This window comes from Rubrivivax sp. JA1026 (genome assembly GCF_011065555.1).
GTDB lineage: Bacteria > Pseudomonadota > Gammaproteobacteria > Burkholderiales > Burkholderiaceae_C > Rubrivivax > Rubrivivax benzoatilyticus.
Window position 1 is genome coordinate 1 of record NZ_JAALCQ010000004.1, and the last position, 54,938, is coordinate 54,938.

Annotated in this window: 55 protein-coding genes and 2 tRNA genes (1 of these 57 running past the window's edge); 22 read left to right on the top strand and 35 right to left on the bottom strand. The window is 71.8% G+C overall.

Features of this window, described 5'->3' with window-relative positions; translation table 11 throughout:
* Positions 1-23: 23 nt before the first annotated feature.
* The 3 genes from G5B56_RS08280 to hrcA all read right to left on the bottom strand — a co-directional run bounded on the left by G5B56_RS08280 (position 24) and on the right by hrcA (position 5,071).
* A tRNA-Ile gene (locus G5B56_RS08280) sits at positions 24-100 on the bottom strand.
* Between the two features lie 20 nt (positions 101-120).
* A complete protein-coding gene (locus G5B56_RS08285) occupies positions 121-3,726 on the bottom strand; it encodes a response regulator (RefSeq protein ID WP_164962897.1) in 3,606 nt (1,201 codons plus the stop codon).
* Positions 3,727-4,045: 319 nt separating this feature from the next.
* The gene (hrcA, locus tag G5B56_RS08290; protein ID WP_164962898.1) at positions 4,046-5,071 is read right to left on the bottom strand and encodes a heat-inducible transcriptional repressor HrcA; all 1,026 of its coding nucleotides are present in this window, start codon (positions 5,069-5,071) and stop codon (positions 4,046-4,048) included.
* A 47-nt stretch (positions 5,072-5,118) separates the two neighbouring features.
* On the opposite strand from hrcA, the gene G5B56_RS08295 reads away from it, so the two are divergent.
* From G5B56_RS08295 to G5B56_RS08310, 4 genes are all read left to right on the top strand, one after another.
* Positions 5,119-5,994 carry an NAD kinase gene (locus G5B56_RS08295; RefSeq protein WP_029718748.1) on the top strand — a complete coding sequence of 292 codons (876 nt, stop codon included), beginning with the start codon at positions 5,119-5,121 and terminating at the stop codon, positions 5,992-5,994.
* Positions 5,995-5,996: 2 nt separating this feature from the next.
* Positions 5,997-7,655, top strand: a complete 1,659-nt coding sequence (recN, locus tag G5B56_RS08300) for a DNA repair protein RecN (RefSeq protein ID WP_164962899.1) — start codon at positions 5,997-5,999, stop codon at positions 7,653-7,655.
* 109 nt (positions 7,656-7,764) lie between these two features.
* On the top strand, positions 7,765-8,646 hold the full coding sequence (gene rapZ, locus G5B56_RS08305; RefSeq protein WP_029718747.1) for an RNase adapter RapZ: 882 nt from the start codon (positions 7,765-7,767) through the stop codon (positions 8,644-8,646).
* Positions 8,647-8,895: 249 nt separating this feature from the next.
* Positions 8,896-9,513: an LON peptidase substrate-binding domain-containing protein gene (locus G5B56_RS08310; protein WP_037290442.1), complete on the top strand. Its 618-nt coding sequence runs from the start codon at positions 8,896-8,898 to the stop codon at positions 9,511-9,513.
* On the opposite strand, the gene mutY is transcribed toward G5B56_RS08310, so the two are convergent.
* The 3 genes from mutY to mutM all read right to left on the bottom strand — a co-directional run bounded on the left by mutY (position 9,503) and on the right by mutM (position 13,452).
* Entirely contained in the window at positions 9,503-10,561 is a 1,059-nt protein-coding gene (gene mutY / locus G5B56_RS08315; protein ID WP_164962900.1) for an A/G-specific adenine glycosylase, read from the bottom strand. The genes G5B56_RS08310 and mutY overlap by 11 nt on opposite strands.
* Positions 10,561-12,543 (bottom strand): dynamin family protein, encoded by a 1,983-nt coding sequence (locus tag G5B56_RS08320; RefSeq protein ID WP_009858317.1) that lies wholly within the window; start codon positions 12,541-12,543, stop codon positions 10,561-10,563. The genes mutY and G5B56_RS08320 overlap by 1 nt, the downstream gene beginning before the upstream one ends.
* Positions 12,544-12,627: 84 nt before the next feature.
* Entirely contained in the window at positions 12,628-13,452 is an 825-nt protein-coding gene (gene mutM / locus G5B56_RS08325; protein ID WP_009858316.1) for a bifunctional DNA-formamidopyrimidine glycosylase/DNA-(apurinic or apyrimidinic site) lyase, read from the bottom strand.
* A gap of 16 nt (positions 13,453-13,468) precedes the next feature.
* Between mutM and G5B56_RS08330 the strand changes: the two genes are divergently transcribed.
* The 8 genes from G5B56_RS08330 (at position 13,469) to G5B56_RS08365 (ending at position 19,706) form a co-directional block, all read left to right on the top strand.
* Positions 13,469-15,286 carry a tetratricopeptide repeat protein gene (locus G5B56_RS08330; RefSeq protein ID WP_230248532.1) on the top strand — a complete coding sequence of 606 codons (1,818 nt, stop codon included), beginning with the start codon at positions 13,469-13,471 and terminating at the stop codon, positions 15,284-15,286.
* A 10-nt stretch (positions 15,287-15,296) separates the two neighbouring features.
* On the top strand, positions 15,297-15,809 hold the full coding sequence (locus G5B56_RS08335; RefSeq protein WP_164962901.1) for a lipoprotein insertase outer membrane protein LolB: 513 nt from the start codon (positions 15,297-15,299) through the stop codon (positions 15,807-15,809).
* A gap of 69 nt (positions 15,810-15,878) precedes the next feature.
* Positions 15,879-16,760: a 4-(cytidine 5'-diphospho)-2-C-methyl-D-erythritol kinase gene (gene ispE, locus G5B56_RS08340; RefSeq protein ID WP_164962902.1), complete on the top strand. Its 882-nt coding sequence runs from the start codon at positions 15,879-15,881 to the stop codon at positions 16,758-16,760.
* Positions 16,761-16,797: 37 nt separating this feature from the next.
* A tRNA-Gln gene (locus G5B56_RS08345) sits at positions 16,798-16,874 on the top strand.
* A gap of 50 nt (positions 16,875-16,924) precedes the next feature.
* Complete coding sequence (locus tag G5B56_RS08350) at positions 16,925-17,887, top strand: ribose-phosphate pyrophosphokinase (RefSeq protein WP_009858312.1); 963 nt, start codon at positions 16,925-16,927, stop codon at positions 17,885-17,887.
* Between the two features lie 83 nt (positions 17,888-17,970).
* On the top strand, positions 17,971-18,615 hold the full coding sequence (locus G5B56_RS08355; RefSeq protein WP_009858311.1) for a 50S ribosomal protein L25/general stress protein Ctc: 645 nt from the start codon (positions 17,971-17,973) through the stop codon (positions 18,613-18,615).
* Between the two features lie 93 nt (positions 18,616-18,708).
* The gene (gene pth / locus G5B56_RS08360; RefSeq protein WP_009858310.1) at positions 18,709-19,350 is read left to right on the top strand and encodes an aminoacyl-tRNA hydrolase; all 642 of its coding nucleotides are present in this window, start codon (positions 18,709-18,711) and stop codon (positions 19,348-19,350) included.
* A 2-nt stretch (positions 19,351-19,352) separates the two neighbouring features.
* Positions 19,353-19,706, top strand: coding sequence for a hypothetical protein (locus G5B56_RS08365; protein ID WP_164962903.1), 354 nt, complete (start codon positions 19,353-19,355; stop codon positions 19,704-19,706).
* Here the strand turns inward: G5B56_RS08365 and G5B56_RS08370 are convergent.
* The 15 genes from G5B56_RS08370 to G5B56_RS08440 all read right to left on the bottom strand — a co-directional run bounded on the left by G5B56_RS08370 (position 19,703) and on the right by G5B56_RS08440 (position 30,959).
* Positions 19,703-19,960 (bottom strand): YfhL family 4Fe-4S dicluster ferredoxin, encoded by a 258-nt coding sequence (locus tag G5B56_RS08370; protein ID WP_009858308.1) that lies wholly within the window; start codon positions 19,958-19,960, stop codon positions 19,703-19,705. The two genes, G5B56_RS08365 and G5B56_RS08370, sit on opposite strands and share 4 nt — an antisense overlap.
* Before the next feature lie 2 nt (positions 19,961-19,962).
* The gene (gene coaD, locus G5B56_RS08375; protein ID WP_009858307.1) at positions 19,963-20,466 is read right to left on the bottom strand and encodes a pantetheine-phosphate adenylyltransferase; all 504 of its coding nucleotides are present in this window, start codon (positions 20,464-20,466) and stop codon (positions 19,963-19,965) included.
* The gene (rsmD, locus tag G5B56_RS08380; RefSeq protein ID WP_009858306.1) at positions 20,463-21,062 is read right to left on the bottom strand and encodes a 16S rRNA (guanine(966)-N(2))-methyltransferase RsmD; all 600 of its coding nucleotides are present in this window, start codon (positions 21,060-21,062) and stop codon (positions 20,463-20,465) included. The genes coaD and rsmD overlap by 4 nt, the downstream gene beginning before the upstream one ends.
* Positions 21,059-21,838: an imidazole glycerol phosphate synthase subunit HisF gene (gene hisF / locus G5B56_RS08385; protein WP_009858305.1), complete on the bottom strand. Its 780-nt coding sequence runs from the start codon at positions 21,836-21,838 to the stop codon at positions 21,059-21,061. The genes rsmD and hisF overlap by 4 nt, the downstream gene beginning before the upstream one ends.
* Before the next feature lie 33 nt (positions 21,839-21,871).
* Entirely contained in the window at positions 21,872-22,618 is a 747-nt protein-coding gene (hisA, locus tag G5B56_RS08390) for a 1-(5-phosphoribosyl)-5-[(5-phosphoribosylamino)methylideneamino]imidazole-4-carboxamide isomerase (RefSeq protein WP_009858304.1), read from the bottom strand.
* A 37-nt stretch (positions 22,619-22,655) separates the two neighbouring features.
* Positions 22,656-23,297 carry an imidazole glycerol phosphate synthase subunit HisH gene (gene hisH, locus G5B56_RS08395; RefSeq protein WP_164962904.1) on the bottom strand — a complete coding sequence of 214 codons (642 nt, stop codon included), beginning with the start codon at positions 23,295-23,297 and terminating at the stop codon, positions 22,656-22,658.
* Positions 23,294-23,899: an imidazoleglycerol-phosphate dehydratase HisB gene (gene hisB / locus G5B56_RS08400; RefSeq protein ID WP_164962905.1), complete on the bottom strand. Its 606-nt coding sequence runs from the start codon at positions 23,897-23,899 to the stop codon at positions 23,294-23,296. Before hisB ends, hisH begins: the two co-directional genes overlap by 4 nt.
* Before the next feature lie 9 nt (positions 23,900-23,908).
* Positions 23,909-24,997, bottom strand: coding sequence for a histidinol-phosphate transaminase (gene hisC / locus G5B56_RS08405; protein WP_164962906.1), 1,089 nt, complete (start codon positions 24,995-24,997; stop codon positions 23,909-23,911).
* Positions 24,998-25,055: 58 nt separating this feature from the next.
* On the bottom strand, positions 25,056-26,375 hold the full coding sequence (gene hisD, locus G5B56_RS08410) for a histidinol dehydrogenase (protein ID WP_009858300.1): 1,320 nt from the start codon (positions 26,373-26,375) through the stop codon (positions 25,056-25,058).
* Entirely contained in the window at positions 26,372-27,013 is a 642-nt protein-coding gene (gene hisG / locus G5B56_RS08415) for an ATP phosphoribosyltransferase (protein ID WP_009858299.1), read from the bottom strand. Before hisG ends, hisD begins: the two co-directional genes overlap by 4 nt.
* Positions 27,010-28,275: a UDP-N-acetylglucosamine 1-carboxyvinyltransferase gene (murA, locus tag G5B56_RS08420; protein ID WP_164962907.1), complete on the bottom strand. Its 1,266-nt coding sequence runs from the start codon at positions 28,273-28,275 to the stop codon at positions 27,010-27,012. Before murA ends, hisG begins: the two co-directional genes overlap by 4 nt.
* Positions 28,276-28,356: 81 nt before the next feature.
* Positions 28,357-28,617 carry a BolA family protein gene (locus tag G5B56_RS08425; RefSeq protein WP_009858297.1) on the bottom strand — a complete coding sequence of 87 codons (261 nt, stop codon included), beginning with the start codon at positions 28,615-28,617 and terminating at the stop codon, positions 28,357-28,359.
* Complete coding sequence (locus tag G5B56_RS08430; protein WP_009858296.1) at positions 28,617-29,222, bottom strand: ATP-dependent Clp protease proteolytic subunit; 606 nt, start codon at positions 29,220-29,222, stop codon at positions 28,617-28,619. Before G5B56_RS08430 ends, G5B56_RS08425 begins: the two co-directional genes overlap by 1 nt.
* A 58-nt stretch (positions 29,223-29,280) precedes the next feature.
* Positions 29,281-30,051 carry an ABC transporter permease gene (locus tag G5B56_RS08435; protein ID WP_164962908.1) on the bottom strand — a complete coding sequence of 257 codons (771 nt, stop codon included), beginning with the start codon at positions 30,049-30,051 and terminating at the stop codon, positions 29,281-29,283.
* Complete coding sequence (locus G5B56_RS08440; RefSeq protein ID WP_164962909.1) at positions 30,048-30,959, bottom strand: ABC transporter ATP-binding protein; 912 nt, start codon at positions 30,957-30,959, stop codon at positions 30,048-30,050. Before G5B56_RS08440 ends, G5B56_RS08435 begins: the two co-directional genes overlap by 4 nt.
* A gap of 57 nt (positions 30,960-31,016) precedes the next feature.
* On the opposite strand from G5B56_RS08440, the gene G5B56_RS08445 reads away from it, so the two are divergent.
* Entirely contained in the window at positions 31,017-31,673 is a 657-nt protein-coding gene (locus G5B56_RS08445) for a TetR/AcrR family transcriptional regulator (protein ID WP_009858293.1), read from the top strand.
* Entirely contained in the window at positions 31,673-32,452 is a 780-nt protein-coding gene (locus tag G5B56_RS08450; protein ID WP_164962910.1) for a hypothetical protein, read from the top strand. The genes G5B56_RS08445 and G5B56_RS08450 overlap by 1 nt, the downstream gene beginning before the upstream one ends.
* Here G5B56_RS08450 and G5B56_RS08455 read toward each other — a convergent pair.
* Positions 32,449-33,897, bottom strand: a complete 1,449-nt coding sequence (locus tag G5B56_RS08455) for a wax ester/triacylglycerol synthase family O-acyltransferase (RefSeq protein ID WP_164962911.1) — start codon at positions 33,895-33,897, stop codon at positions 32,449-32,451. The two genes, G5B56_RS08450 and G5B56_RS08455, sit on opposite strands and share 4 nt — an antisense overlap.
* Before the next feature lie 84 nt (positions 33,898-33,981).
* Between G5B56_RS08455 and G5B56_RS08460 the strand changes: the two genes are divergently transcribed.
* Positions 33,982-34,236, top strand: coding sequence for an acyl-CoA-binding protein (locus G5B56_RS08460; protein WP_009858290.1), 255 nt, complete (start codon positions 33,982-33,984; stop codon positions 34,234-34,236).
* A gap of 4 nt (positions 34,237-34,240) precedes the next feature.
* Here G5B56_RS08460 and G5B56_RS08465 read toward each other — a convergent pair whose 3' ends face one another.
* From G5B56_RS08465 to G5B56_RS08475, 3 genes are read right to left on the bottom strand one after another with little or no spacing between them, the layout of a single operon-like run.
* Complete coding sequence (locus G5B56_RS08465; protein WP_164962912.1) at positions 34,241-34,558, bottom strand: polyhydroxyalkanoic acid system family protein; 318 nt, start codon at positions 34,556-34,558, stop codon at positions 34,241-34,243.
* Positions 34,555-35,628 carry an aminopeptidase gene (locus G5B56_RS08470; protein WP_164962913.1) on the bottom strand — a complete coding sequence of 358 codons (1,074 nt, stop codon included), beginning with the start codon at positions 35,626-35,628 and terminating at the stop codon, positions 34,555-34,557. The genes G5B56_RS08465 and G5B56_RS08470 overlap by 4 nt, the downstream gene beginning before the upstream one ends.
* Positions 35,628-37,673, bottom strand: coding sequence for a molybdopterin-dependent oxidoreductase (locus tag G5B56_RS08475; RefSeq protein ID WP_164962914.1), 2,046 nt, complete (start codon positions 37,671-37,673; stop codon positions 35,628-35,630). The genes G5B56_RS08470 and G5B56_RS08475 overlap by 1 nt, the downstream gene beginning before the upstream one ends.
* A gap of 146 nt (positions 37,674-37,819) precedes the next feature.
* Here G5B56_RS08475 and G5B56_RS08480 point away from each other — a divergent pair, with 146 nt between their 5' ends.
* The 3 genes from G5B56_RS08480 (at position 37,820) to G5B56_RS08490 (ending at position 40,641) form a co-directional block, all read left to right on the top strand.
* Positions 37,820-39,016 (top strand): M20 aminoacylase family protein, encoded by a 1,197-nt coding sequence (locus tag G5B56_RS08480; protein ID WP_164962915.1) that lies wholly within the window; start codon positions 37,820-37,822, stop codon positions 39,014-39,016.
* 114 nt (positions 39,017-39,130) lie between these two features.
* Entirely contained in the window at positions 39,131-39,688 is a 558-nt protein-coding gene (locus tag G5B56_RS08485) for a cysteine hydrolase family protein (RefSeq protein WP_164962916.1), read from the top strand.
* Positions 39,685-40,641 (top strand): GlxA family transcriptional regulator, encoded by a 957-nt coding sequence (locus G5B56_RS08490; RefSeq protein WP_164962917.1) that lies wholly within the window; start codon positions 39,685-39,687, stop codon positions 40,639-40,641. The genes G5B56_RS08485 and G5B56_RS08490 overlap by 4 nt, the downstream gene beginning before the upstream one ends.
* 4 nt (positions 40,642-40,645) lie before the next feature.
* On the opposite strand, the gene pgi is transcribed toward G5B56_RS08490, so the two are convergent.
* Complete coding sequence (gene pgi / locus G5B56_RS08495) at positions 40,646-42,235, bottom strand: glucose-6-phosphate isomerase (RefSeq protein ID WP_164962918.1); 1,590 nt, start codon at positions 42,233-42,235, stop codon at positions 40,646-40,648.
* Positions 42,232-43,185: a transaldolase gene (tal, locus tag G5B56_RS08500; protein WP_164962919.1), complete on the bottom strand. Its 954-nt coding sequence runs from the start codon at positions 43,183-43,185 to the stop codon at positions 42,232-42,234. The genes pgi and tal overlap by 4 nt, the downstream gene beginning before the upstream one ends.
* A gap of 151 nt (positions 43,186-43,336) precedes the next feature.
* Here tal and G5B56_RS08505 point away from each other — a divergent pair, with 151 nt between their 5' ends.
* The 4 genes from G5B56_RS08505 (at position 43,337) to G5B56_RS08520 (ending at position 48,120) form a co-directional block, all read left to right on the top strand.
* The gene (locus G5B56_RS08505; protein ID WP_164962920.1) at positions 43,337-44,923 is read left to right on the top strand and encodes an ExeA family protein; all 1,587 of its coding nucleotides are present in this window, start codon (positions 43,337-43,339) and stop codon (positions 44,921-44,923) included.
* Between the two features lie 4 nt (positions 44,924-44,927).
* A complete protein-coding gene (locus G5B56_RS08510; RefSeq protein WP_164962921.1) occupies positions 44,928-45,623 on the top strand; it encodes a general secretion pathway protein GspB in 696 nt (231 codons plus the stop codon).
* Positions 45,624-45,718: 95 nt separating this feature from the next.
* Positions 45,719-47,164 carry a glucose-6-phosphate dehydrogenase gene (gene zwf, locus G5B56_RS08515; protein WP_164962922.1) on the top strand — a complete coding sequence of 482 codons (1,446 nt, stop codon included), beginning with the start codon at positions 45,719-45,721 and terminating at the stop codon, positions 47,162-47,164.
* A 59-nt stretch (positions 47,165-47,223) separates the two neighbouring features.
* Positions 47,224-48,120 (top strand): MurR/RpiR family transcriptional regulator, encoded by an 897-nt coding sequence (locus G5B56_RS08520; protein ID WP_037290474.1) that lies wholly within the window; start codon positions 47,224-47,226, stop codon positions 48,118-48,120.
* 6 nt (positions 48,121-48,126) lie between these two features.
* Here G5B56_RS08520 and G5B56_RS08525 read toward each other — a convergent pair whose 3' ends face one another.
* The 8 genes from G5B56_RS08525 to G5B56_RS08560 all read right to left on the bottom strand — a co-directional run.
* The gene (locus tag G5B56_RS08525) at positions 48,127-48,387 is read right to left on the bottom strand and encodes an STAS domain-containing protein (RefSeq protein WP_009855438.1); all 261 of its coding nucleotides are present in this window, start codon (positions 48,385-48,387) and stop codon (positions 48,127-48,129) included.
* A gap of 1 nt (position 48,388) precedes the next feature.
* A complete protein-coding gene (locus G5B56_RS08530) occupies positions 48,389-49,009 on the bottom strand; it encodes a phospholipid-binding protein MlaC (protein ID WP_164962923.1) in 621 nt (206 codons plus the stop codon).
* A 68-nt stretch (positions 49,010-49,077) separates the two neighbouring features.
* Entirely contained in the window at positions 49,078-49,836 is a 759-nt protein-coding gene (locus G5B56_RS08535) for a VacJ family lipoprotein (RefSeq protein ID WP_164962924.1), read from the bottom strand.
* Positions 49,833-50,327: an outer membrane lipid asymmetry maintenance protein MlaD gene (mlaD, locus tag G5B56_RS08540; RefSeq protein ID WP_009855441.1), complete on the bottom strand. Its 495-nt coding sequence runs from the start codon at positions 50,325-50,327 to the stop codon at positions 49,833-49,835. The genes G5B56_RS08535 and mlaD overlap by 4 nt, the downstream gene beginning before the upstream one ends.
* A 22-nt stretch (positions 50,328-50,349) precedes the next feature.
* Positions 50,350-51,132, bottom strand: coding sequence for a lipid asymmetry maintenance ABC transporter permease subunit MlaE (gene mlaE, locus G5B56_RS08545; RefSeq protein WP_009855442.1), 783 nt, complete (start codon positions 51,130-51,132; stop codon positions 50,350-50,352).
* Positions 51,129-51,941, bottom strand: coding sequence for an ABC transporter ATP-binding protein (locus G5B56_RS08550; RefSeq protein WP_164962925.1), 813 nt, complete (start codon positions 51,939-51,941; stop codon positions 51,129-51,131). Before G5B56_RS08550 ends, mlaE begins: the two co-directional genes overlap by 4 nt.
* Before the next feature lie 187 nt (positions 51,942-52,128).
* On the bottom strand, positions 52,129-53,595 hold the full coding sequence (locus tag G5B56_RS08555; RefSeq protein ID WP_009855444.1) for a glutamate synthase subunit beta: 1,467 nt from the start codon (positions 53,593-53,595) through the stop codon (positions 52,129-52,131).
* A 22-nt stretch (positions 53,596-53,617) separates the two neighbouring features.
* Positions 53,618-54,938, bottom strand: partial view of a glutamate synthase-related protein gene (locus tag G5B56_RS08560; RefSeq protein ID WP_009855445.1) — the end only. The gene runs 3,410 nt beyond the window's last position; 1,321 of the gene's 4,731 nt are visible here — the last part of the coding sequence; its start codon lies off the right edge, out of view; it ends in the stop codon at positions 53,618-53,620.

A 54,938-nucleotide genomic window follows, 5' to 3' on the forward strand; every position in this document is an offset into this window, starting at 1 on the left:
CTCCAGAAGAGTCCCGCCATTGTTGGTAGGCCGTGTTGGACTTGAACCAACGACCAAAGGATTATGAGTCCTCTGCTCTAACCGACTGAGCTAACGGCCCCGCGCGAAAAGACGGCGATTCTAGGAGCCCTCGTCGGGCGCCGGCAGCGCGGCGCGCACGGCGTCGTCGAGCGCCGCCAGCGCGCGCTCCAGCTCGGCCTGCTGGGCCTGCAGTTGCTCCAGCGGCACGCCGGCCCGGATCGACTGCTCCAGCACCGCGGCCAGCGCGCTGACGGCCGCCGCGCCGATCTGCGCTGCGCCGCCCTTGAGCGTGTGCGCGGCCAGGCGCGCCGCCGCCAGGTCGCCGCCGGCGAGCGCCTCGCCGACGCGGCCGGCAATCGTGCCGCGGCTGTCGGCAAACCGGCGCAGCAGACGCTCGTACAGCCCGCGCCGGCCGCCGGCCAGCCGCAGGCCGGTCTCGATGTCGAGCACGCCCGGATCGGGCGGAGCGGGGGCCGGCGACGGCGGCGCGACCACGGCCGGCACCGGCTCGGCGCCACGCTCCAGGCAGCCCTGCAGCTGGCTGGCCAGCCGGCGCGGGTCGATGGGCTTGGCGATGTGGCCGTCCATGCCGGCGCTGAGGCAGCGCTGGACGTCGTCGACCATCGCGTTGGCGGTCATCGCGACGATCGGCAGCCGGGCGGCGCCGGGCAACGCCCGGATCGCGCGCGTGGCGCTCAGGCCGTCCATCTCGGGCATCTGCATGTCCATCAGCACGAGGTCGTAGCGGCGCTCGCGCACCCGCTCGACCGCCGTGCGCCCGTTGTCGACGACGTCGACGACCAGGCCCAGCTCGGACAGCAGCTCGACGGCCACCTGCTGGTTGAGCTCGTTGTCCTCGGCCAGCAGCACGCGGCGCCCGGCCAGCGACGCGGGGGCGGCGGCCGGACCGGGCAGCGCGGCGGCCGGCGGCAGCTCGGGCCGCGGCGCCACCAGCAGGCGCATCAGCGCGTCGAGCAGCCGGGACGGCGTCATCGGCTGGCGCAGCAGCGCCAGCGTCGGCGTCTCGGCGACGTCGAGGTCGCCCTCGGGGCCGGCCACCAGCACCAGCCGAGGCGGCCGCGCCAGCGCCAGGGGCTGCAGCAACGCCTCGGGCGCCGCACCGCCGGCGAGCCGCGGATCGACGACGGCGACGTCGAAACCCTGGCCCTCGGCATCGCTCTCCTGCAGCATCGCGGCCGCCGGCGGCCAGTCGTCGGCGACGGCGACGTGCAGCCCGAAGCCGCGCAGCATCGCCACCAGCACCTCGCGCGACCGCGGATGGGCGTCGGCCACCAGCGCATGCCGGCCGCGCAGCGCGGTGTCGCCCCAGTTGCGAGCGCCGCGCCCGGCGCCGACACCCAGGTGGACGGTGAACCAGAACGTCGAGCCCACGCCGGGCTGGCTGTCGACGCCGATCTCGCCGCCCTGCAGTTCCACCAGGCGCTTGGCGATCACCAGGCCCAGGCCGGTGCCGCCGTAGCGCCGCGTGATCGAGCTGTCGGCCTGCTGGAAGCTCTGGAACAGGCGCGAGCGCTGCTCCTCGCCAAGCCCGATGCCGCTGTCCTGCACGGCGCAGCGCAGCAGCACCTGGCCCTCGGTCTGGCGCTGCACGCGCAGGCGCACGCAGACGCCGCCCTGCTCGGTGAACTTCACCGCGTTGCCGCACAGGTTGAGCAGCACCTGGCCCAGGCGCAGCGGGTCGCCGACGAGACGGCGGGGCACCTCGGGGCCGAGGTCGACGACGAATTCCAGCCCCTTGGCCGCGGCACGCGCGGCGAGCTGGTCGCAGACCTCGCCGACGACCTCCTCGAGGTCGAACTCGCGCCGCTCGATCTCGAGCTTGCCGGCCTCGATCTTGGAGAAGTCGAGGATGTCGTTGATCGTCGCCAGCAGGCTGCGGCCGGCGGACTGGATCTTCTGCAGGTAGTCGCGCTGGCGCGGGCTGAGCTCGGTGTTCAGCGCCAGCGCGGTCATGCCGATGATCGCGTTCATCGGCGTGCGGATCTCGTGGCTCATCGTCGCCAGGAAGGCACTCTTGGCGGCGCTGGCGGCCTCGGCGAGCTCCTGGGCACGCTTGAGCGGCGTGATGTCGGCGAGCGTGACGACCATGCCGTCGCCCAGTTGCTGGCCACCGGCCAGCAGCACCAGGTCGAGGCCGCCGCGCACGCGCACGCGGCACTCGATCTCGTGCACGCGCCCGCCTTCGCGGGCCGCGCGTTCGACCGCCTCGCGCCAGGCGCGCTGCATCGCCTCGCGCGCGGCGTCGTCCGGGCAGACCAGGCGCCACCAGGCGTCGAAGCTGCCGAGTTCGTGCTCGTCGACACCGAACAGCTCGCGGAAGGCGACGTTGCTCGACTCGACGACCTCGCCGCGCAGGTACAGCATCGGCAGCGGCGCAGCGTCGCTCAGCGCCCGCAGGCGGCGGTCGCGTTCGGCGATGACCTCGCGTTCGCGGGCCTGCAGCAGCGCCTCCTCGGCGGCGCGGCGCCGGGTGATGTCGCGCGACAGGGTCAGCACGTGGCCGGTGGCCTTGCGCGTGGTCGACAGCTCGAACCAGTGCGGCTGGCCGCCGATGTCGAGCTCCATCGTCCGGCCGTAGTCCGCACCGTCGCGCAGCGCCACGGCGATCGACTCCAGCACGATCGCCGCGGCGTCGGCGGGCAGGACCTCGCCGACGCGGCGGCCGATGATCTCGTCGGAGTCCCGGTACAGCAGCCGGGTGCTGCTGCCGCCGGAATAGACGTCCAGGTATCGGCCCTGGGCGTCGAACTCGAACAGCAGGTCGGGGATGGCCGACAGCGTCGCGGCCAGGTTGGCGCGCACCGACTCGGCGACCGCGTGCGCGTTGCGCAGCTCGCCCAGCGCGTCCTGCAGCTCGGCGGTGCGCCCGGCCACGCGCCGGCGCAGCGAGACGTTCCACAGCAGAAGCGCCCCGCCCAGCGCCAGCACGCCGGGGGCGATCCACCACAGCTGGTCGACGTAGGACGCACCGCGCAGCGGCTCGCCGAACCAGGCGATGCGCAGCGCCTCGTCCTCCTCGGGCGAGATCGCCGCGACGCCCCGGTCGACCAGCGCCAGCGTCGCGCTGTCGCCCTTGCGCACGGCGCGGTGGAACTGCCCGGTGTAGAGCTGGAACGCACGCTTGAACTCGCGTTCGGCGCCGAACTTGTAGAGGTAGAAGTTGGCCGGGGCCTGGTCGAGACAGAACAGGCGCACCTCGGCGCGCTTGGCGCCGGCGATCAGCGCGTCGTAGTTGGCGTACTCGACGAGCGAGTCGATGCCGTGCTCGTGCAGCTTGTCGATGCAGGCGTCACCCGCCTGCACCCCCACCGGCAGACCCTTCAGCGTGGCGACGCTGTTCACCCCGCTCAGCCCGACGTGGCTGTAGATGTTGACCGGCAGCTGCGCGTGCGGCGAGGAGAAGTCGTAAATCGCCTCGCGCGCCGGGGTGCGGTAGATCAGGTCGATGACGTCGGCCTCGCCGGCCTGCACACGCCGCTGGGCCTCGACCCAGCCGGTGGCGATCAGCTCGACGCGCACGCCGGTGCGGCGCTGCCAGAGTTTCCAGTAGTCGACCAGATAGCCCTGGACCTGGCCGTCGGCGTCACGGAACAGGAACGGCGGGTAGTTCTCGTCGCTGATGACGCGCAGCACGCGGTCCTGCGCCAGCGCGTTGCCGGCGGCGACAAAGGCGAACACGAGCATCGCCAGGACATGCGCGAACCGGGGCGGATGGAAGACCGCAGGGCACCGAGGCTCCGTGAGACGACGAACGCGAACGAACAACCGAACTCCCGTGGCGGAGACCGGGTGATCGCCCCCGCCAGACTGGCCTGCGGACGGCGTCTGTCGCGCCGGGTCCGCGCCGGAGAAGATGGCGACCGCGCCTTCGCTGCACGCGGCTCAACGCGGTTTATACCGGCCACACCGTTGCAGCGTGTATCGGCTCGCCCCCCACGGGGCTGACATTTCTCAACGCCGGGCCGGCAATCCCTCACACGCAGGCGGTCTGCGTGGCGCGCGCTCAGCGCGACGACAGCGCATTGCCCACCAGCCGGGCCGTGATGTCGACGATGCGGATCATGCGGTCGTAGGCCATGCGTGTCGGGCCGATGACGCCCAGCGTGCCGACGATGCGCCCGTCCACCTCGTAGGGGGCGGTGACGACCGACAGCTCCTCGAACGGCACGACCTGGCTCTCGCCGCCGATGTAGATGCGCACGCCTTCGGCGCGGCTGCTGACGTCCAGCAGCCGCATCAGCTCGGTCTTCTGCTCGAAGACGTCGAACAGCCGGCGCAGCCCGGCCATGTCGTGGCCCAGGTCCTGCACGCCCAGCAGGTTGTGCTCGCCGGAGACGACGACGTTCTCGCTGCGCACGGCCAGCTCCTCGCCGGCCTGCACCGCGGCCTGCATCAGCTGGGCGATCTCGCCGCGCAGCGCGTCGACCTCGTGTTTCAGGCGCTCGCGCACCTCCTCGATCGCCAGCCCGGTGTAGTGGGCGTTGAGGAAGTTGGTGGCCTCGATCAGCTCGGCCTGGGTGTAGTCGCGGGCGGTGAAGATGACGCGGTTCTGCACGTCGCCATCGGGCGCGACGAGGATCACCAGCACGCGGCGCTCGCCCAGGCGCAGGAACTCGATGTGGTGGATCAGCCCGGCCTTGCGCGGCGCGCTGACGACGCCGACGAAGCTCGACAGGTTCGACAGCAGCGAGGCCGCCTGGGCGATGACACGCTGCGGCTGGTCGGGATGCAGCTGCTCGCGCGCGGCGGCCAGCTCCGGGGCGACGGTCTGCAGGTCGATCGGGCGTGCGGTGAGCATCGTGTCGACGAACAGCCGGTAGCCGCGCGCCGTCGGGATGCGGCCGGCGCTGGTGTGCGGGCTGGCGATCAGGCCGAGCTCTTCCAGGTCGGCCATCACGTTGCGGATCGTCGCCGGCGACAGGTCCAGCCCGGAGGCGCGCGACAGCGTGCGCGACCCCACCGGCTGGCCGTCGGCGATGTAGCGCTCCACGAGGGCTTTCAGCAGCGTCTTGGCGCGGTCGTCGAGCATGGTTTCGGATTGTAGGGAGCAGTTTTCCCTATGGTGTAATGCGCCGCATGCCGGCCCCGTTCCGCCATGCCGCGATCGTCGGAAAGTACCAGGCACAGGGCATCGCCCCGGTGCTGCTGGAGCTTGCGCGTTTCCTGCAGCAGCAGGACGTCGCGGTGTCCTTCGAGCGCGAGACCGCCGAGGCCACCGGCATCGCCGAGTTCGGCGCCCACGACGCGCAGTCGCTGGGCGAACACTGCGACTTCGCCGTCGTCGTCGGCGGCGACGGCACGATGCTCGGCATCGCGCGCGAGTTCTCGCGCCACAACCTGCCGCTGGTCGGCATCAACCAGGGCCGGCTGGGTTTCATCACCGACGTGCCGGTAGGCCAGTACAAGGAGGCGCTCGCGACGCTGATCGCCGGCGACTACGAGGAAGAGCATCGCTCGATGCTCGAAGGCCAGGTCTTCCGCGACGGCCAGCCGATCCACGAGGCGCTGTCGCTGAACGACGTGGTGGTGGCGCGCGGCGTCACGGCCAGCATGGTCGAGCTGCGGGTCGACGTCGACGACGACTTCGTCGCCAACCTGCGCTGCGACGGCCTGATCATCGCCACGCCGACCGGCTCGACCGCCTACGCGCTGTCCGCCGGCGGGCCGATCCTGCACCCCGGCATCGCCGGGCTGGTGTTCGCGCCGATCGCCTCGCACACGCTGTCCAACCGGCCGATCGTGCTGCCCGACAGCGCGACGGTGCGCATCACGCTGGTCGCCGGCCGCGACGCCTCGGCGCACTTCGACATGCACAGCCTGGCCAGCCTGCAGCACGGCGACTGCGTGCAGGTGCGGCGCTCGGCCTACAAGGTGCGTTTTCTTCATCCGCGCGGCTGGAGCTACTACGCGACGTTGCGTCGAAAACTCCGCTGGTACGAAGGCGTGGTCTAGAGATGCTGCGCCGACTTTCTCTTCGCGACGTCGTCATCGTCGAACGCCTGGAGATCGAGCTGGACGCCGGCTTCAGCGTGCTCACCGGCGAGACCGGTGCCGGCAAGTCCATCCTGATCGACGCGCTGCAACTGGCGCTGGGCGCACGCGGCGACGCCACGCTGGTGCGCGAAGGCGCGGCGCGTGCCGAAGTGGCCGCCGAATTCGACGCCCCGCCCTCGCTGGCCGCCTGGCTGGACGAGGCCGGCTTCGCCGCCGAGCCGACGCTGCTGCTGCGCCGCACGATCGACGCCCAGGGCAAGAGCCGGGCGTGGATCAACGGCAGCCCGGCCACCGTGACGCAGCTGCGCGAAGCCGCCGACCATCTCGTCGACATCCACGGCCAGCACGCCTGGCAGAGCCTGACGCGGCCGGCCGCGGTGCGCGCGCTGCTCGACGCCCAGGCCGGCGCCGACACCCGCCCGCTGGCCGCCCGCTGGGCCGCCTGGCGCCAGGCGCTGGCCGCACTGGACGCCGCACGTGCGCAGCGCGACACGCTGGAGCGAGAACGCGAGCGCCTGGCCTGGCAGATCGGCGAGCTCGACAAGCTCGCGCCGGGCGAACACGAGTGGGAGGAGCTGAACGCCGAGCACCAGCGGCTGGCCCACGGCCAGGCGCTGCTCGACGGCGCCCGCGCGGCGCTGGACGCCACCGCCGAAGGTGAACCCTCGGCCGATGCGCTGATCGCGCGTGCCATCGACGCGCTGGAGGAGGTGCAGCGCTACGACGCCGAGCTGGCCTCGGTCGTCGAGGTCCTGCGCGGCGCCCAGGCGCAGCTGGAAGACGCCGCGCACACGCTGGGCAGCTACCTCGGCCGCCGCGAACCGGACCCCGAACGCCTGGCCGACCTGGACGCGCGCCTGGGGGCCTGGGTCTCGCTGGCGCGGCGCTACCGCCGCCAGCCGATCGAGCTGCCGGCGCTGCTGGCCGGCTGGAAGGCCGAACTCGCGGCGCTCGACGCCGCCGCCGACCTCGACGGCCTCGAACGGGCCGCCGCCGAAGCCGAACGCGCCTGGCGCGACGAGGCGAAGAAGATCAGCCGCGCCCGCGCCAAGGCCGCGCCCAAACTCGCCGACGCGGTGACGCAGGCGATGCAGCAGCTGGGCATGGCCGGCGGGCGTTTCGAGGTCGCGATCGTGGCGCAGGACGAACCGCAGGCCTACGGGCTGGAGAACGTCGAGCTGCGTGTCGCCGGCCACGCCGGCAGCACGCCGCGCGCGATCGCCAAGGTCGCCTCGGGCGGCGAGCTGTCGCGGCTGGCGCTGGCGATCGCCGTGACCACCGCGGCCCACGCGCCCGGCGACGGCGCGCAGACGCTGATCTTCGACGAGATCGACGCCGGTGTCGGCGGCGCCGTGGCCGACAGCGTGGGCCGGCTGATGAAGCAGCTCGGCGGCACGACGCAGGTGCTGGCCGTGACCCACCTGGCGCAGGTCGCGGCCTGCGCCGACCATCATTTCGTCGTCGCCAAGGCGCTGCAGGGCCAGGCCACGGTCAGCGAGGTGCGGCCGGTGGCCGGCGAGGCCCGCGTGGCCGAGGTCGCGCGCATGCTCGGCGGCGAACGCCTGACCAGCACCAGCCGCGCCCACGCCGAGGCGATGCTGGCAGGGAACGCACGATGAGCCCTCGGGACCTGCCGCGGGCTCGTTCCTGCCGGGCCGCAGCGGCCGCAGGCCGAAGGGAGTTCCAGTGAGCGGATTCGTCGACCCGCCGCCCAGCGAATGGGCGCCGCTGCCCGACGGCAGCGGCAACGAGATCTTCCTCGTCACCGGGATCTCCGGCTCGGGCAAGTCGATCGCCCTGCACGCGCTCGAGGATGCCGGCTACTTCTGCGTCGACAACCTGCCGCCGGAGCTGCTGCGCGAGTTCATCCGCCTGGAGCACGGCCGCTGGACGCGGCGCGTGGCCGTCGCGGTGGACGTGCGCACCGTCGGCTCGCTGCCGCTGCTGCTGCCGCTGATCGACGAGCTGCGCGCCGAAGGGCTGAAGGTTCGTTCGCTGTTCCTGGACGCCAGCACCGACGCGCTGGTGCGGCGCTTCTCCGAGACCCGCCGGCCGCACCCGCTGTCCTCGGTGCCGGCCGGCAACGACGCCGCGCGCGCGCTGGTCGAGGCGATCGAGCTCGAACGCGAGCTGCTGGCGGGGCTGCGCGAGAAGTCCACCGTCATCGACACCAGCCAGCTGCGCCCCGGGGTGCTGCGTGCCTGGGTGCGCGGGCTGGCCGGCGCACGCGAGTCGGCGCTGACGCTGGTCTTCGAGAGCTTCGCCTTCAAGCAGGGCGTGCCGCTGGACGCCGACTTCGTCTTCGACCTGCGTGCGCTGCCCAACCCGTACTACGTGCGCGAGCTGCGCGCGCTGACCGGCCGCGACGAGCCGGTGGCCGCCTACCTGCGGGCGCAAACCGATGCCGGCGAGATGCTCGAGCAGATCGCCACCTTCATCGAACGCTGGCTGCCGGCCTTCGAGGACAACCAGCGCAGCTACCTGACGGTCGCGCTGGGCTGCACCGGCGGCCAGCACCGCTCGGTCTACGGCGTCGAGCAGTTGGCCCGGCGCTTCGAAGGCCGCCAGGCCACCTTGATCCGCCATCGCGAGCTCGACGCCCGTGGATGAAATGACGGCCCCCGGCCGCCTGGCGGCCGCCCTTGCAGGGCGCGCCGGCCGGGGACGGCGGGCTCTTCGCCAGGCGCAGACAGTCCTCCGGACTGTCTTCGTCCGGGCTCAGCCCCAAAGGGGCTCCGAATCCGACCGGGAGACCCGGATCGGATCCGGCCCGTATGCCACGGGCGCTCCCCCTGCCCGCCAGTGGCGGGCTGTCCCCGGGGGGAAGACCTCCGCAGGCCAACAGGCGAGGGGTTGTCGATGAGCCCAACGGGACTGATGCCGCTGTTCCCGCTGCAGGCCGTGCTCTTTCCCGGCGGGCTGGTCGGGCTGAAGGTCTTCGAGGCGCGTTACCTGGACCTCGTCGCACGCTGTCTGCGCGAAGGCACGGGCTTCGGCATCGTCTGCCTGCAGCAGGGGCGCGAGACCGGCACCGCGGCGCAGGGCGTGAAGCTCGAAAGGGTCGGTGTCGTCGTGCGGCTCGACGAGGTCGACGCCGACGGCCCCGGGCTGCTGCGCGTGCGTGGCACCGGGCTGGAACGCTTCCGCCTCGCCGGCACCCCGGCGCAGCAGCCCGACGGGCTCTGGACCTGCGAGGTCGAAGACATCGCTGCCGACGCGCTGCGTGCGCCGGGCGAGGCGATGCAGCCGACGGTGCAGGCGCTGCAGGAGGCGATCCGCAAACTCGACGAACAGGGCCACCAGCCGTTTGCCGAGCCCTACCGCTTCGACGACGCCGGCTGGGTGGCCAACCGCTGGTGCGAGCTGCTGCCGGTGCCGCTGTCGGCCAAGCAGAAGCTGATGGAACTCGAGGATCCGGTGATCCGGCTGTCGATCGTCGACGGCTACCTGCGCGACAAGTCCATCGTCATCGGCTGAGCACCGCGTCGGCTTCGAGCAGGCGCCGCACCGGCGCCGGCAGCCCGGCAGCCAGCGCCTCGGCACGCGTGAACCAGCGCCCGGCCGGCAGCACGGCTTCGACGGCGCCCGGCTCGGCGGCCAGCGCCGGCGGCAGCGTCCAGCGCAGCGGCTCCAAGGTCCAGTCCAGGTGCGTCAGCACGTGCACGAACGGGGCCAGCCACGCGCCCTGCCCCGGCCAGCCGGAGACGAGCGCCTCCAGATCCTCGGCCGACTCGTACTCGGGCAGGCTCCAGAGCCCGGCCCAGACGCCGCTGTCGGGGCGCTGCACCAGCCAGACCGCGTCGGCGCGCTGCAGCCACAGCAGCGCGTGGCGGCGCCGGCCGCGGCGCAGCGTGCGCGTCTTCACCGGATAGCGTTCGGGCGCGCCTTCGGTGCGCGCGACGCAGACCTCGGCCAGCGGGCACAGCAGGCACTGCGGCCGGCGCGCCAGGCAGACGGTCGCGCCCAGGTCCATCAGGCCTTGCGTGTAGCGCTCGATGTCCTGCTCGGGCAGCAGCGCCTCGGCTTCGCGCCACAGCGCCCGCTCCTCGGCCGGGCGTGCCAGGTCGCCGCCGAAGCCGATCGCGCGCGTCAGCACGCGCTTGACGTTGCCGTCGAGGATCGCGGCGCGCTCGCCGTAGGCGAAGGCGGCGATCGCCGCGGCGGTCGAGCGGCCGATGCCGGGCAGCGTCGCCAGCGTCGCGGCGTCGGGCGGGAAACGCCCGCCGTGTTCGGCGACGACGGCCTGCGCGCAGCGGTGCAGGTTGCGCGCGCGGCTGTAGTAGCCCAGCCCGCTCCACAGCGCCAGCACCTCGTCCAGCGGCGCGGCGGCGAGCGCGGCGACGTCGGGAAAGCGCTGCAGGAAACGTTCGTAGTAGCCGAGCACCGTCGCCACCTGGGTCTGCTGCAGCATCACCTCGGACAGCCAGATGCGGTACGGGTCGCGCGTGTTCTGCCACGGCAGCGTGTGGCGGCCGTGCGTGCGCTGCCAGCGCACGACGCGCGCGGCGATCGTGGTGTCGGGCATCAGGCGGCGTCGCGGGCCAGCGGCGCGGCCGCGGACGCCTCGACGGGCGCCCGCTCGAGGCCCTCGGCGTCGCGCGCCGCGGCCACCAGGTCGGCGACGACGCGGTCCAGCCCGACCTGCAGCGCGACCAGGTGCTGGTCCTGCTGCTCGACCTCGGCAATGCGCCCCTCGAGCTCGCCGGCGGCCGACTGGATGCGCACCAGCGCCTCGCGGCGCCGGCGGAAGCCCCGGCGGCGCTCGCGCAGCTGCTCGTCGACCTGCGCCGACTGCGACTGGCTCCAGACCTCGACGTCATGCGCAGCGCGCTCGAAGACGACGCGCAGCTTGGCCAGCAGCATGCGCCGGAACTGCTCGGCCGAGCCCGGCATCGCCATGCGCCAGCCCTGGGCCAGACCGAGGTAGCGGCCGTAGTTCTGCTCGAGCTGGTCGAGCTGGTCGACGTAGGCGTTGAGCAGCGGCGGCGGCTGCAGCGCGAAGGCGAAACCGTGTTCGGCGTTGAGCTGCACGAAGCTGGAGTCCAGCATGCGCCGCATCTCGTCGGTGCGTGCGCTGGCGTCGCCGAGCGTGGCGCGCAGGCGCTTGAACAGCGTCGCGAAGCTCTCGCGCGCGCCGGCGGTGAAAGCCCGCCCGCCGATGGCCGACAGCATCGCCGAGACCTCGGTGCGCAGCGCGTCGCTGCCCAGGCGGTCGAGCAGCGCGCCGAGCTGGCGCGTCTGCACCAGCCGCAGCGCCGCCAGGCGCTTGACGCAGCCGTCGAACTCGGCCGACTCGGCCTCGACACGGTCGAGCATCAGCCGCACCTTGGCGGCGCTCTTGCCGCGCAGGCCGCGCAGCTCCAGCAGCTGCTCGGCGAGCTGGCGGCGGCGGTCGGCGAGGCGGCGCGACGCGGCGCTGCGCATCTGCTGCGCGCAGCCGGCCGCCGCCTGGGCCAGCACCTCGTGCTGGCGCGGGATCAGCTCGGCGGTCAGCGCCGACTCCAGCGCCGGCAGGCGGCTGCGCTCCAGCGCCGCGGCGTCGCCGGCCACGCGCGCGGCCAGCGCCTCGCGCGCCGACAGCGGAAAGACACGCGAACGCGCCACGCCGAGCGAGGCGGCGCTGGCGTCGCGCTGGCGCTCGATCTGCGCCGCGACGACGGCCGGCTCGGCCAGCGGATCGGCCAGCGTGTCGATCTTGTTGAGCACGACGAACCGTTCGAGCCCGTCGCTGCCCAGGTGCTCGCGCCAGATCGCGAGGTCCGAACGCGTGACGCCGGCGTCGGCCGCGAGCACGAACACGCAGGCATGCGCCGACGGCAGCAGCGACAGCGTCAGCTCGGGCTCGGCGCCGATCGCGTTGAGGCCCGGCGTGTCGAGCACGACCAGCCCGCGCGACAGCAGCGCGTGCGGGAAGTTGATCAGCGCGTGGCGCCAGGCCGGCACCTCGACCTGGCCGTCGGCCAGCAGCGGCGGGTTGTCCTCGGGGCGCTCGTCGTGCCAGAAGCCCAGCGCACGCGCCTCGCCAACGGTGACGCGGCGCGAGCGCGTCACCGCTGCCAGCGTGGCGGCGAGCTGCTCCGGGTCCTGCGGATCCAGCGGCAGCGACTGCCAGGCCTCGTCGCGGCGGCGCAGCTCGGCCAGCGACAGGCCGGCCAGCCGGGTCTCGATCGGCAGCAGCGACAGCCGCGGCGGCTGCGCCGGGTCGTGGAACAGCTCGACCGGGCACATCGTCGTGCGCCCGGGAGTCGCCGGCATCACGCGGCGGCCGGCCGCCGCGAAGAAGATCGCGTTGATCAGCTCGGACTTGCCGCGCGAGAACTCGGCCACGAAGGCCAGCACCACGCGCTCGGCCGCCAGCCGTTCGCGCAGCGTGGCCAGCAGCTCGGTCTGCGCCGCGTCGGCCAGTTCGTGATCGGCCAGGAAACGCGCGAACACGGCCACGCGGCGGTCGACGTCCTGCCGCCATGCGGCCAGGGAGTCGAGCGTCGAGACCAGGGAACTCTTCATGGCGCGGCCGATGCTAGCGCAGCCCTCCGCGCGCCCGGGCGCGCGGCGCCGCGTCAAGGAAACAAGCTGCGCAATCCGTCGCGTTCAGGGACGCTGGCAGGCGGCGCAGAAATAGGTGGCGCGCTGCGCCTGCACGACACGCCGCACCGCGGCGCCGCAGCGCGGGCAGGGTTCGCCGGCACGGCCGTAGACCCGGGCATGGTGCTGGAACTCGCCGTTCATGCCGTGGGCATCGCGGAAGTCGCGCAGCGTCGAGCCGCCCAGCTCGATCGCCTGCGCCAGCGTCTCGCGCAGCGCCTGCAGCAGCCGCGCCGCACGCAGCGGGCCGATGCGCCGGCACGGCGTCGCCGGGTGGATGCCGGCCTGATGCAGCGCCTCGCAGGCGTAGATGTTGCCGGCGCCGACGACGATGCGCCCGGACAGCAGCATCGCCTTGATCGGCGTGCGATGGCGCTGCAGCGCGGCATGGAAGGACTGCGGCGTGAGCGTGGCGTCGAACGGCTCGGCGCCGAGCGCGGCCAGCAGCGTCGCCGCCGGCGGGTCGGCGGTGGACGGCGACCAGACGACGGCACCGAAGCGCCGTGGGTCGGTCAGGCGCAGCGTGCCGTGCGAGGTGACGAGGTCGAAGTGGTCGTGCGGGCCGGGCGCCGGCGCGGCCGGGTGCAGCGCCAGCGAGCCGGACATGCCCAGGTGCAGCAGCAGCCCGCCGCCGCAGCCGCCGAGCAGCGGCAGCCAGAGGTACTTGCCGCGCCGCTGCACCGGCAGCACGCGGGCGCCGAGCAGGGCCTGCGGCGCGACGCCCAGCGGCCAGCGCAAGGCCTTGCCCAGGCGCACCGCCAAGACCTCGGCACCACGCAGCGGCTCGTCGATGCCCCTGCGCGTGACTTCGACTTCGGGCAACTCGGGCATGCGGCATTATGTCGAGATGCCTTGCCGTTCCCTTGTCGCCGCGCGTCGCCGCGGCGCCCGTCCGCTGGCCGCCGCGCTGGCCTTCGCCGCCGTCTCTGCCTGGGCCCAGGGGGCCGTCGCCACATCGCCCCCGGCACCACCCGAGGTGCGCAACTCGGCCCTCGACGCGCCGCTGTTCTACCAGCTGCTGATCGGCGAGATCGAGGCCCGCCAAGGCCAGCCGGGAGCCGCCTACCAGGTGATCCTCGACGCCGCGCGGCGCAGCCGCGACGAGCTGCTGTTCCGCCGCGCGGTCGAGATCGCGCTGCAGGCCCGGGCCGGCGAGGAGGCGCTGACCGCCACACGCGCCTGGCGCACGGCGCTGCCGCGTTCGCAAGAGGCGCTGCGCACCGAGCTGCAGATCCTGTCGGCGATGAACCGCCTGGACCAGGCCGCCGAACCGTTGCGCGCGCTGCTGGCGGCCGCGACCCCGGCCGAGCGCAGCGGCATCATCGCCGCGGTGCCGGGTTTCCTGCAGCGTGCGGCCGACCCGGCGCGCGGCGCCCGGCTCGTCGAGGAGGTGCTCGCACCGTACCTGGAGACCCCGGCGACGCGGGTGGCCGCGCAGATCGCGATCGGCCGCGCGCGGCTGACCGCAGGCGACGGCACGCGCGCGCTCGAGCTGGCGCGCCAGGCGCATGCCGCCGACCCGGCGGCGCAGGCGCCGGTGCTGCTGGCACTGGAGCTGCTGCCCAGCCGGCCCGAGGCCGAGCCCATCGTCACCGACTACGCCGCCCGCCCCGACGCCGAGCCGGCGCTGCTGCTGCTGTACGCGCGGGCGCTGACCAGCACGCAGCGTTATGCCGAGGCGCTGCGCCAGCTCGAAACCGTCACCCGGCGCAAGCCCGATCTCGCGCCGCCCTATCTGACGCTGGGCGCGCTGCACCTGGAGCTCCGGCACGCCGCCCAGGGCGAGGCCGCGCTGCGCCGCTACCTGGAGCTGACCGAACCCGCCGCGGCGCCGGCGTCGGCCGCGAGCGCTGCCGCCAGCGGCGGCGGCGAAGACGACCGCTCGCACGCGCCGGCCCAGGGCCGCGTCCAGGCCTGGCTGATGCTGGCGGCCTCGGCCGAGCAGCGTGGCGACTACGCCGCCGCCGAGCGCTGGCTGGCGCGTGTCGACGCCCCCGAGCGTGCGCTGGAGGTCCAGACCCGGCGGGCGTCGATGCTCGCGCGCCAGGGCCGCGTCGACGACGCGCGCCGGCTGCTGCAGGCCATGCCCGGCAGCGAGCCGAAGGACCTGCGCGCCCGGCTCGACGCCGAGGCGTCGATGCTGCGCGGCGTCAAGCGCTGGAAGGAGGCCTACGAGGTGATGGGCCAGGCACTGAAGCTGCAGCCCGACGACCCCGAACTGCTCTACGAACAGTCGATGCTGGCCGAGAAGCTCGGCCGCATCGACGAGATGGAGCGCCTGCTGCGCCGCGTCATCGAGCTCAAGCCCGACAACGCGCACGCCTACAACGCGCTGGGCTACTCGCTGGCCGATCGCGGCCAGCGCCTGCCCGAGGCCCGCGACCTGATCGCCCGGGCGCTCGAACTCGCCCCCGGCGACCCGTTCATCACCGACAGCCTGGGTTGGGTCGAGTTCCGCCTGGGCAACCGCGCCCGGGCGCTGGAGCTGCTGCAGCGCGCCTACGCCTCGCGCCCCGACGCCGAGATCGCCGCCCACCTCGGCGAGGTGCTGTGGGCCGACGGCCGCCAGGACGAGGCGCGGCGCGTCTGGGCCGAGGCCCGTGGCCGCGACGCCGACAACGAGGTCCTGGTCGAGACCCTGAAGCGGCTGAAGGTGCGGCCGTGAGCGCGGCCGCATGAAGCGCGCGCTGCTCGCGGCCGCGGCCCTCGCGCTGGTCGGCTGCACGACGGTGCCGCACAACGCTGGCGGCTGGGTGGCCGGCAAGCTGTCGGTCGAGGTGCGCCCCGCCGACGCGCCGCTGCGCCGCCTGGCCAGCGGATTCGAGCTGCAGGGCGACGGCGAGCGCGGCGAGCTGCGCCTGACCTCGCCGCTGGGCAGCATCGTCGCCACCGCGCGCTGGGCGCCGGGCGAGGCGGTGCTGACCGCCGCCGAGGGCAGCACACGCTACGCCGGGCTGGACGAGCTCTCGCGCGAGGCGCTCGGCGAGGCGCTGCCGCTGGCCGCCCTGCCCGACTGGCTGGCCGGCCGGCCCTGGCCCGGCGCCGCGTCGCAGCCGACGGCACGTGGCTTCGATCAGCTGGGCTGGACGATCGACCTCGCGCGGCGCGACGACGGCTGGGTCGAGGCCTCGCGTGCGGCACCGCCGCCGGTGCTGGTGCGCGTGCGGCTGGAGCAAGCGCCGGAATGAACCCGGACCGAGGCGCGCTTGGCTCGGCGCAAGCGTGACCGGACGGGCGACGGCTTAGAGTCGCGACCCATGACCTTGCGATCGCTGCTCGACGTCCCGGCCCCGGCCAAGCTGAACCTGTTCCTGCACATCGTCGGCCGCCGCGCCGACGGCTACCACCTGCTGCAGTCGCCGTTCGTGCTGATCGACTGGGCCGACACGCTGCACTTCGAGCGCCGCGACGACGGCCGGATTGCCCGCCACGACCTCGGCGTGGTGCTGCCGTCCGACGATCTCTGCCTGCGTGCAGCGCACGCGCTGCAAGCCGCCAGCGGCACGACGCTGGGCGTCGACATCTCGATCGCCAAGCAGCTGCCGGCCGGCGCCGGGATGGGCGGCGGCAGCTCCGACGCCGCGACCGTGCTGCTGGCGCTGAACCGCCTGTGGGGCCTGGACTGGCCGCGTGAGCGCCTGCTGGCGCTGGGCGCGACGCTGGGCGCCGACGTGCCGTTCTTCGTCGGCGGCCGCAACGCCTTCGTCGAAGGCATCGGCGAGAAGCTCACGCCGATCGAGCTGCCGCGCCAGTGGTACGCGGTCGTGAAACCCGCCGAAGGGCTGTCCACGAAAGAAATCTTCGAACACCCCCTTCTCAAACGGGATACATCTGCTATAGTCTTGGGCTCTCCCGCAGAGGACAAAGTTGTCGCGGAATTCAGTGCAGGATACGGTTGCAACGACATGCAACCCCCCGCGCAGGACCGATGCAACGATGTGGCGCAAGCCCTGAGCTTTCTGGAGCGACGTTACGGCAACAGCCGCATGACGGGCTCAGGCAGCGCAGTCTTCGCGAGAGCTGGCACAGGCGATCGACCCCTGGCGACATTTTCGGAAGCCGAGCTTCCGGAAGGTTGGGTCGGACGGATGTGCCGCAGTCTGGAGCATCATCCGCTGGTCGGCTGGGCTCGTGACTGAGACGGTTTCAAGGGCGCGGCCTAGCCGGGTCCTGTGTAGGGGAGTCGCCAAGTTGGTTAAGGCATCGGATTTTGATTCCGACATGCGAGGGTTCGAGTCCTTCCTCCCCTGCCAAAATTCTCTCTGACGGCGCGTCGCCGTCAGCGCTCCCGGAGATCCCCATCGTGCTGTTCAATACCGTGCTCTTCACCGGCAACGCGAACCCGGTGCTGGCGCAGGAAATTGCCACGCATCTGAGCGTCGAGCTCGGGCGGGCTTCGGTGGGTCGCTTCTCCGACGGCGAGGTCACGGTCGAGATCCGGCAGAACGTGCGTGCCCGCGACGTCTTCGTCGTGCAGCCGACCTGCAGCCCGACCAACGAGAACCTGATGGAGTTCCTGATCATGGTCGATGCGTTGAAGCGCGCCAGCGCTCGCCGCATCACCGCCGTGATCCCGTACTTCGGCTATGCCCGCCAGGACCGCCGCCCGCGCAGCACGCGGGTGCCGATCAGCGCCAAGGTCGTCGCCAACCTGCTCGAGACGGTGGGCGTCGAGCGCCTGCTGACGATGGATCTGCACGCCGACCAGATCCAGGGCTTCTTCGACATCCCGGTCGACAACATCTACGCCAGCCCGGTGCTGCTGTCGGACCTGAAGAGCAAGGCCTACAAGGACCTGGTCGTCGTGTCGCCGGACGTCGGCGGCGTGGTCCGTGCCCGCGCGCTGGCCAAGCAGCTCGGCTGCGACTTGGCGATCATCGACAAGCGCCGCCCCGCCGCCAACGTCTCCGAGGTGATGCACATCATCGGCGAGATCGACGGCCGCAACTGCGTGATCATGGACGACATGATCGACACCGCCGGCACGCTGGTGAAGGCCGCCGAGGTGCTGAAGGAGCGCGGCGCCAAGAGCGTCTACGCCTACTGCACGCACCCGGTGTTCTCCGGCCCGGCCGTCGAGCGCATCAAGAATTCGCAGATCGACGAGGTCGTCATCACGAACACGATCCCGATGAGCCCGGAAGCCAAGGCCTGCCCGAAGATCCGCCAGCTCAGCGTCGCGTTCCTGTTCGCCGAGACGATCCGCCGCATCAGCGACGGCGAGTCGGTGACCTCGCTGTTCGCCGAGCAGAACAGTAATTTCTGATTCGGAAAGCGGGCTCGCTTCGCGAGCCCTTTTCCTTTTTGGGGCCTGGTCGCGGGCCCCTTTTTCGCAACTGTGGAGTCCACATGAAATTCACTGCTTACGAGCGTAGCGTCCAGGGGACCGGAGCGAGCCGCCGCCTGCGCAACGCCGCCAAGGTTCCGGGCATCGTCTACGGTGCCGGCGAGCCGAAGATGATCGAGCTCGATCACAACGCCCTCTTCTTCGCGCTGAAGAAGGAAGCCTTCCACTCGTCGATCCTCGAGATGGAACTGGCCGGCAAGGTCGAGAAGGTCCTGCTGCGCGACTTCCAGATGCACGCCTGGAAGCCGATCGTCATGCACGTGGACTTCCAGCGCGTCGACGAGACGACCCGCCTGCGCAAGAAGGTGCCGCTGCACTTCGAAGGCGAAGAGAACTCGCCGGCGGTGAAGACCGACAAGTGCCTGGTCAGCCACGTCGCCACCGAAATCGAGATCGAGTGCCTGGCCTCGCAGCTGCCCGAGTTCGTGACGATCGACCTGTCGGGCCTGGTGAAGAACCAGAGCCTGCACCTCAACGACCTGAAGCTGCCGGCCGGCATCAAGGCCGTGCGCCACGGCACGCTGAACCCGGCGATCGTCGCCGTCACGATGCCGAAGGCCGAGGAAGAAGTGATCGTCGCCCCGGTGGCCGCGCCCGAAAAGGGCAAGGGCAAGGGCAAGAAGGACGAGAAGCAGAACAAGAAGTGATGCCCCGGCCGGCCTCGCGCCGGCTGCGCACACCGTTTGGGGCCCCACCTCGGTGGGGCCTTGTCGTTTCCGGGCTCCGGATAATCCTCGACCATGATTCGTCTGTTCGTCGGCCTGGGCAACCCGGGCCCTGAGTACGAGGCCACGCGCCACAACGCGGGCTTCTGGTGGCTGGAGGCGCTGGCCGACAAGCTCGGCGCACGCCTCGTGCCCGAACGCGGCTACCAGGCGCTGGCCGCACGTGTGAACACGCCGCACGGCCCGGTCTGGCTGCTCGAGCCGATGACCTACATGAACCGCTCCGGGTTCTCGGTCGCGACGCTGGCGCGTTTCTTCAAGATCGCACCGAACGAGATCCTCGTCGTGCACGACGAGCTCGACCTGCAGCCCGGCGAGGCTAAGATCAAGCTCGGCGGCAGCGCCGCCGGCCACAACGGCCTGAAGGACATCCACAGCCAGCTCGGCACGCTGGACTTCTGGCGCCTGCGCCTTGGCATCGGCCACCCCGGCGTGCGCGCCGAGGTCGTCAACTGGGTGCTGAAAAAGCCCTCACCCGACCACCGCGAGGCCATCGCCAAGGCCATCGAGCAGTCGCTCGCCGCGTCGGACCTGCTGCTCGCCGGCGAGATGGACCGCGCGCTGCAGAAGATCCACGCCAAGCCTGCGCGTCCCAAGCCGCCGAAGCCGCCGCGCCCCGAGGCGCCGCCGGCGCCGGACGTCCCGCCCGGCGCCTGACCATGCGCGCCGCGCTCGCCCTCGCCTTGTTGGCGCTGGCCGGCGCGGCCGACGCGCAGCGCATCTGGCGCTGCGGGCCCGACGGGCGCCTGCTGCAGGATCGCCCCTGCCGCGACGGCGAGGCCATGACCGTGCGCGACGAGCGCCCCAGCGCCAGCGACGAAGCCGCCGCCCGCGACGTGGCGCGCCGCGAGATGGCGCTGGCCGAACAGCTGCGCGACGAGCGCCGTGCACGTGAACGCGAGGCCGTGACGGCCGCCGCCGGCTTCGTCGAACCCGAGAAGCCGGCCGTGCAGAGCGTGCTGAAGAAGACGCCGAAGAAGGCGCCGCGCAAGAAGAAGAACCGGCGCGACTAACGCGCGCCGCCAGCCTGCAGGGCCTGGAACTTCAGCCGCAGCTGCTCGCGCGTCTCGACGTGCTCCGGGTTCACCGGAATGCACTCCACCGGGCAGACCTGCACGCACTGCGGCTCGTCGAAATGGCCCACGCACTCGGTGCAGCGCCGCGGGTCGATCTCGTAGCGTTCATCGCCCATCGAGATCGCCTGGTTCGGGCACTCGGGTTCGCAGACGTCGCAGTTGATGCACTCGTCGGTGATCCACAAAGCCATCGTCAAGCCGCCGGTTGGTTCACGCGGTCCTGGAGTCGTTTCAGCACCGACGGTGCCACGAACTTGGAGACATCGCCGCCGAGGGTGGCAATCTCGCGGATGAAGGTCGCGCTGACGAACTGGTACTGGTCGGACGGCGTCATGAACACCGTCTCGACGTCGGGCATCAGCTGGCGGTTCATGCCGGCCATCTGGAACTCGTACTCGAAGTCGCTGACCGCACGCAGGCCGCGCACGACGACCTTGGCGCCGGCAGCAACGACGAAATCGCGCAGCAGCCCGCGGAAGGCCACGACCTCGACGTTGGCGTAGGGTGCGGCGATCTCGCGCGCGATCGACAGCCGCTCCTCGATCGTGAACATCGTGCGCTTGTGGTGGCCGGCGGCCACCGCCAGGATCAGCCGGTCGAACAGGCGCGAGCCGCGGCGCATCAAGTCCTCGTGGCCCAGCGTCATCGGGTCGAAGGTGCCGGGATAGACGGCGGTCAGCGGGGTGACGGTGGTCACGGCGTCGGTCCTGTAACGCAAACCGGCGCAGTGTAGCCGCGGCGCAGCAGCCGGTAGTGCACCGCGCCGGCACGCCCTTCACGCCAGGTTTCCAGCCCCTCGGGCGGCTCTGCCAGCGGCTCGGCGCTCTCGACATAGACGAAGCCGCCCGGCACGACGAGACGCGCGGCGGCTCGCGCCGCCGGCAGCGCCAGACCGGCGGCGAACGGCGGGTCCAGCAGCACCAGTTCCCAGGCCGCGGGCGCGGCCGAGGCCATCCAGGCCATCGCGTCGGCGCGGCGCGCCTCCAGCCCGGTGGCACCCAGCCGTTGCGCATGGGCCTTGAAGCCGGCGACGAGCTGCGCGTCCTGCTCCAGCAGCAGCACCTGGGCCGCGCCGCGCGACGCGGCCTCGAAACCGAGCGCGCCGCTGCCGGCGAAGGCGTCGAGCACACGCCAGCCCGTGAGGTCCTGGCCCAGCCAGTTGAACAGCGTCTCGCGCACGCGGTCGGGCGTCGGGCGCAGACCGGGCCGGTCGGGCACCGGCAGCTTGCTGCGCTTCCAGGCGCCGCCGATCAGCCGCACCTCGTTCGGACGGCCGCGCTGCGGCGGTTTCACGGGCGGACCGGGATGCCGTCGCGGGCCATCAGCGCCTTGGCCTGGGCGACGGTGAACTCGCCATAGTGGAAGATGCTGGCCGCCAGCACCGCGTCGGCGCCGCCCAGGCGGATGCCTTCGGACAGATGCTCCAGCGTGCCGACGCCGCCCGAGGCGATGACCGGCACCGGCACGGCGTCACTGACGGCGCGCGTGAGTTCCAGGTCGAAGCCGCTCTTCGTGCCGTCGCGGTCCATGCTGGTCAGCAGGATCTCGCCGGCACCGTGTTCGGCCATGCGGCGCGCCCATTCGACGGCGTCCAGGCCGACGTTCTTGCGCCCGCCGTGGGTGTAGACGTCCCAGCCCGGGCCGCGCGCGGCGAGGTCCTCGCCCTGGCGGCGCTTGGCGTCGATGGCGACGACGATGCACTGCGCACCGTACTTCTCCGACGCGTCGCGGATGACCTGCGGGTTGGCCACCGCCGCCGAGTTGAAGCTCACCTTGTCGGCGCCGGCGTTCAGCAGCCGGCGCACGTCCTCGACGCTGCGCACGCCGCCGCCGACGGTCAGCGGGATGAAGACCTGCGAGGCCACGGCCTCGATGATGTGCAGGATCAGGTCGCGGCCGTCGCTGGTCGCGGTGATGTCCAGGAAGGTCAGTTCGTCGGCGCCCTGCTCGTTGTAGCGCGCGGCGATCTCGACCGGGTCGCCCGCGTCGCGCAGCTCGACGAAGTTGACGCCCTTGACGACCCGGCCGCCGGTGACGTCCAGGCAGGGAATGATGCGTTTGGCCAGCATGGGAACGCCCGGCGAGGGGCGGCGCGAAAGAGGTTAGGCGGCGCCGTTGAGCTCGTCGGCGCGCGCCTGCGCGGCGGCGAAGTCGAGCGCGCCGGTGTAGATGCTGCGCCCGCAGATGACGCCTTCGACACCGTCGGACTCGACGCCGCACAGGCGCTCGATGTCCGCCAGGTCCGACAGGCCGCCCGAGGCGATGACGGGGATAGCCAGCGCCTGCGCCAGCTTGACGGTGGCCTCGATGTTGATGCCGGTGAGCATGCCGTCGCGGCCGATGTCGGTGTAGATCACGCCTTCGACGCCGTAGTCCTCGAACTTCTTCGCCAGGTCGACGACCTCGTGGCCGGTGAGCTTGCTCCAGCCGTCGGTGGCGACCTTGCCGTCCTTGGCGTCGAGGCCGACGATGATGTGGCCGCCGAAGGCCGTGCAGGCGTCCTTCAGGAAACCCGGGCTCTTGACCGCGGCGGTGCCGATGATGACGTAGCTGATGCCGTCGTCGAGCAGGCGTTCGATGGTGTCCAGGTCGCGGATGCCGCCACCCAGCTGCACCGGGATCTCGTCGCCGACCTCACGCAGGATGGCCTTGACGGCCGCCTCGTTGATCGGCCGGCCGGCGAAGGCGCCGTTGAGGTCGACCAGGTGCAGACGGCGTGCGCCGGCGTCGAGCCAGCGGCGCGCCATCGCGGCGGGGTCGTCGCCGAAGGTCGTGGAGGCATTCATATCGCCCTGCTGGAGGCGGACGCACTTGCCGTCCTTCAGGTCGATGGCGGGGATCAGCAGCATGGCTCGTCGGCGCCGTGGCGGGAGGGGGAAAGACGGATCAGGGCTTCCAGCCGAGGAAGTTGCGGTACAGCGCGAGGCCGTGGGCAGCGCTCTTCTCGGGGTGGAACTGGGTGGCAAAAATGTTATCCCGCGCGATAGCGCAGGTAAAGCGCGCGCCGTAGTCGGTTTCGCCCGCGGTGTGGGCGGCATCCGCGGGCTGCGCGAAATAGCTGTGGACGAAATAGAAGAAGGCGCCGTCGGGCACACCGTCCCACAGCGCGTGCGGGCGCTGCCAGACCTGGTTCCAGCCCATCTGCGGCACCTTGAAGCGGCTGCCGTCTTCCTGCAGCCGGCCTTCGAGACGGAAACGCTTCACCTCGCCGGGGATCAGGCCGAGACCGGGCGTGTCCTGCTCCTCGCTGTGCGTCAGCAGCATCTGCATGCCGACGCAGACGCCCATCAGCGGCTTGTTCGCGGCGGCGTCGAGCACCGCCTCCAGCAGCCCGGAGTCGTGCAGCTCGCGCATGCAGTCGCGGATCGCGCCCTGCCCCGGCAGCACGATGCGCTCGGCGGCGAACACGTCCTCGGGCCGCGAGGTGACGACGACCTCGTGCCCGGTACCGGCGGCGACGTGCATCACCGCCTGCGACACCGAGCGCAGGTTGCCCATCCCGTAATCGACGACGGCGACGACGCTCACAAGCAGCCTTTCGTCGACGGCACGATGCCGGCCGCACGTTCGTCGGCGGCGAGCGCCATGCGCAGCGCGCGGCCGAAGGCCTTGAACACCGTCTCGCACTGGTGGTGCGCGTTGACGCCCTTCAGGTTGTCGACGTGCAGCGTGACCAGCGCGTGGTTGACGAAGCCCTGGAAGAACTCGTAGACGAGCTGGGTGTCCAGCGCGCCGATCATGCCGGCGGTGAACTTGACGTCGAAGGCCAGCCCGGGGCGGCCGGAGAAGTCGACGACGACACGCGACAGCGCCTCGTCCAGCGGCACGTAGCTGTGGCCGTAGCGCGTGATGCCGCGCTTGTCGCCGACGGCCCGGGCGACCGCCTGGCCCAGCGTGATGCCGATGTCCTCGACGCTGTGGTGGCCGTCGATGTGCAGGTCGCCCTCGCACTCGACCTCCAGGTCGATCATGCCGTGGCGCGCCACCTGGTCGAGCATGTGGTCGAGGAAGCCGATGCCGGTGGCGAGCTTGGCGTCACCGCGGCCGTCGAGGTCGACGCGCACGCGGATGCGCGTTTCGCGGGTGTCGCGCCGGACTTCGGCGGTGCGGGCGTCGTTGCGGGTGTCCATGGCGTCCTTCTACAGGCTGGCGCGCAGCGCGTCGATCAATCGGGTCGTCTCGTCGGGGGTGCCGACGGTCAGGCGCAGGCAGTTGGCGAGCGAGGGGTGCAGCGCCGAGACGTTCTTCACCAGCACGCCGCGCGACTTGAGGCCGGCGAAGGCCGCTGCGGCGTCGGGCACACGCGCCAGGATCATGTTCGCCTCGCTGGGCCAGGCGTGAACGCCGGGCATCGTCTGCAGCTCCTCGTGCAGGCGCTGGCGCTGGGCGCGGATCTCGGCGGCCTGGCGCGCGTACTCGTCGGCGTGCTCCAGCGCGAACAGCGCGGCCTCGGCGTTGAGCACGCTGACGTTGAACGGCGGGCGCAGCTTGTCGATCTCGCCGATCAGCGCGCTGCGGCCCATCAGGTAGCCGATGCGCACGCCGGCCAGGCCGAACTTGCTCATCGTGCGCATCACCAGCACGTGCGGGTGGGCCGCCAGCCGCGCCATCGAGTCGCGTGCGGCGAAGGGCTGGTAAGCCTCGTCCATCACGACCAGGCCGCCGGCTTCGCCCATCGCCGCGATCAGGCGGTCGACGACGGCATCGTCCCAGAGGTTGCCGGTCGGGTTGTTCGGATAGGCGAGGTACAGCAGCGACGGACGGTGCTCGGCGATCGCCGCCAGCATCGCCGTTTCGTCGAGCTCGAAGTCGGCGGCCAGCGGCACGCCGACGAAACGCACGCCCTGCAGCGCCGCCGACAGCCCGTACATCACGAAGCTCGGCAGCGGCGACATGAAGACCGCGCCCGGCACCGCGCAGGCCAGGCTGAGCATCGTGATGAGCTCGTCGGAGCCGTTGCCCAGCGTCAGCGCGCAGCCTTCGGGCAGGCCGGCGAAGCTCGCCAGCGCCGCCTTCAGGTCCTCGGTGCGCTCGGCCGGGTAGCGGTTGATCGCCACACGGCCCAGACGCTCGCCCAGCGCCTGCTGCAGCTCAGGCGGCAGCGGGAACGGGTTCTCCATCGTGTCCAGCTTGACGAAGCCGGCCGAGGGCTGCACCGCATAGGCGTGCAGGCCCTGGATGTCCTGGCGCACGACGCGCGCCATCAGGGACGGGAGATCGGGAGTCATCGCGGGCTTTCGGGCCTGGGGTTCTGCGACACGGTCACCGGCTGAGCTCAGGCCGCGCTCAACGGGGCTTCAGACGGAACTCGGCGGCCTGGGCGTGGGCCTGCAGCCCTTCGCCGTAGGCCAGCTCGGCGGCGATCGGGCCCAGCACCTGGGCGCCGGCCTCGCTCACCTCGATCAGGCTGCTGCGCTTCTGGAAGTCGTAGACGCCCAGCGGCGACGAGAAGCGCGCGGTGCCCGAAGTCGGCAGCACGTGGTTCGGGCCGGCGCAGTAGTCGCCCAGGCTCTCGCTGGTGTAGGCGCCGAGGAAGATCGCGCCGGCGTGGCGCAGCAGCGGCTCCCAGCGGCCGGGTTCGGCCGAGCTGACTTCCAGGTGCTCGGGCGCGACGCGGTTGGAGATCTCGCAGGCCTCCTCCATCGAGCGCGTGTGGATGAGCGCGCCGCGGCCTTCGAGCGAGGCGCGGATCGTCGCCTGGCGCGGCATCGCCGGCAGCAGGCGCTCGATCTCGGCCTGCACCGCGGCGATGTAGCCGGCATCCGGGCACAGCAGGATGCTCTGCGCCAGCTCGTCGTGCTCGGCCTGGCTGAACAGGTCCATCGCCACCCACTCGGCCGGCGTCGTGCCGTCGGCCAGCACGAGGATCTCGCTCGGCCCGGCGATCATGTCGATGCCGACCTGGCCGAAGACGCGGCGCTTGGCGCTGGCGACGTAGGCGTTGCCCGGGCCGGTGATCTTGTCGACGCGGGGCACCGTCGCCGTGCCGTAGGCCAGCGCGGCCACCGCCTGGGCGCCGCCGATCGTGAAGACGCGGTGGGCACCGGCCACCGCCGCCGCGGCCAGCACCAGCGCGTTGCGCTCGCCGCCGGGCGTCGGCACGACCATCACGATCTCGCCGACACCGGCCACCTGGGCCGGGATGGCGTTCATCAGCACGCTCGACGGGTAGGCCGCCTTGCCGCCGGGCACGTAGATGCCGACGCGGTCCAGCGGCGTGACCTTCTGGCCCAGCAGCGTGCCGTCGGCGTCGCGGTAGCTCCAGCTGCGGCCGCAGGCGTCCAGCTGGCGCTGGTGGTAGTCACGAACGCGTTCGGCGGCAGCCTCGAGCGCCGAGCGCTGCGCCGGCGTGATCGAGGCCAGCGCGGCGCGCAGTTCGTCGGCGCCGATCTCCAGCGCCGCGACCGAGTCGGCCTGCAGGCGGTCGAAACGCGCCGTGTACTCCAGCACCGCGGCGTCGCCGCGCTGGCGCACGTCGTCGAGGATCGCGGCGACGCGGTTCTCGATCTCGGCGTCGGTCTCGGCCGACCAGTGCAGCACACGCTGGAAACCGGCCTCGAAGCCGGCGTCGGCGGTAGACAGACGGGTGATCGCAACGGGGTTCATGCGCGGGACTCCACGGCTTGCTCGAAGGCGTCGATCAGCGCGCGCAGCGGGGCGCGCTTCAACTTCAGCGCCGCCGGGTTGACGACCAGGCGCGACGAGATGTCCATGATCTTCTCGACCTCGACGAGCTGGTTGGCCTTCAGCGTGCTGCCGGTCGAGACCAGGTCGACGATGGCGTCGGCCAGGCCGGTCAGCGGCGCCAGCTCCATCGAGCCGTAGAGCTTGATCAGGTCGACGTGCACGCCCTTGGCGGCGAAGTGCTGGCGCGCGATCTGGGTGTACTTGGTGGCGACGCGGATGCGTGCGCCCTGGCGCACGGCGTGCGCGTAGTCGAAGTCGGCGCGCGTGGCCACGCTCATGCGGCAGCGTGCGATGCGCAGGTCCAGCGGGCGGTACAGGCCGTCGCCGTGCTCCAGCAGCACGTCCAGGCCGGCGACGCCCAGATCGGCGCCGCCGTGCTGCACGTAGGTCGGCACGTCGCTGGCGCGCACCAGCACGACGCGCACGTCGGGGCGCGTGGTGCCGATGATCAGCTTGCGGCTCTTCTCCGGGTCCTCCAGCACCTCGATGCCGGCGGCCGCCAGCAACGGCAGCGAGTCCTCGAAGATGCGGCCCTTGGACAGTGCGAGGGTGATCATCGGACTCTTTCGATGTCGGCGCCCAGCGCGCGCAGCTTGGCTTCCATGCGGTCGTAGCCGCGGTCCAGGTGGTAGATGCGCTCCACCGTCGTCTCGCCTTCGGCCACCAGGCCGGCGATGACCAGGCTGGCCGAGGCGCGCAGGTCGGTCGCCATCACGGTCGCACCCGAGAGCGTCGGCACGCCCTGGATCATCGCCGTGTGGCCGTCGACCTGGATGCTCGCGCCCAGGCGCACCAGCTCGTTGACGTGCATGAAGCGGTTCTCGAAGATCGTCTCCGAGACCTTGGCCGCGCCTTCGGCGACGCAGTCGACGGCCATGAACTGGGCCTGCATGTCCGTCGGGAAGGCCGGGTACTCGCTGGTGCGGAAGCTCACCGCCTTCGGGCGCGCGTCGGCACGCACGCGGATCCAGTCCTCGCCCGACTCGATGGCAACGCCGGCTTCGCGCAACTTGGTGATGACGGCGTCGAGGTGCTCGGCACGCGCGTCGCGCAGCACGGCCTCGCCGCCGGCGGCGGCCACCGCGCAGAGGAAGGTGCCGGCCTCGATGCGGTCGGGCACGATGCGGTGCGGCGCGGCCGGCGCGTGCAGGCGCTCGACACCCTGGATGCGGATGCGGCCGCTGCCGTGGCCTTCGATCTTCGCGCCCATCGAGATCAGCAGCTCGGCCAGGTCGGTGACCTCGGGCTCCTGAGCGGCGTTCTCCAGCACCGTCTCGCCCTCGGCCAGCGCCGCGGCCATCAGCAGGTTCTCGGTGCCGGTGACGGTGATCATGTCCGTCGTGATGCGCGCGCCGCGCAGCCGGCCGGCGCTGGCGACGATGTTGCCGTGTTCGACCTTGACCGTCGCGCCCATCGCCTGCAGGCCCTTGATGTGCTGGTCGACCGGGCGCGAGCCGATCGCGCAGCCGCCGGGCAGCGACACCGTCGCGCGGCCGAAACGCGCCAGCAGCGGGCCGAGCACGAGGATCGACGCGCGCATCGTCTTCACGAGCTCGTAGGGCGCGACCGGGTCGACGCTGTCGGGCGCGGCGAGCGTCACGCGCGCCGGCTGGTCCTCCGGGCGCTCGACGGCGACGCCCATGCGGCGCAGCAGCGACAGCATCGTCGCCACGTCCTGCAGGCGCGGCACGTTGTCCAGCGTCAGCGGCCCGGCGCACAGCAGCGCGGCGCAGAGCTCGGGCAGCGCGGCGTTCTTGGCGCCGGAGATCGACACCTCGCCTTGGAGGCGGCGTCCGCCGCGGATCAGGAGTTTGTCCATGCTGGTGCTCGGAAAAGCACGCGGCACGGGACGGGCGGCAGCGCAGCACGCGGCCACCCGCGGCGCGCCGCAGGTGCCGTGTCAGGGGTGGTGGGTGGCGCCTTGGGCCGAGTACTCGGCCGGCGTGAGCGTCTTCATCGACAGCGCGTGGATCTGCTCGCGCATTCTATCGCCCAGCGCGGCGTAGACCCGCTGGTGCCGGCGCACGCGGTTCAGGCCCTCGAAGGCCGACGAGACGATGGTGGCGAAGAAGTGGCGGCCGTCGCCTTCGACCTGCAGGTGCTCGCAGGGCAGCCCGGCCTCGATGTAGCCGCGGACTTCGGCGACGGTCGGCTCGGCCATCAGGCGAGTTCCGACTGGCGTTCGATGACGCGCGACACGATGCCGTAGGCGATCGCCTCGTCGGCGCTCATCCAGTAGTCGCGCTCCATGTCGGCCATGACCTTCTCGATCTTCTGGCCGGTCTGGGTGGCGACGACACGCGCGATGCGCTCGCGGGTCTTGATGATTTCCTTGGCCTGGATCGCGATGTCGGTGGCCCGGCCGCCGGCGCCGCCGGCGGGCTGGTGGATCATGAAACGCGTGTTCGGCAGACAGACCCGGCGCTCCTTGGGCGCGGCCAGGTAGATGTGCGTGCCGGCGCTGGCGACCCAGCCGCTGCCGATGGTCGTCACCGGCGCGTTGATGAAGCGGATCATGTCGTGGATCGCGTCGCCGCTTTCCACGTGGCCGCCCGGGCTGCTGATCAGCATGTGGATCGGCGCGTCGGAGTCCTGCGACAGCGCGATCAGGCGCTCGCAGGTGGCGCGCGCCAGCTTGTCGTCGATCTCGCCGAAGACAAGGACGAAACGCGACTTGAACGACAGCTGTTCCTGCAGGCCGCCGGCGGGCTTGGCGGCGTCCTTGTCGGCAGGCTTGGCGTCGCAGGCGGCGTGGATGTGCGTCATGCTCGGAGGCTCGTGCAGGAGGTTGGGGGTCGATTATCTCAGGCCGCCGCGGCGGGCGTCATGACCGCAGCTTGTAGCCCGACGCCAGCAGGCGCAAGGCGATCGCCGAGACGACGACGAAGCTGGTGCCGACGACCGCCAGGCTGAGCCAGGGCGAGACGTCGCTGGCGCCGAAGAAGCCGCGGCGGAAGCCGTCGATCATGTAGAAGAACGGGTTCAGGTGGCTCGCCGCCTGCCAGACGCCGGGCAGCGACTTCACCGAGTAGAAAACGCCCGACAGAAAGGTCATCGGCATGACGATGAAGTTCTGGAACGCGGCAAGCTGGTCGAACTTCTCCGCCCACAGCCCGGCGATCAGGCCCAGCGCGCCCAGCATTCCGGCACCGAGCGCGGCGAAGACCAGCACCCACCACGGTTCGGCCAGGTGCAGCGGCGCGAACCAGACGGTGACCAGCAGCACGCCCAGGCCGACGACCAGCCCGCGTACCGCCGACGCCCCGACATAGGCGACGAACCAGGCCCAGTGCGACAGCGGCGTCAGCAGCAGGAAGACGAGGTTGCCGGTGATCTTGCTCTGGATCAGCGAGGAGCTGGTGTTGGCGAAGGCGTTCTGCAGCACGCTCATCATCACCAGCCCGGGCACGAGGAAGCTCGTGTAGCGCACGCCGGGGAAGACCTCGACGTGGTCCTCCAGCACGTGGCCGAAGATCAGCAGGTACAGCACCGCGGTCAGCACCGGCGCGGCGACGGTCTGGAAGGCCACCTTCCAGAAGCGCAGCACCTCCTTGCGGAACAGCGTGCCGGCGCCGGCGAGGTCGATGCCGCTCATCGTGCGCCCTCCCCGCCCATGATCCCGAGGAAGACGTCCTCGAGGTCGGCACGACCGATCTCCAGGTCCTCGACAGAGACGCCGGCTTCGCGCAGCGTGGCCAGGTCGTGTTCGACCTCGGCGGCGTCGCGCGCCTGCAGCTGCACGATGCGGCCGGTGACGCGGGCGCGCGCCGCCAGCGCCGGCGGCAGCGCGGCGTCGGTCTTGAAGCGCAGCATCGTGCTCGCCATGCCCGACAGCAGCGCCGAGGTGCGGTCCAGCGCGACGACGCGGCCCTGCTTGAGCATCGCGATGCGGCCGCACAGCGCCTCGGCTTCTTCCAGGTAATGCGTGGTCAGCAGCACCGTGTGGCCTTCGCGGTTCAGGCGTGCGACGAAGTGCCACAGCGTCTGGCGCAGCTCGACGTCGACGCCGGCGGTCGGCTCGTCGAGCACGATGACCGGCGGCCGGTGCACCAGCGCCTGGGCGACGAGCACACGCCGCTTCATGCCGCCGGAGAGCTGGCGCATGTTGGCGCCGCCCTTGTCGGCCAGGCCGAGGTTGGCCAGCAGCTCGTCGATCCAGTCGTCGTTGTGCTTCAGGCCGAAGTAGCCGCTCTGGATGCGCAGCGTCTCGCGCACGCTGAAGAACGGGTCGAAGACCAGCTCCTGCGGCACGATGCCCAGCGCCCGGCGCGCGGCGGCGAAGTCGGTGACGACGTCGTGGCCCATGACCTCGACGCGGCCGCCGCTGGCTTGCGCCAGCCCGGCGAGGATGGAGATCAGCGTCGTCTTGCCGGCGCCGTTGGGGCCGAGCAGGCCGAAGAACTCGCCCGGCTCGATGTCGAAACTGACGCCGTCCAGGGCCTGGACGGTGCCGCGTGCGCCGCGGAAGGTCTTGGTGACGTGGTCGAAACGGACAGCGGGCATGGGGGGCGGATTGTAGGCAGCGCACCCCAGACCCCACGGTGCACAATGCGCCGCACCATGCCGACGCCCAAGAAGCCGCGGCGCACCGCGGAACGCATCCTCGAGGTGACGCTGGACCTCTTCAACCGGTTCGGCGAGCCGAACGTCAGCACGACGCTGATCTCGGCCGAGCTCGGCATCAGCCCCGGCAACCTGTACTACCACTACCCGGCCAAGGACGAGCTGATCAACGCGCTGTTCGACCGTTACGAACGTGCGCTGGACGAGCTGCTGCGTGCCGCCGACGGCGTGCGCAACGTCGAGGACGCGTGGCTGTTCCTGCACATGTTCTTCGAGCTGGTCTGGCAGTACCGCTTCCTGTACCGCGACCTGAACGACCTGCTCAGCAAGAACCGGCGCCTGGAGACGCACTTCCAGTTCGTGCTGCGCCACAAGGGCGAGGCGGTGCGCGAGCTGCTGGCCGGTCTGTCGGGTGCCGGCGCGGTGAAGCTGACGCCCGAGGAGGCCGAGCCGCTGGCCACCGCGATGGTCGTCGTGCTGACCTACTGGCTGAGCTACGAATACGTGCGCGACCCGCGCCGGGCGCTGGAGCCCGAAGGCGCCGGCGCGGCGCTGGCGCGTGGCGCCTGGCACACGATGAGCCTGCTGCTGCCCTATCTGGACGCCGAGTCGCGCGCGCACCTGAACGCGCTGGCCGCGCCCTACCGCGCCTGATGGCGCGCTGGGTGCGTTTCCCCTGGCCCGACGCGGGCTACGTGCACGAGCCGGCGGCGCTGCGCCGGCGCTGGAAGCGGCTGCATGTCGGCGACGCCGAGCCGCTGCCACGCGATGCGGCGCTGCTCGCGGCCTGGGCGAAGCTCCATGCCGGCGAGTTCCGCGCCGCCTACGACGCCGCGCTGGCGCTGGGGCCGGCCGGCGTCACGCTGGCCAACAAGGCCCAGGCGCTGCAGGCCACCTACCTCGAACGCACCGAACGCACGCGGCTGGCGATGGTCGACGAGGTCGCGCGCCGTGCCCTTGCCCAGCAGAAGGCCGAGCCCGCCAACCCGGCGGGCTGGTTCTGGCACGCCTACGCGCTGGGCCGGCGCGCCGAGTCGCTGGATCTGCTGAAGCTCGTCGCCGAACGCCTGGCGCCGCAGGTGCGGCAGTCGCTCGAACACACGCTGAAGCTGGCGCCGAAGCACCCCGAAGCGCACCTGGCGCTGGCCACTTTCCACGCCGAGGCCATCGCGCGCGTCGGCCGGCTGCTGGCGATGACCGAAGGCGCCGACGCCGTCAAGGGCCTGGCGCACTACCGCCAGGCGCTGGCGCTGAACCCGGCCAGCGCGATCGTGAAGGTCGAGGTCGCACGCGGGCTGCTGATCCTCGAAGGCGAGGCGGCGCGGCCCGAGGCCCGGCGGCTGCTGGCCGACGCGGCACGCCACGTGCCGGCCGACGCGATCGAACGGCTGGAAGTCGAGGCGGCGAAGCTGGCGCTGCAGGCGGCGGTTTAGGCGGCCGCGCCGTCCTCGCCCGGCCAGGGCAGCATCATCGTCAGCCAGAGCAGCTTCTCGAACTCGGGCTCGAAACGTTCGACGATGGCCTCGGGGTCGGGGCACAGCGCGGTGTCGGCGATCAGGCCGAACTGCACGCCACCGCCGTAGCTGAGCACGCTGACGCCCAGGCCGACGTCGCCCGAGGCCGGCACCCAGAACATGGTCTGGCGCAACGTCGAGCCGCAGAACCTCAGCGGCTCGCGCGGGCCGGGCACGTTGGTCATCACCGCGGTGGTCTTGCGTGCGAAGAGGCCCAGCACCGCGTCCTGCACCGGCTTGACGAGGAAACCCGCCATCGCCAGCACCGCGAAGGCCAGCAGCGGCTGGTAACTGCCCTTCAGCTCGGCCATGCGCTGGCGCACCGCGTAGACGCGTTCGATGGGGTTCTCGATGCCGATCGGCAGCACCAGCGGCGCCAGGCCGAAGCGGTTGCCCAGCTGCCAGGCCTTGTCCATCGGCCGCAGGTTCACCGGCACCATGGCCCGGATCTCCTTGCCCGCCGGGTCGTCGCCGCATTCGTGCAGGTAGCGGCCGATCGCGCCGGCCACGCAGGCCAGCAGCACGTCGTTGATCGAGCAGCCCAGCGCCTTGCCGACGGCCTTGACGGTGTCCAGCGGCAGCGGTTCGTTCCAGGCCACGGCCTTCAGGCCGCCGGGCTTGCCTTTCAGCGCGGTCGGCGAGTCGTCGGCCATCAGCGCCAGCGACGCGGCGTCGTGCACCACCTGCCAGCCGTGGCGCGCCACCGCGAGCGAGCCCCACAGCGGCGCCTGCGGGTGCGCCAGCATCTCCATCGAGCGGGCGACACCGTTGCCGTACATGCCGATCGCCTTGACCGTCAGGTCGGTGATCGGGCGCAGCACCGCGTCGGCCAGCCAGTCGTGTTCATGCGCGTGGTCGTGGCCATGCGCGTGCTGCGGGTGCTTCGGCGGCTCGGCGCCGCCGTCGGTGATGGACAGCATCACCGAGATCAGCGCGATGCCGTCGGCGATGCAGTGGTGCAGGCGCACGACGATGGCCGAGCCACCTTCGTAGCGCTCGATGAGGTGGAACTGCCACAGCGGGCGCTGGGGGTCGAGCGGCGTCGCGGCGAGTTCGGCGCACAAGGCCTTCAGCGCGGCGCGCTCGTCCTGGCCGCGGCGGCGCGGCAGCTTCGTCGTGACGACGTGGCGCGAGAGGTCGAAGTCATCGTCCTCGACCCAGGAGGCGCCGAGCAGGTCGGGCACGGCGCGCTGGCGGAAACGCGCGTAGCGCAGGAAACGCTCCTCGACACGCCGCCGCAGCGCCGCCAGCGTGATGCCGGGCTCCAGCAGCCAGACACCGACGATCATCATCAGGTTGACGTCGTTGTCCATGCGCAGCCACGCGGTGTCCACGCGTGACATGCGCTCGGCGTCAAGACTCATGCGCTCCTCCGCTTTTTCGCGGCACGATGGCCGCTAACATCGGGAGCGTCAAGCCCGGATCACGGGTCAGAGGAGACCTGCACCATGCCGCAACTCAAGGCTGCGTTCGAAAAGGCCGTCGCGGAGAGCAAGTCGCTGCCGGCCAAGCCCGACAACGCGACGCTGCTGAAGATCTATTCGCTCTACAAGCAGGCCACGGTCGGCGACGTCGAAGGCGACCGCCCGGGCTTCACCGACTTCGTCGGCCGGGCGAAGTACGACGCCTGGGCGGGCTTGAAGGGCAAGAGCGCGAACGAGGCGATGCAGGAATACATCGACCTCATCGAGGACTTGAAGTAAGGCTTCAGCCGCGCTTCTTCGCGTCGCCCGCGTGGCGGGCGAGCTGCTGGTCGAGGTTGCTGCGGATCTCGCGTTCGATCGTCTTGCTGAAGGCGCCGAGCAGGAAACCGAGCTTGGCGTCGAGGTCGAAGTGATCGGCAGCGACGACCAGGCGGCCGTTGACGCCGCTGCGGCGGAACTCGACCGTGTCGCTGCTCTCGCCGCGCACGATGCGGCACTGCATGTCGAACTGGGTGCGGCACTGCTCGGCCCAGTCGTCGGCCACCGCGCGGGCCACGTCCAGGCCCAGATCGTGTTCGCGTCGGATGCGGATATCGCTCACTCGTCAACTCCTGTCGCCGCGGCGGCGGCCAGTGCCGCACGCCGCTCCGCCTTGGGCAGCGCGGCCAGCCGCGCCACCTCGGCATAGAACCGTTTGAAATCGGCGCCTTCGGCCTCGAAGAGCCGCTCGAACGCCGGCACCCACTCGTCGTAGGCCGCCTGCACGCCCAGCGCCGCGTTGTTCGCATTGTCGAACCAGGCGTCGTAACCGGCATAACCCGCCCACTCTCCGGCTTTCAGCGCCGCGTGGCGCGCGCGCATCGCGGCCATCAGCTCGGCCTTGCGGGCGCGTTTGGTCGCGTCGTCGGCGTCGCTGGCGTACAGCGTGCGCAGCGCCTCGCGCGTCTCGCCGATCAGCGCACGGAAGGCACGCCGGCGGGCGTCGGAGCGTTCGTACTCGGCCCGTACCGCGGCATCGGCGCGCTGGTCCAGCCAGCGCCGCACGCCCAGGCGCTCGACCGCGGTGGCGAAGGACTCGTTGAACGGCGTGTCGTCCTGGGCGTAGGCGACCTGGTGCGCGAGTTCGTGGAACACCAGCCGCGCCAGCTCGCCTTCGGACCAGCCGATGAAGGTCGACAGCAGCGGGTCGCCGCCCAGCCATTCGCTCCAGCCCAGCGTCGAATAGGCCGGCACGCCGTAGACCCAGACCTCGCGGCCTTCGGCCTTCAACTCGGCGGCCAGCGCGTCGGCGCCGTCACGCTGGAAGTAGCCGCGGTAGCCGACGCAGCCCATCACCGGCCAGCACCAGGTCTGCAGCTTCAGCGACAGCTCGGGCGCGGCGACGACGTTCCAGACGACGGCCTTGCGGTCGAGCTCGGCATAACGTTTGTAGCTGCGGTTGTCGGGAAGCTTCAGCTCGGCGACGGCAAAGGCGCGCAAGCGCTGCGCCAGTTCCAGCCGGGCGTGCAGTGCCGGCGGCGTCGCCGGGTCGGCCAGCCAGTCCTCGACCGGACGCGAGCGCTGAAGCAGGTCCAGGTGGCCTTGCAGCGCCTGGGCGACGTAGGCGACGTTGCTGCAGCCGGCCAGGGCCGCCACTGCGGCCAGGACGATGGCCAGCCCGAAACGGCGCATCAGGCGACCGCCACCTCGACGAGGCAGTCGTAGAAGCTCGGCGCGCGGCCGATGTCGGTGAGCCGCTGGTGCGTCAGCTCGTTGACGTTGGTGCCGTCGCGGCCCAGCTTGCGCCACCAGACGCCCAGGCCGACGACGACGCCCGGCCGCGCGCGTGTGCTGACCGCCGCGGCGCAGCGGTACTCGCCGCGTTCGTTGAAGACCCGCACCTCGGCACCATCGGCGATGCCGCGTGCGGCGGCATCGTCGGGGTGGATCTCCAGCAGCGGCTCGCCTTCGACGGCACGCAGGCTCTTCACGTTGACGAAGGTCGAGTTCAGGAAGTGGCGCGCCGGCGGCGAGATCATCGCCAGCGGGAAACGCGCCGCCAGCTCGGGCGTCGTCTCCGCACACTCGTAGTTCGGCACGTGGTCGGGCACGCCCAGCCCCGGCACGTCGACGATGGCCTTGCCCGAAGGCGTCGGGAAGCCCTTGGCGAACGGCGCCTCGGCGACGTCCAGCCTGGCCCAGCCGCGCCGCTCCAGCGAATCGAGATCGACGCGGTCGGCGAGGAAGGCGCGCCGCGCCAGCGTCTCGTCGTCGTCGGCAAAACACGGGTCGTCGAAGCCCATGCGTTCGGCCAGCGCGCGGAAGATCGCGGCGTTGGAGCGCGCCTCGCCCAGCGGCTCGATCGCCGGCTTGTTCAGCAGCGCGTAGGTGTGGCCGTAGGCGGTGTGCGCGTCCCAGTGTTCGAGCTGGGTCGTCGCCGGCAGCACGAGGTCGGCGTGGTCGGCGGTGTCGGTCAGGAAGTGCTCCAGCACGACGGTGAACAGGTCCTCGCGCGCGAAGCCGGCGACGACCTTGCGGCTCTCGGGCGCCACCGCCACCGGGTTGCTGTTGTAGACGACGACGGCCTCGATGCGCGGGCCGAATGCGGGCGAGGCTTCGCGCAGCAGGTCGTCGCCGATCGTGCTCATGTTGATCGTGCGCGGCTGGCGGCCGGCCAGCAGGTCGGGGCGCTGCAGCCAGGCGTCGTCGCGCCGGCCGGCGAACCAGCCCGAGGCCGACAGCAGCAGGCCGCCGGCGCGGTGGCGCCAGGCGCCGGTCAGGCAGGGCAGCAAGGCGATCAGGCGCACCGCGCTGCCGCCGCCGTGCACACGCTGCATGCCGTAGTTCAGGCGGATCGCCGCCGGTTTCGTCGTGCCGTAGTCGCGCGCCAGGCCGCGGATCTGCTCGACCGTCAGGCCGCAGAGCGCGGCGGCCCGTTCGGCCGGCCACTGCAGCGCGCGTTCACGCAGCGCCGGCCAGCCGTCGACGTAACGTTCCAGGTAGTCGTGGTCCAGCCAGTCGTTCGTGATCAGTTCGTGCATCAGCGCCAGCGCCAGCGCGCCGTCGCTGCCGGGGCGCAGTGCCAGGTGCTCGTGGCACTTCTCGGCGGTCTCGGTTCGCCGCGGGTCGATGCAGACCAGCTTGGCGCCCTGGCGCTTGGCGGCCTGGGCGATGGTCCAGAAGTGCAGGTTCGAGGCGATCGAGTTGCTGCCCCAGATCAGGATCAGCCGGCTCTCGGCGAAGTGCTCGACGTGCATGCCGGCCTTGATGCCGTAGGTCGCCAGCAGCGCCTCGCTGCCGGCCGAGGCGCAGATCGTGCGGTCCAGCCGCGAGGCGCCGAGCTGGTGGAAGAAGCGCGCCGCCATGCTCTCGCCCTGCACCAGGCCCATCGTGCCGGCGTAGCTGTACGGCAGGATGGCCTCGGGGTCGCGTGCGGCGATCGCCTTCAGGCGTGCGGCGATCGCATCCAGCGCCTCGTCCCAGGACACCGGCACGAACTCGCCGCGGCCCTTGGGGCCGACACGCTTCAGCGGCGTCAGCACACGCTCGGGGTGGTAGGTGCGCTCCGGGTAGCGGCTGACCTTGGTGCACAGCGCGCCGTTCGTCGTCGGGTGCTCCGGGTCGCCCTGCACCCGCACCGCACGGCCGTTCTCGACGGTGACCCGCATCGCGCAGGTGTCGGGGCAGTCGTGCGGGCAGGCGGCGTGCACGACGCGGATGTCGGGAGCGGCGTTCATGGTCGGAGCGTGGCGGTAGGCGGCGCGAAGGCCGAGATGGTGCCATGCGACCGCCGGCCCGCCGCTCGACACGGTATCTCCCCGGCGACCGATGCGGCGCGGGATCGGGGCTAGGATCGCCGTTTGGCCGTCCCCTGCCCTGCCCGATGAAGCTGATCGATTCCATCGTCGCCGACGCCGCCGGCATCGCCACGCTGCGACGTGACCTGCACGCCCACCCCGAGCTGTGTTTCGAGGAACAGCGCACCAGCGACCTGATCGCCGCCGCGCTGGAAGGCTGGGGCATCCCGGTGCACCGCGGGCTGGGCAAGACCGGCGTCGTCGGCATCGTGAAAAACGGCAGCTCGGCGCGCGCCGTCGGCCTGCGTGCCGACATCGACGCGCTGCCGATCACCGAGAAGAACACGTTCGCGCACGCCAGCCGCCACGCCGGCCGCATGCACGCCTGCGGCCACGACGGCCACACGGCGATGCTGCTGGCGGCCGCCCAGCACCTGGCGACGAACCGGAACTTCGACGGCACCGTGTACCTGGTGTTCCAGCCGGCCGAAGAAGGCGGCGGCGGCGCGCGCGAGATGATCCAGGACGGCTTGTTCGAGCGTTTCCCGATGGAGGCGGTCTTCGGCGCCCACAACTGGCCGGGGCTGGAAGCCGGCCAGTTCGCGGTGAAGACCGGCCCGGTCTTCGCCAGCAGCAACGAGTTCAAGGTGACGATCCGCGGCAAGGGCGCGCACGCGGCGATGCCGCACAACGGCATCGACCCGGTGCTCGTCGCCTGCCAGCTGGTCAACGCCTGGCAAGGCATCGTCACGCGCAACAAGCGCCCGATCGACACCGCGGTGATCTCGACGACGATGATCCACGCCGGCGAGGCGACCAACGTCATCCCCGACAGCGTCGAGCTGCAGGGCACGGTGCGCACCTTCACGACCGAGGTGCTGGACCTGGTGGAGCGCCGCATGCAGCAGGTGGCCGAAGCGACCTGCGCGGCCTACGACGCACGCTGCGAGTTCGAGTTCCACCGCAACTACCCGCCGACGATCAACCACCCGGCCGAGACCGAGTTCGTGCGCCGCACGCTGGCCGAGGTGGTGGGCGCGGCCAACGTGCTCGAGTTCGAGCCGACGATGGGCGCCGAGGACTTCAGCTTCTACCTGCAGCAGCAGCCCGGCTGCTACTTCGTCATCGGCAACGGCGACGGCACGCACCGCGAGGCCGGCCACGGCCTGGGGCCGTGCATGCTGCACAACCCGAGCTACGACTTCAACGACGAGCTGATCCCGATCGGCGCCTCGGCCTGGGTGCGGCTGGCCGAAGCCTGGCTGGCGCAGCCGCGGCCCTGAGGCCAGGACAGCGGATGTCCTGAAACGTCCGCCTCGCGTCCGGTTCGGGCCCGGCGCGCGCACACTGCGAGAGGCACGATGCGGTCACCTTCCACCACCGCACGAGGCCTCCCGATGTCCACCGCCGTCCTGTTGATCGACGTCCAGCAGTCCTTCACCGCGCGTCCCTACTGGGACCCGGCGGCCGCGCCGGGCTTGCTGGAGCGTGTCAATGCGCTTGTGTCCGGCGCCGCCGAACGCGGCCTGCCGGTGGTGCGCATCCTGCACACCGACGGCCCGAAAACAGCCGACAACCCGTTCGCGCTCGAAAGCGGCCTCGTGCGCCCGCTGGACGGCCTGGCGCCTTACGACGCCGCGGCCAGCTTCCTGAAGCAGCGCCACAGCGCGCTGGTCGGCACCGGGCTCACGGTCTGGCTGCACCAGCAGGGCATCCGCCGGCTGATCGTCGCCGGCATCCGCACCGAGCAGTGCTGCGAGACGACGACGCGCCACGCCAGCGACGAAGGCTGGGAGGTCGACTACGTCACCGAGGCCACGCTGACCTTCGCGATGACGACACCCGCCGGCCGCACGCTGAGCCCGGCCGAGCTCTACGAACGTACCGAGACCGTGCTCGCCGGGCGTTTCGCGACGATCTGCAGCGTCGAGGAGGCCTTGCGCCGCGCCGCATGATCGACGTCGTCTTCGTCATCCTGCCCGACACGCTGCTGCTGGACCTGGCCGGTCCGGCCGAGGTCTTGCGCCTCGCCAACCAGCAGCTGGCGCGCCGCGGCCGGCCGCCGGCTTTCAGTCTGCGCCACGTCGGCCCCGAGCCGCAGGCGGCGAGTTCGGTCGGCGCGACGATCACGGCGCTGGAGCCGCTGCCGGCCAGCTTCGACCGCGAGACCTGGGTCGTGCTGCTGGGCCAGCCAAGCGGCAACGAGAGCGCGCTGCAACAGCCGCTGCCGGCGCACTGGGCCGCGACACGCCGCTGGCTGGCCGAGGCGGTGGCGCCGCGCCTGGGCGCCGGCGTCGAGCTGCTGACGGTCTGCGCCGGCGCGCTGCTGGCGGCCGACGCCGGCCTGCTGGCCGGGCGGCGCTGCACGACGCACCACGAGATGCTCGGCGAGCTGCAGCGCCTGGCGCCGAGCGCCCAGGTGCTGGCCAACCGCCTGTTCGTCACCGACGGTCCGGTGGCGACGAGCGCCGGCGTCACCGCCGGCATCGACCTTGCGCTGCACGCCGTCGGGCGCGTCTGCGGCGAGGCCGTGGCGGCGGCCGTGGCGCAGACGATGGTCGTCTTCCACCGCCGCGGCAGCGAGGACCCGCAGCACTCGGCGCTGCTCGCCGGCCGCGAGCACCTGCACCCGGCGCTGCACCGCGTGCAGGACGCGGTGCTCGACGACCCGGCCGCCCACTGGCCGCTGGAGAAACTCGCGGCGCTGGCCCATGTCTCGCCGCGCCACCTGGCGCGGCTGTTCGCCGAACACGTGGGCAGCAGCCCACGCGCCTGGATCGAGGACCTGCGCGTCGCGCTCGCCGAACGTGCGCTGCGCGAGGGCCGGGCGACCAAGCAGGCGGTCGCCGAAGCCGGCCTGGGCGGCACGCGCCAGTGGCGGCGCGTGCGCGCGCGGCGCAGCGCCTGAGGCCTCAGCCGCGCAGCTTGGCCAGCAACCCGGCGGTGCTGGCGTCCAGCCCGCGCGTGTCGCCCGAGGCCAGGCGCGGCAGCAGGTCGTTGGCCAGCGCCTTGCCGAGCTCGACGCCCCACTGGTCGAAGCTGTTGAGGCCCCACAGCGCGCCGCTGGTCCAGACGCGGTGCTCGTACATCGCCACCAGCGCGCCCAGCGCACGCGGCGTCAGCGCGTCCAGCACGAAGGTCGTGCTCGGCCGGTTGCCGGGGAAGGTGCGGTGGCGCGCGAGCACGTCGCGGTCCAGCGTCGCCGAGGCGGTGGGCACCGTTTCGCCGCGCGCCGCCTCGGCGGTCTTACCCAGCATCAGCGCCTGGCTCTGCGCCAGGCAGTTGGACAGCAGCTTGGCGTGCAGGTCGGCGTGCGCATGCGTCGGGTGGCGCACGGCGATGAACTCCACCGGGATCACGTCGGTGCCCTGGTGCAGCATCTGGAAGTAGGCGTGCTGGCCGTTGGTGCCGGGCTCGCCCCAGACGACCGGGCTGGTGGCGTAGGGCAGCGGCTCGCCGGCCAGGTCGACACGTTTGCCGTTGGACTCCATCTCCAGCTGCTGCAGATAGGCCGGCAGCCGGCGCAGGCCCTGGTGGTAGGGCGCGACGCTGCGGCTGGTGAAACCGTGGAAGTTGCGGTACCAGACGTCGAGCAGGCCCAGCAGCATCGGCAGGTTGCGCTCGACCGGCGCCTCGGCGAAGTGGCGGTCCATCGCGTGCGCGCCGTCGAGCAGCGCGCGGAAGTTGGCGGCACCGATGGCGATCGCGATCGGCAGGCCGATCGCGCTCCACAGCGAGTAGCGCCCGCCGACCCAGTCCCAGAAACCGAAGGTCGTCGTGATGCCGAAGGCCGCCGCCGCGGTGACGTTGGTCGTCGTCGCGGCGAAGTGGCGCGCGATCTGCTCGACCGTGCCGCCGTTGGCCAGGAACCAGGCGCGCGCGACCTGCGCGTTGGCCATCGTCTCCTGCGTCGTGAAGGTCTTGGAGGCGACGATGAACAGCGTGCGCTGCGGGTCCAGCCTGGCCAGCACCGGCGTGATGTCGTGGCCGTCGACGTTGCTGACGAAGTGCAGCCGCCGGCCCGGCTCGCCGTAGGACTCGAGCGCGGCGACGACCATCTGCGGCCCCAGGTCGCTGCCGCCGATGCCGATGTTGACGATGTCGGTGATCTGCGCGTCCAGCCGCACCTGCTCGGCGTAGGCCAGCATCGCCGCCAGCACCGCGTGCACCGGCTCGCCGTGCGGCGCGGCGCCCAGCGGCGCGCGCAGCGCGGTGTGCAGCACCTCGCGGCCTTCGGTGAGGTTGGCGACCGCACCGGCCAGCATCGCGTCGCGGCGCGCCGGCAGCTCGCATTCCTGCGCCAGGTCGGCGAGGAAGTGCAGCGTCGCCGTGTCGAGCAGGTTCTTCGACAGGTCGGCGAAGACCTCCGGCGCCTGCAGCGACAGCGCCTCGAAGCGCGAGGCGTCGCGCGCGAAGGCTTCGCGCAGGTCCAGCGTGCGGCCGTGGGCCTCGTAATGGCCGGCCAGCGCGCTCCAGGCTTCGGTGCGGTCGCAGCGTGTCATCGTCTTGCTTCCTCGATCAGCGCGTCCAGCGCGCGGGCGTCGGCGGCGAAGGCGCGGATGCCTTCGGCCAGCTTCTCGGTGGCCATCGCGTCCTCGTTGAGCGTCCAGCGGAACGCGGCTTCGTCCAGATGCACGGCGGGCAGGTCGGCGGCCTTCGCTTCGGCGAGGTCGAGCGCACGCACCACCGGCGCGTCGGCGGCCTGCAACTGGGCCAGCAGCTCGGGGCTGATCGTCAGCAGGTCGCAGCCGGCCAGCGCCAGGATCTGGCCGACGTTGCGGAAGCTCGCGCCCATCACCTCGGTGGCCAGGCCGTGGCGCTTGTAGTGGCGCCAGATCGTCGTCACCGACTGCACGCCGGGGTCGGCGGCGCCGCTGTGGGCCGCGGCGTCCCAGGCGGCGCCGGCACGCGCCTTGTGCCAGTCGAGGATGCGGCCGACGAAGGGCGAGATCAGCGTCACGCCGGCATCGCCGCAGGCCACGGCCTGGCCGAAGCCGAAGAGCAGCGTCAGGTTGCAGTGGATGCCTTCGCGCTCCAGCACCTCGGCGGCACGGATGCCTTCCCAGGTCGACGCGATCTTGACCAGCAGGCGCTCCGGGCCGACGCCGGCGGCGCGGTACAGCGCGGCGATGCGGCGGCCGCGTTCGATCGTCGCCGCGGTGTCGAACGACAGGCGGGCGTCGACCTCGGTGCTGACGCGGCCGGGCACGACCTTCAGGATCTCCAGGCCGAAACGCACCAGCACCTCGTCGACGATCTCGTCGAGCGGGCGGGCGGCATGCGCGGCCACCGTCTCGGCCAGCAGCGGCGCGTACTCGGGCTGGCGCACGGCCTTCAGGATCAGCGAGGGGTTGGTCGTCGCGTCACGCGGTGCGAACTGGGCGAGCTGGTGGAAGTTGCCGGTGTCGGCGACGACGGTCGTGTACTGGCGGAGCTGGTCGAGCTGGTTCATGGCGGGTCGGCGTGAAGTCTGGATTGCACCGGAGGCGGACACGCGGGCGTGTGACACGGGCGTGAAGCAAGCGCGATACCGGGCCTCGCTATGCTAGGCGTCTTCGCGCAACCCGTCGCGCCGCAACGCCCCACGACCGATCCGGACCCCGATGTACGCGAGCTTCTTCGGCCTGCAGCGCGAGCCCTTCTCGATCGCCCCCGACCCGCGGTTCCTCTACATGAGCGAAGCGCACCGCGAGGCGCTGGCGCACCTGCTCTACGGCCTGTCGGGCGGCGGCGGCTTCGTGCTGCTGACCGGCGAGATCGGCGCCGGCAAGACCACCGTCTGCCGCTGCTTCCTGGAGCAGGTGCCGGCGCACTGCGACGTGGCCTACGTCTTCAACCCCAAGCTCGACGCGCTGGAGCTGCTGCAGACCGTCTGCGACGAGTTCCGCCTCGAGGTGCCGGCCGGCGCGGCGACGGTGAAGGCCTACGTCGACGCGCTGAACCGCTTCCTGCTCGCCGCGCACGCCGCCGGCCGCCACGCGGTGCTGGTCATCGACGAGGCCCAGGCGCTGGCCCCCGAGGTGCTGGAACAGCTGCGCCTGCTGACCAACCTGGAGACCGACGAGCGCAAGCTGCTGCAGATCGTGCTGATCGGCCAGCCCGAGCTGCGCACGATGCTGGCGCGGCCCGACCTGGAACAGCTCGCCCAGCGCGTCATCGCGCGCTACCACCTGCCGGCGCTGGACGCTGCCGAGACCGCGGCCTACGTGCGCCACCGGCTGGCGGTCGCCGGGCTGGCCGGCGAACCGCCGTTCGACGACGAGGCGCTGGCGGCGCTGCACCGGCTGTGCGGCGGCGTGCCGCGGCGCATCAACCTGCTCGCCGACCGGGCGCTGCTCGGCGGTTACGCCCAGGGGCAGCGGCGCATCGGCCGCGCCATCGTCGAACGTGCGGCGCACGAGGTCTTCGACACGACACCGCCGGCGCCCACGCCGTCGCGTGCGCCGGTGGTGGCCGCGGTGCTGGGGGCCGCGGCGCTGGCGGTCGGCGCGCTGGTCTGGCAGGCCGGGCGCGGCGACGCGAGCGCGGCGCCGGCGGCCCCGGTGGCGCAGGCGGCCACGCCGACGACGCCGGCCGCGACAGGGGCCATGGCCGCGGCCTTCGCCGCTTCGGCTGCGGTGGCCGACGCACTCGACGCCGAGGCGCTGCTGGCACGCGCCGCCGCGCGCGAGGCCGACGGCTGGCGTTCGCTGGCCACCCGCTGGAACGCCGAACCCGGCGCCGGCGACCCCTGCACCGCGCTGGCCGCCGGCGGCCTCGCCTGCTGGCGCACGAAGACCGGCCTGGCCCAGGTGCGCGATCTCGGCCGCCCGGGCCTGCTGACGCTGCACGCCAGCGACGGCCGCCGCGGTGTCGTGCTGCTGACCGGTCTGTCGGGCGAGCACGCGACGCTGGCCTTCGCCGACGGCGGCCAGGCGACGGTCGATCTGGCGACGCTGGCGACGCTGTGGCGCGGCGAGTTCGCGACGCTGTGGCGCCCGCCGCCGGGCTGGGGCGTGCCGGGCGGGGCCGAGGCCCTGGCCGGCTGGCTGGACGAACGCCTGCCCGGCCGCGGCGTGCTGGCGCCGCGCATCGTCGCCTTCCAGGTCGCGCACGGGTTGCAGCCCGACGGCCGTGCCGGCCCGCTGACGCTGATGCAGATCCTGCGGACCGACGGCGACACCGTGCCGCGGCTCGCGCTGAACCGCTGAGACCATGTCCTACATCCTCGACGCCCTGCGCCGTGCCGACGCCGAACGCGAGCGCGGCGCCGTGCCCGGCTTGCACTCCCAGCCCGCCACGCCGCCCGCGGCGGCCGCACCGCCGGCGCCCCGGCGCGCATCGTGGGTCGCGGGCGCCGCGGCGCTGGCGGTCGTGGGGCTCGGCGTCGGCGTGTGGTGGAGCACGCAGCGCCCGTCGCCGGCTTCGGTCGCCGTGGCGCAGACGCCGCCCGCGCCCGCCGCGCCGCCGATGGCGCGTGTCGACACGCCACCCGCGCCCCCCGCGGGGGCGTCGGCCGAGGTGGCCCCCGTGCCGCGTGTCGGCCCGCCCCGCATCGTGACGCCGCCGGCCACGATGGCCGAGCCGGCGCGCCGGGCGGCCGCGACCGAGCCGGCGACGGCCGCCGCTGCGGCCGGCCCGCGCGCCCCCGCCGACGCCCGGCCGGGAACCCTGGCCGCCGAACGTGCGATCCCGATCGACCAGCTGTCAGCCGAGCAGCGCCGCGGGCTGCCGCAGCTGTCGATCGGCGGCGCGATCTACTCCGAACAGCCGGCGGCGCGCATGCTGCTCGTCGGCGGCCAGTTGCTGCACGAGGGCGACGTCGCCGCGCCCGGGGTGACGCTGGAGCGCATCGGCCCGCGTTCGGCCGTGCTGCGCTGGCGCGAGCTGCGCTACGAAGTGGCTTACTGAGCCGCCGCAGGTCGGCTCCGGATCGCCCCGCGGTTGACCGGCATGAAACCGCGGAGCATGATCCGGACGAAACAAAGTTACATGCACGCCCCGACATGTCCTTCGACCTCGTCTTCTTCGGTGGCACCGGCGACCTGACCTGGCGCAAGCTGCTGCCGGCGCTGTTCCAGGCCTGGCGCCACCACAAGCTGCCCGAGGGCGGCCGCATCCTCGCCGTCGCACGCGACGAACGCAGCGACGACGAGTACCGCGCCTTCGTGCGCGAACGTTTTGCCGCCGTCGACAGCAGCAAGCGCCCGAACGACGCCGAGTTCGACGCCTTCGCGCAGCTGCTGCACTACCGGCGCATGGACCTGTCCAAGCCGGAGGACTACGCCGGCCTGAAGGCCTGGCTGGCCGAACGCGGCGCCGACACGGCGCTGATGTACCTGGCGACCAGCCCCTACCTGTTCCCGGTGATCTGCGAACAGCTCGGCGCCGCCGGCATCGTCGGCCCGCACGTGCGCATCGTGCTCGAGAAGCCGCTGGGCCACGACCTCGCCAGCGCGCAGCAGATCAACCGCGTCGTGCGTTCGGTGTTCGACGAGCGCCAGGCGCTGCGCATCGACCACTACCTCGGCAAGCCCGCGGTGCAGAACCTGATGGCGCTGCGTTTCGGCAACGCCTTGTTCGAGCCGCTGTGGCGGCGCGAGTGGATCGCCAACATCCAGATCACGCTGGCCGAGTCGCTCGGCGTCGGCACGCGCGGCGACTACTACGACCGCACCGGCGCGCTGCGCGACATGATCCAGAACCATGCGCTGCAGCTGCTGACGATGATCGCGATGGAGCCGCCGTCGTCCAGCGCCGCCGACGCGATCCGCGACGAGAAGCTGAAGGTGCTGCGTTCGCTGCGCCCGTTCACGCCCGAGACGGTGGCGCGCGACGTCGTGCGCGGCCAGTACCGCGCCGGCAGCGTCGAGGGCCAGGCGGTGCCGGGCTACCTCGACGAGGTCAAGGTGCCGCCTGGCAGCCGCTGCGAGACCTTCGTCGCGCTGCGCACCGAGATCCAGAACTGGCGCTGGGCCGGCGTGCCTTTCTACCTGCGCACCGGCAAGCGCTTGGCCGGGCAGGACGCGCACATCGTCGTCAACTTCCGCGAGGTGCCGCACCCGATCTTCCCGGGCACGCGGCGCGCCAACCGTCTGGTCATCAAGCTGCAGCCCGAGGACGGTCTGGAGCTGCACCTGCTGGCGGCCACCGGCGGCAGCCGCGACGAGCTGCTGTCGCCGGTGTCGCTGGACCTGGACTTCGACCGGGCCTTCCCGAGCGAGCGTGTCGGCGCCTACGAGCGCCTGCTGCTCGACGCCATCGCCGGGCGGCTGAACCTGTTCGTGCGCAGCGACGAGCAGGAGCAGGCCTGGCGCTGGGTCGAGCCGGTGCTGGACGCCTGGAACAACGACCCGACCGGCCCGCGCCCCTACGCGGCCGGCAGCTGGGGCCCGGCGGCGGCCAGCGCGCTCGTCGCGCGCGACGGCTGTGCCTGGGCCGAGGAACAATGAACACCTTCCCGCCCCCGACCCCGCGGCCCGTCCGCGACCCCGCCGCCGAACTGAGCCCGATGCTCGAACGCATCCGGGCCTCGATCCCGGCGCTGCCGCCGGCCGAGCAGCGTGTCGCGCGCCTGCTGCTGGCCGACGCCCGCGGTTTCGCCAGCCTGCCGGTCGGCGAACTCGCCGAACGTGCGCGCGTCAGCAAGCCCACCGTCGTGCGCTTCTGCCGCAGCGTCGGTTACGACGGCCTGGCCGACTTCAAGATCAAGCTCGCCGGCAGCGTCAACGAAGGCGTGCCCTTCGTGCACCGCGCCGTCGAGGAGGACGACAAGCCCGGCGACCTGGTCATCAAGGTCGTCGACAACGCCGTCGCGGCGCTGCTGCGCTACCGCAACGCCGCGGCCAGCCAGGCGATCGAGGACGCGATCACGGCACTGACCGAAGCCGGCCGCCACAGCCGGCGCATCGAGTTCTACGGCGTCGGCAACTCCGGCATCGTGGCGCTGGACGCGCAGCACAAGTTCTTCCGCCTGGGCGTCAACTCGATGGCCATCAGCGACGGCCACGTGCAGGTGATGAGCGCGACGATGCTCGGCGAAGGCGACTGCGCCGTCGTCATCAGCAATTCGGGGCGCAGCCGCGACATCCTGGACGTCGCCGAGATCGCGCGCCGCAAAGGCGCGACGGTGATCGTCATCACCGCCAGCGGCTCGCCGCTGGCGACGCTGGCGCTGGGCTCGCCGGGCCACGTCCTGCTGGCCGCCGACCACCCCGAGGACGCCGACCGCTACAGCCCGATGGTCTCGCGGCTGCTGCACCTGACGATCGTCGACATCCTCGCCACCGGCGTGGCGCTGCGCCTGGGCTCGGCCGCGCTGCGGCCGACGCTCTCGGAGATCAAGAAGAACCTGCGCAACCGGCGTTATTCCGACGGCCAGCGGCTGGCCGAAGACGCCGGACGCTGAGCCGGTTCAGGCGGCGGCCGCAGCCGGCAGGCCCAGCAGTTCGTCGACACCGTACAGGCGCGCCAGCTCGACGAGCTGGGCCGGGGCGCCGTCGACACGCAGCGTGCGCCCGCGCGCCGCAGCCCGGCGCCGGGCCTCGAGCAGCAGCGCGACCGCCGAGCTGTCGAACTCGGCGAGCGCGCTGGCGTCGACGACTTCGGTGTCGTCACCGAGCTGGCGCAGCAGGTCCGGCGCCTGCGCCAGCATGGCGGTCGCGGGCAGCTTCATCTCAGCCCTTCTTGGCGGGCTGGACCGGCGCCTTGTTGCGTTCGACGAGCTTGGCGATCAGGCCGTCGATGCCGCCGGCGCCGAGCTCCTGCGCGAACTGCGAGCGGTAGCTCTGCACCAGCCAGATGCCGCCGACGTTGACGTCGATGATCTTCCAGGCGCCCTGCACCTGGTCGAGGCGGTAGTCGAGCTTGATCGGCTCGCCCTTGCCGCGCACCTCGGACTGCACGACGACCTGCGTGCCGCCGGGCACCGGCTGGGTCTTCGTGATCTCGACGGTCTGGTCCTTCAGCTGCGTCAGCGCGCCGGCGTAGACCCGCACCAGCAGCGTCTTGAACTCGGCCTGCAGCTTCTGGCGCTGCTCGGGCGTGGCGCTGCGCCACTGCGGGCCGACGGCCGAGCGCGTGACGGTCTCGAAGGCCACCGCCGGCATCACCTTCTGGTCGACGAGCGCGACGATGGCGTTGATGTCGCCGGACTGGATCGCCTTGTCGTTCTTGGCCGTCGTCAGCACGTCGTTGGAGATCGTGCGCACGAAGGCATCGGCCGCGCCGGGCTGGGCGTTGGCGCCGGCGACCAGGAGGCCCAGCATCGCCAGGCCGGTGAGGAGTTGCTTGAACATCGTTTGCCTTTCGGTTGCGTGCACGCCGCGAGGCGTTGCCGCTTCAACGCACGGGCCGCCAGGGCGGTTCACCGTGCCGGCTCGGCCTCGTCGTCGCCGTAGTTGTCGTAGTCCTCGAGCGGCGGAGCGCCGTCCCAGACCTGGTCCAGCCGCCGCGACAGGTAGGCGTCACGCACGAACGAATAACGGTCGAGCGCGACCTGGTCGAGCAACTGGGTCGTGGACAACAGATCGCTGCGGGCGTTCAACAGTTCCATCGCCAGCACGCCGTAACCGCCGGCATCGGTCTGCGGCAGCCGTGACGGGGCGAACATGCGGTCGACCGGCCAGGCCAGGCCGTCGCGCACCGACGAGGGGCCGAGCAGCGGCAGCACGACATACGGCCCGGGGCCCACGCCCCAGACGCCCAGCGTCTGGCCGAAGTCCTCGCTGCGGCGGTCCAGCCGCAGTTCGGTGCCCCAGTCGAGCAGGCCGAACAGGCCCATCGTCGTGTTGACGAGCACGCGCGCACTCATCTCCAGGCCGTCGGCCGGCTTGCCCTGCAGGAACTGGTTGGCCGCCGACCAGACGTCGCGGATGTTGCCCAGCACGTTGGCGACGCCGGTGCGCACGATCTGCGGCACGACGTCGCGGTAAGCCTCGGCGGCCGGGCGCAAGACCACCTCGTCGACCTTGTCGTTGAACGCGTAGACCTTGCGGTTCCAGTTCTCCCACGGGTCCGCCGGCGACGCGACACGCGCCGGCGCGTCGCCGGTGGCGGGTGCCGGAGCCGTCGCGCAGCCCGCGGCGAGCGCGGCGACGCCCAGCGCGGCGGCCAGGCGCTTCACGGCGCGGCTCCCGGTGCGGTGGCGCCGCTGCCGGCCTCGGCCGCCTTGCCGGTCATGAACTGGCCGATGAGGTTCTCCAGCACGACGGCCGACTGGGTCTGCGCGACGATGTCGCCGGACTTCAGGTTCTGGTCGTCACCGCCGGGTTCCAGCCCGATGTACTGGTCACCCAGCAGGCCGGAGGTGAGGATCTTGGCCGCCGAGTCCTTGGGAAACTGGAAGCGCTGGTCGATGTCCATCTCGACGACGCCCTGGAAGGTCTGCGGGTCCAGCGAGATCGACTTGACGCGGCCGACGACGACGCCGGCGCTGCGCACCGGCGCCCTCGCCTTCAGCCCGCCGATGTTGTCGAAGCGTGCCGTCAGCGCATAGGTGGCGCCGCTGCTGCTGAAACTGCCCAGGTTGGCCGCCTTCAGCGCCAGGAACGCGAACGCGCACAGGCCCAGCAGGACAAACAGCCCGACGAGCGTCTCGATACCCTTCTTACCCATTCTTTTCCTCGGCGACGCCGGATCACGGCGTCGAGAACATCAGTGCGGTCAACAGGAAGTCCATGGCCAGCACCGCCAGTGACGCGATGACCACCGTGCGTGTCGTCGCATGGGCCACGCCTTCGGGCGTGGCCTGCGTCTCGTAACCCTGGTACAGCGCCACCGCGGTGCAGATGACGCCGAAGACGAAGCTCTTGACGATGCCGTTGCCGACGTCGCGCCAGACGTCGACGCTGCTCTGCATGATCGACCAGAAGTTGCCGGCGTCGACACCGATCAGCAGCACCGCGACGACCCAGGCTCCCAGGATGCCGATGGCCGAAAACAGGGCGGCCAGCAGGGGCATCGAGATGATGCCGCCCAGGAAACGCGGCGCCAGCACGCGGCTGCGCGGGTCGATCGCCATCAGCTCCATCGCGGCGAGCTGCTCGCCGGCCTTCATCAGGCCGATCTCGGCGGTCAGCGAGGTGCCGGCGCGGCCGGCGAACAGCAGCGCCGCGACCACCGGGCCGAGCTCGCGCACCAGCGACAGGTTGACCACCAGCCCCAGGCTCTCGGCGGCGCCGTAGGTCACCAGCGCGTAGTACATCTGCAGCGCCAGCACGAAGCCCACCGCCATGCCCGAGGCCAGGATGATGACCAGCGAGCGGTTGCCGATGGCGTGGATCTGCGCGACGACCAGCGAGAAGCGGCGCAGCGCCGCCGGCGAGTGGCGCAGCAGATCGACGAAGAAATAGGCGGCGTGGCCCAGCGCCCGCAGCCATTCGAGCGTGAAGCGGCCGATGAACTGCAGCGCTGCCGTCATGCGCCGGCTCCCAGGTCCTGCGCCAGCGGCGGCGCCGGGTAGTGGAACTTGACCGGTCCGTCGGGCTCGCCGCGGATGAACTGGCGCACCTCCGGGTCGTCCGAGCGCGACAGCTCGGCCGGCGTGCCTTCGGCGACGATCGTGCCGCCGGCACGCATCAGGTAGGCGTAGTCGACGATCTGGAAACACTCCTGCACGTCGTGCGAGACGACGAGCGAGGTCGAGCCGGTGGCGTCGTTGAGCTTGCGGATCAGGTTGGCGGTGACGCCCATCGAGATCGGGTCCAGCCCGGCGAAGGGCTCGTCGTACATGATCAGCTCGGGGTCCAGCGAGATCGCCCGCGCCAGCGCGATGCGCCGCGCCATGCCGCCCGAGACCTGCGAGATGCGCAGCGCCGCGGCGCCGCGCAGGCCCACCGCGTTCAGCTTCATCAGCACGATGTCGCGCACGGCCGACTCGGGCAGATCCGGGAAATGCTCGCGCAGCGGGAAGGCGACGTTCTCGAACACCGTCAGGTCGGTGAACAGCGCGCCGAACTGGAACAGCATGCCCAGGCGGCGGCGCAGGCGGAACAGCTGGTCCTTGTCGCGCGTGTCGACCTGTTCGCCGTCGAAGACGATGCGCCCCTGGTTGGGCGGGTAGACGCCGCCGATCAGCCGCAGCAGCGTCGTCTTGCCGCAACCCGAGCCGCCGAGGATGGCCGTGACCTGGCCGCGGCGAAAGGTCATCGAGACGTCGCGGAGGATCGTCCGCTCGGCGTCGTAGCCGAACGTGACGTGGTCGATCTCGATGAGCGTGTCGGACTTCAAGCGCTGCGCGTCGCGGCCTGTCGGCCCCGACCTAAACGAATCGTGGGTCGGTAATTTTCGCACGAGGCCCCGGAGGCTGCGGGTCGACCCGCATTCACCCCCGGTAAAGCCTTGTGAACGGCGACGTGACGGAAACGAAACGGGGTCAGGTCTCGAAAGACCTGACCCCAGCCTTCTTTCGCCTTGTTTAGCGCGGCAGCAGCGACGAGCCGGTCAGGAACTCGTCGACGGCGCGCGCGCACTGGCGGCCTTCGCGGATCGCCCAGACGACGAGCGACTGGCCACGGCGCATGTCGCCGGCGGCGAAGACCTTGGCGACGCTGGTGCGGTAGCCGCCGGCGGCTTCGGTCGTGGCCGCGGCGTTGCCGCGCGCGTCCTTGGCGACGCCGAAGGCTTCGAGCACGCTGGCCACGGGGTTCGTGAAGCCCATCGCCAGCAGCACCAGGTCGGCCTTCCATTCCTTCTCGCTGCCCGGCACCTCGACCATCTTGCCGCCCTGCCACTGCACGTTCACCGTCTTCAGGCCGGTGAGCTTGCCCTTGGCGCCGACGAACTCCTTGGTCGCGATGGCGAACTCGCGCACGCAGCCTTCCTCGTGGCTGGAGCTGGTGCGCAGCTTGGTCGGCCAGTACGGCCAGGTCATCGGCCGGTCTTCCTGCTCGGGCGGCATCGGCATCAGCTCGAACTGCGTGACGCTGGCCGCGCCGTGACGGTTGCTGGTGCCGACGCAGTCGCTGCCGGTGTCGCCGCCGCCGATGACGATGACGTGCTTGCCGTCGGCCCGGATCTGACCCTTGACCTTGTCGCCGGCGACGACCTTGTTCTGCTGCGGCAGGAACTCCATCGCGAAGTGCACGCCGTCGAGGTCGCGCCCGGGCACCGGCAGATCACGCGACTGCTCGGCGCCGCCGGCCAGGATGACGGCGTCGAACTCGGCCTGCAGTTGCTCGGCCGAGACCGTCTCCTTGGCGTCGTTCGTGACCTTGCTGCCCTTGGGCAGCGCACCGACGAGCACGCCGGTGCGGAAGACCACGCCTTCGGCCTTCATCTGCTCGACGCGGCGGTCGATGTGCGACTTCTCGAACTTGAAGTCGGGGATGCCGTAGCGCAGCAGGCCGCCGACACGGTGGTTCTTCTCGAACACCGTCACCTCGTGGCCGGCACGCGCGAGCTGCTGCGCCGCCGCCAGGCCGGCCGGGCCGGAACCGACGACGGCCACCTTCTTGCCGGTCTTGGCCTTGGCCGGCTGCGGCTGGATCCAGCCTTCGGCCCAGGCGCGGTCGACGATCGCGTGCTCCAGGCTCTTGATGCCGACCGCGTCGCCGTTGACGTTCAGCGTGCACGCCGCCTCGCAGGGCGCGGGGCAGATGCGGCCGGTGAACTCGGGGAAGTTGTTCGTCGAGTGCAGCACCTCGATCGCGTTCTTCCAGTCGCCGCGGTAGACGAGGTCGTTCCAGTCCGGAATGACGTTGTTGACCGGGCAGCCGTTGTTGCAGAACGGCGTGCCGCAGTCCATGCAGCGTGCGCCCTGGATCTTCGCCTTCGGCTCGTCGAGGCCGATGACGAACTCCTTCCAGGTCTTCAGACGTTCGGCGACGGGCGCGTAGCCCTCCTCCTGGCGCTCGAACTCGAGGAAGCCGGTGACCTTGCCCATGATGGTTCTCGTCCTGTTCGGGTTACTTGGCGGCGACGGCGGCGGAGGCGCGGGCCTTGCCGGTGGCGGCTTCGGCCTGGGCCTTGGCGGCACGTTCGGCGAGCGCACGCTTGTATTCGTTCGGGAACACCTTGACGAACTTGGCGCGCGAGGCGGCCCAGGCGTCGAGCAGCTCGCGGGCGCGCAGCGAGCCGGTCCAGCGGTGGTGGTCCTCGATGAGCTTCTTCAGCAGCGCCTCGTCGGCCATGCCGCGGTGCCAGGCCGATGCGTCGCCGGCCTGCTCGTCGCGCGGCAGCACCTTCTCCAGCGTGACCATGCTGGTGTTGCAGCGGCGCGCGAACTCGCCGTCCTCGTCGAAGACGTAGGCCACGCCGCCGGACATGCCGGCGGCGAAGTTGCGGCCGGTCTTGCCGAGCACGACGACCGTGCCGCCGGTCATGTACTCGCAGCCGTGGTCGCCGGTGCCTTCGACGACGGTCGAGGCGCCCGACAGCCGCACCGCGAAACGCTCGCCGGCGACGCCGCGGAAGAAGGCCTCGCCGCTGGTCGCGCCGTACAGCGCGGTGTTGCCGATGATGATGTTCTTCGTCGCGTCGCCGCGGAACTCGATCGACGGGCGCACGACGACGCGGCCGCCCGACAGGCCCTTGCCGGTGTAGTCGTTGGCGTCGCCGATCAGGTACAGCGTGATGCCCGGCGCGAGGAAGGCGCCGAAGCTCTGGCCGCCGGTGCCTTCCATCTGCATGAAGATCGTGTGGTCGGGCAGGCCTTCGGGGCGGTGGCGCACCAGCTCGCCCGACAGCATCGCGCCGACGCTGCGGTTGCGGTTGCGCGCGTCCTCCATGAACTGCACCTTCTCGCCGCGCTCGATCGCCGGGCGGCAGCGCTCGATGAGCTTCAGGTCCAGCGCCTTCTCCAGGCCGTGGTCCTGCTCCTCGCAGTGCAGGCGCGGCACGTCGGCGGCGACGGCGGGCTGGTGCAGCACGCGGGCGAAGTCCAGGCCGCTGGCCTTCCAGTGCTCGATGCCCTTCTTCATGTCGAGCAGGTCGGCACGGCCGATCAGGTCGTCGAACTTGCGGATGCCCAGCTGCGCCATGATCTGGCGCGCTTCCTCGGCGACGAAGAAGAAGTAGTTGACGACGTGCTCGGGCTTGCCGGCGAACTTGCGGCGCAGCACCGGGTCCTGCGTGGCCACGCCCACCGGGCAGGTGTTGAGGTGGCACTTGCGCATCATGATGCAGCCCTCGACGACCAGCGGCGCGGTCGCGAAGCCGAACTCGTCGGCGCCCAGCAGCGCGGCGACGACGACGTCGCGGCCGGTCTTCATCTGGCCGTCGGCCTGC

Coding starts and splice junctions, on each gene's coding strand:
- tal (WP_164962919.1), bottom strand. CDS start 43,185: ATGAACCAGCTCGACCAGCTCCGCCAGTACACGACCGTCGTCGCCGAC.
- G5B56_RS08425 (WP_009858297.1), bottom strand. CDS start 28,617: ATGGCCGAGCCGACCGTCGCCGAAGTCCGCGGCTACATCGAGGCCGGG.
- G5B56_RS08460 (WP_009858290.1), top strand. CDS start 33,982: ATGCCGCAACTCAAGGCTGCGTTCGAAAAGGCCGTCGCGGAGAGCAAG.
- G5B56_RS08520 (WP_037290474.1), top strand. CDS start 47,224: ATGCTCGAACGCATCCGGGCCTCGATCCCGGCGCTGCCGCCGGCCGAG.
- G5B56_RS08330 (WP_230248532.1), top strand. CDS start 13,469: ATGCCTTGCCGTTCCCTTGTCGCCGCGCGTCGCCGCGGCGCCCGTCCG.
- G5B56_RS08365 (WP_164962903.1), top strand. CDS start 19,353: ATGCGCGCCGCGCTCGCCCTCGCCTTGTTGGCGCTGGCCGGCGCGGCC.
- G5B56_RS08295 (WP_029718748.1), top strand. CDS start 5,119: ATGCCGGCCCCGTTCCGCCATGCCGCGATCGTCGGAAAGTACCAGGCA.
- G5B56_RS08490 (WP_164962917.1), top strand. CDS start 39,685: ATGATCGACGTCGTCTTCGTCATCCTGCCCGACACGCTGCTGCTGGAC.
- murA (WP_164962907.1), bottom strand. CDS start 28,275: ATGGACAAACTCCTGATCCGCGGCGGACGCCGCCTCCAAGGCGAGGTG.
- G5B56_RS08455 (WP_164962911.1), bottom strand. CDS start 33,897: ATGAGTCTTGACGCCGAGCGCATGTCACGCGTGGACACCGCGTGGCTG.
- G5B56_RS08370 (WP_009858308.1), bottom strand. CDS start 19,960: ATGGCTTTGTGGATCACCGACGAGTGCATCAACTGCGACGTCTGCGAA.
- G5B56_RS08310 (WP_037290442.1), top strand. CDS start 8,896: ATGAGCCCAACGGGACTGATGCCGCTGTTCCCGCTGCAGGCCGTGCTC.
- zwf (WP_164962922.1), top strand. CDS start 45,719: ATGTCCTTCGACCTCGTCTTCTTCGGTGGCACCGGCGACCTGACCTGG.
- G5B56_RS08470 (WP_164962913.1), bottom strand. CDS start 35,628: ATGCGCCGTTTCGGGCTGGCCATCGTCCTGGCCGCAGTGGCGGCCCTG.
- mutM (WP_009858316.1), bottom strand. CDS start 13,452: ATGCCCGAGTTGCCCGAAGTCGAAGTCACGCGCAGGGGCATCGACGAG.
- hisC (WP_164962906.1), bottom strand. CDS start 24,997: ATGACTCCCGATCTCCCGTCCCTGATGGCGCGCGTCGTGCGCCAGGAC.
- hisB (WP_164962905.1), bottom strand. CDS start 23,899: ATGGACACCCGCAACGACGCCCGCACCGCCGAAGTCCGGCGCGACACC.
- G5B56_RS08445 (WP_009858293.1), top strand. CDS start 31,017: ATGCCGACGCCCAAGAAGCCGCGGCGCACCGCGGAACGCATCCTCGAG.
- hrcA (WP_164962898.1), bottom strand. CDS start 5,071: ATGCTCGACGACCGCGCCAAGACGCTGCTGAAAGCCCTCGTGGAGCGC.
- mlaE (WP_009855442.1), bottom strand. CDS start 51,132: ATGACGGCAGCGCTGCAGTTCATCGGCCGCTTCACGCTCGAATGGCTG.
- G5B56_RS08335 (WP_164962901.1), top strand. CDS start 15,297: ATGAAGCGCGCGCTGCTCGCGGCCGCGGCCCTCGCGCTGGTCGGCTGC.
- G5B56_RS08285 (WP_164962897.1), bottom strand. CDS start 3,726: ATGCTCGTGTTCGCCTTTGTCGCCGCCGGCAACGCGCTGGCGCAGGAC.
- G5B56_RS08510 (WP_164962921.1), top strand. CDS start 44,928: ATGTCCTACATCCTCGACGCCCTGCGCCGTGCCGACGCCGAACGCGAG.
- G5B56_RS08435 (WP_164962908.1), bottom strand. CDS start 30,051: ATGAGCGGCATCGACCTCGCCGGCGCCGGCACGCTGTTCCGCAAGGAG.
- G5B56_RS08320 (WP_009858317.1), bottom strand. CDS start 12,543: ATGAAGAGTTCCCTGGTCTCGACGCTCGACTCCCTGGCCGCATGGCGG.
- G5B56_RS08430 (WP_009858296.1), bottom strand. CDS start 29,222: ATGACGCACATCCACGCCGCCTGCGACGCCAAGCCTGCCGACAAGGAC.
- recN (WP_164962899.1), top strand. CDS start 5,997: ATGCTGCGCCGACTTTCTCTTCGCGACGTCGTCATCGTCGAACGCCTG.
- pth (WP_009858310.1), top strand. CDS start 18,709: ATGATTCGTCTGTTCGTCGGCCTGGGCAACCCGGGCCCTGAGTACGAG.
- pgi (WP_164962918.1), bottom strand. CDS start 42,235: ATGACACGCTGCGACCGCACCGAAGCCTGGAGCGCGCTGGCCGGCCAT.
- G5B56_RS08440 (WP_164962909.1), bottom strand. CDS start 30,959: ATGCCCGCTGTCCGTTTCGACCACGTCACCAAGACCTTCCGCGGCGCA.
- G5B56_RS08355 (WP_009858311.1), top strand. CDS start 17,971: ATGAAATTCACTGCTTACGAGCGTAGCGTCCAGGGGACCGGAGCGAGC.
- G5B56_RS08530 (WP_164962923.1), bottom strand. CDS start 49,009: ATGTTCAAGCAACTCCTCACCGGCCTGGCGATGCTGGGCCTCCTGGTC.
- G5B56_RS08485 (WP_164962916.1), top strand. CDS start 39,131: ATGTCCACCGCCGTCCTGTTGATCGACGTCCAGCAGTCCTTCACCGCG.
- G5B56_RS08555 (WP_009855444.1), bottom strand. CDS start 53,595: ATGGGCAAGGTCACCGGCTTCCTCGAGTTCGAGCGCCAGGAGGAGGGC.
- G5B56_RS08450 (WP_164962910.1), top strand. CDS start 31,673: ATGGCGCGCTGGGTGCGTTTCCCCTGGCCCGACGCGGGCTACGTGCAC.
- ispE (WP_164962902.1), top strand. CDS start 15,879: ATGACCTTGCGATCGCTGCTCGACGTCCCGGCCCCGGCCAAGCTGAAC.
- G5B56_RS08505 (WP_164962920.1), top strand. CDS start 43,337: ATGTACGCGAGCTTCTTCGGCCTGCAGCGCGAGCCCTTCTCGATCGCC.
- hisG (WP_009858299.1), bottom strand. CDS start 27,013: ATGATCACCCTCGCACTGTCCAAGGGCCGCATCTTCGAGGACTCGCTG.
- hisA (WP_009858304.1), bottom strand. CDS start 22,618: ATGCTGCTGATCCCCGCCATCGACCTGAAGGACGGCAAGTGCGTCCGC.
- G5B56_RS08480 (WP_164962915.1), top strand. CDS start 37,820: ATGAAGCTGATCGATTCCATCGTCGCCGACGCCGCCGGCATCGCCACG.
- hisD (WP_009858300.1), bottom strand. CDS start 26,375: ATGAACCCCGTTGCGATCACCCGTCTGTCTACCGCCGACGCCGGCTTC.
- G5B56_RS08475 (WP_164962914.1), bottom strand. CDS start 37,673: ATGAACGCCGCTCCCGACATCCGCGTCGTGCACGCCGCCTGCCCGCAC.
- hisF (WP_009858305.1), bottom strand. CDS start 21,838: ATGCTGGCCAAACGCATCATTCCCTGCCTGGACGTCACCGGCGGCCGG.
- G5B56_RS08525 (WP_009855438.1), bottom strand. CDS start 48,387: ATGAAGCTGCCCGCGACCGCCATGCTGGCGCAGGCGCCGGACCTGCTG.
- mutY (WP_164962900.1), bottom strand. CDS start 10,561: ATGCCCGACACCACGATCGCCGCGCGCGTCGTGCGCTGGCAGCGCACG.
- mlaD (WP_009855441.1), bottom strand. CDS start 50,327: ATGGGTAAGAAGGGTATCGAGACGCTCGTCGGGCTGTTTGTCCTGCTG.